This is a genomic window from Flavonifractor sp. An112 (assembly GCF_904377885.1).
Taxonomy (GTDB): domain Bacteria; phylum Bacillota; class Clostridia; order Oscillospirales; family Oscillospiraceae; genus Flavonifractor; species Flavonifractor avicola.
In genome coordinates this window covers 1-54,175 of the sequence record NZ_CAJFGT010000004.1, presented here as the reverse complement: position 1 = coordinate 54,175, position 54,175 = coordinate 1, and the positions used below count along the sequence as shown (strand labels likewise).

At 63.1% G+C, this 54,175-nt stretch carries 59 protein-coding genes and 2 riboswitches; of the genes, 12 read left to right on the top strand and 47 right to left on the bottom strand.

All coding sequences use genetic code 11. The features are described 5' to 3' along the window. Positions 1-52 precede the first annotated feature (52 nt). The 29 genes from hemL to IHN22_RS01065 all read right to left on the bottom strand — a co-directional run bounded on the left by hemL (position 53) and on the right by IHN22_RS01065 (position 28,389). Positions 53-1,333 (bottom strand): glutamate-1-semialdehyde 2,1-aminomutase, encoded by a 1,281-nt coding sequence (hemL, locus tag IHN22_RS01205; RefSeq protein ID WP_191433117.1) that lies wholly within the window; start codon positions 1,331-1,333, stop codon positions 53-55. After that, the gene (hemB, locus tag IHN22_RS01200; RefSeq protein ID WP_191433116.1) at positions 1,333-2,316 is read right to left on the bottom strand and encodes a porphobilinogen synthase; all 984 of its coding nucleotides are present in this window, start codon (positions 2,314-2,316) and stop codon (positions 1,333-1,335) included. Before hemB ends, hemL begins: the two co-directional genes overlap by 1 nt. A 1-nt stretch (position 2,317) precedes the next feature. Then, on the bottom strand, positions 2,318-3,802 hold the full coding sequence (gene cobA, locus IHN22_RS01195; protein WP_191433115.1) for a uroporphyrinogen-III C-methyltransferase: 1,485 nt from the start codon (positions 3,800-3,802) through the stop codon (positions 2,318-2,320). Next, positions 3,787-4,677: a hydroxymethylbilane synthase gene (hemC, locus tag IHN22_RS01190; RefSeq protein ID WP_191433114.1), complete on the bottom strand. Its 891-nt coding sequence runs from the start codon at positions 4,675-4,677 to the stop codon at positions 3,787-3,789. The genes cobA and hemC overlap by 16 nt, the downstream gene beginning before the upstream one ends. Then, entirely contained in the window at positions 4,674-6,320 is a 1,647-nt protein-coding gene (locus IHN22_RS01185) for an NAD(P)-dependent oxidoreductase (protein WP_300985275.1), read from the bottom strand. Before IHN22_RS01185 ends, hemC begins: the two co-directional genes overlap by 4 nt. Continuing rightward, positions 6,317-7,009, bottom strand: coding sequence for a precorrin-2 C(20)-methyltransferase (gene cobI, locus IHN22_RS01180; protein ID WP_191433113.1), 693 nt, complete (start codon positions 7,007-7,009; stop codon positions 6,317-6,319). Before cobI ends, IHN22_RS01185 begins: the two co-directional genes overlap by 4 nt. Next, the gene (locus IHN22_RS01175) at positions 7,006-7,854 is read right to left on the bottom strand and encodes an ATP-binding cassette domain-containing protein (RefSeq protein WP_191433112.1); all 849 of its coding nucleotides are present in this window, start codon (positions 7,852-7,854) and stop codon (positions 7,006-7,008) included. The genes cobI and IHN22_RS01175 overlap by 4 nt, the downstream gene beginning before the upstream one ends. Continuing rightward, complete coding sequence (gene cbiQ, locus IHN22_RS01170; RefSeq protein ID WP_191433111.1) at positions 7,851-8,630, bottom strand: cobalt ECF transporter T component CbiQ; 780 nt, start codon at positions 8,628-8,630, stop codon at positions 7,851-7,853. Before cbiQ ends, IHN22_RS01175 begins: the two co-directional genes overlap by 4 nt. Positions 8,631-8,632: 2 nt before the next feature. Further along, a complete protein-coding gene (locus tag IHN22_RS01165) occupies positions 8,633-8,929 on the bottom strand; it encodes an energy-coupling factor ABC transporter substrate-binding protein (protein WP_087270639.1) in 297 nt (98 codons plus the stop codon). A 13-nt stretch (positions 8,930-8,942) separates the two neighbouring features. Further along, entirely contained in the window at positions 8,943-9,596 is a 654-nt protein-coding gene (locus tag IHN22_RS01160) for an energy-coupling factor ABC transporter permease (RefSeq protein ID WP_242955329.1), read from the bottom strand. 98 nt (positions 9,597-9,694) lie between these two features. Further along, positions 9,695-9,881, bottom strand: a riboswitch (cobalamin riboswitch). Next, complete coding sequence (locus IHN22_RS01155) at positions 9,864-10,649, bottom strand: sirohydrochlorin cobaltochelatase (RefSeq protein WP_191433110.1); 786 nt, start codon at positions 10,647-10,649, stop codon at positions 9,864-9,866. (Overlaps the previous riboswitch by 18 nt.) A 5-nt stretch (positions 10,650-10,654) precedes the next feature. Next, positions 10,655-11,302: a precorrin-8X methylmutase gene (locus tag IHN22_RS01150; RefSeq protein WP_191433109.1), complete on the bottom strand. Its 648-nt coding sequence runs from the start codon at positions 11,300-11,302 to the stop codon at positions 10,655-10,657. A 3-nt stretch (positions 11,303-11,305) separates the two neighbouring features. After that, positions 11,306-12,802 (bottom strand): cobyric acid synthase, encoded by a 1,497-nt coding sequence (locus tag IHN22_RS01145; RefSeq protein WP_191433108.1) that lies wholly within the window; start codon positions 12,800-12,802, stop codon positions 11,306-11,308. Beyond that, positions 12,802-13,857 (bottom strand): threonine-phosphate decarboxylase CobD, encoded by a 1,056-nt coding sequence (gene cobD / locus IHN22_RS01140; RefSeq protein ID WP_191433107.1) that lies wholly within the window; start codon positions 13,855-13,857, stop codon positions 12,802-12,804. The genes IHN22_RS01145 and cobD overlap by 1 nt, the downstream gene beginning before the upstream one ends. A gap of 39 nt (positions 13,858-13,896) precedes the next feature. Next, positions 13,897-14,874, bottom strand: a complete 978-nt coding sequence (gene cbiB, locus IHN22_RS01135) for an adenosylcobinamide-phosphate synthase CbiB (RefSeq protein ID WP_191433106.1) — start codon at positions 14,872-14,874, stop codon at positions 13,897-13,899. After that, the gene (locus tag IHN22_RS01130) at positions 14,871-15,464 is read right to left on the bottom strand and encodes a histidine phosphatase family protein (protein WP_191433105.1); all 594 of its coding nucleotides are present in this window, start codon (positions 15,462-15,464) and stop codon (positions 14,871-14,873) included. The genes cbiB and IHN22_RS01130 overlap by 4 nt, the downstream gene beginning before the upstream one ends. Then, the gene (locus IHN22_RS01125; RefSeq protein ID WP_191433104.1) at positions 15,455-15,811 is read right to left on the bottom strand and encodes a bifunctional adenosylcobinamide kinase/adenosylcobinamide-phosphate guanylyltransferase; all 357 of its coding nucleotides are present in this window, start codon (positions 15,809-15,811) and stop codon (positions 15,455-15,457) included. Before IHN22_RS01125 ends, IHN22_RS01130 begins: the two co-directional genes overlap by 10 nt. Further along, positions 15,808-16,575, bottom strand: coding sequence for an adenosylcobinamide-GDP ribazoletransferase (locus IHN22_RS01120; RefSeq protein WP_191433103.1), 768 nt, complete (start codon positions 16,573-16,575; stop codon positions 15,808-15,810). Before IHN22_RS01120 ends, IHN22_RS01125 begins: the two co-directional genes overlap by 4 nt. Then, on the bottom strand, positions 16,572-17,093 hold the full coding sequence (locus tag IHN22_RS01115; protein WP_191433102.1) for a bifunctional adenosylcobinamide kinase/adenosylcobinamide-phosphate guanylyltransferase: 522 nt from the start codon (positions 17,091-17,093) through the stop codon (positions 16,572-16,574). Before IHN22_RS01115 ends, IHN22_RS01120 begins: the two co-directional genes overlap by 4 nt. Positions 17,094-17,153: 60 nt before the next feature. Then, positions 17,154-18,212, bottom strand: a complete 1,059-nt coding sequence (gene cobT, locus IHN22_RS01110; RefSeq protein ID WP_191433101.1) for a nicotinate-nucleotide--dimethylbenzimidazole phosphoribosyltransferase — start codon at positions 18,210-18,212, stop codon at positions 17,154-17,156. Beyond that, entirely contained in the window at positions 18,209-19,582 is a 1,374-nt protein-coding gene (locus tag IHN22_RS01105) for a cobyrinate a,c-diamide synthase (RefSeq protein ID WP_191433100.1), read from the bottom strand. The genes cobT and IHN22_RS01105 overlap by 4 nt, the downstream gene beginning before the upstream one ends. Further along, positions 19,579-20,772, bottom strand: a complete 1,194-nt coding sequence (gene cbiE, locus IHN22_RS01100; RefSeq protein WP_191433099.1) for a precorrin-6y C5,15-methyltransferase (decarboxylating) subunit CbiE — start codon at positions 20,770-20,772, stop codon at positions 19,579-19,581. Before cbiE ends, IHN22_RS01105 begins: the two co-directional genes overlap by 4 nt. Continuing rightward, complete coding sequence (gene cobK / locus IHN22_RS01095; protein WP_191433098.1) at positions 20,769-21,512, bottom strand: precorrin-6A reductase; 744 nt, start codon at positions 21,510-21,512, stop codon at positions 20,769-20,771. Before cobK ends, cbiE begins: the two co-directional genes overlap by 4 nt. A gap of 1 nt (position 21,513) precedes the next feature. Beyond that, on the bottom strand, positions 21,514-22,251 hold the full coding sequence (cobJ, locus tag IHN22_RS01090; RefSeq protein WP_191433097.1) for a precorrin-3B C(17)-methyltransferase: 738 nt from the start codon (positions 22,249-22,251) through the stop codon (positions 21,514-21,516). Next, positions 22,248-23,237, bottom strand: coding sequence for a cobalt-precorrin 5A hydrolase (locus IHN22_RS01085; protein ID WP_191433096.1), 990 nt, complete (start codon positions 23,235-23,237; stop codon positions 22,248-22,250). Before IHN22_RS01085 ends, cobJ begins: the two co-directional genes overlap by 4 nt. Further along, on the bottom strand, positions 23,234-23,989 hold the full coding sequence (gene cobM / locus IHN22_RS01080) for a precorrin-4 C(11)-methyltransferase (RefSeq protein ID WP_191433095.1): 756 nt from the start codon (positions 23,987-23,989) through the stop codon (positions 23,234-23,236). The genes IHN22_RS01085 and cobM overlap by 4 nt, the downstream gene beginning before the upstream one ends. A gap of 46 nt (positions 23,990-24,035) precedes the next feature. Continuing rightward, the gene (cbiD, locus tag IHN22_RS01075; protein ID WP_365813481.1) at positions 24,036-25,172 is read right to left on the bottom strand and encodes a cobalt-precorrin-5B (C(1))-methyltransferase CbiD; all 1,137 of its coding nucleotides are present in this window, start codon (positions 25,170-25,172) and stop codon (positions 24,036-24,038) included. 94 nt (positions 25,173-25,266) lie between these two features. Further along, a riboswitch (cobalamin riboswitch) is annotated at positions 25,267-25,450 on the bottom strand. Positions 25,451-25,498: 48 nt separating this feature from the next. Beyond that, positions 25,499-25,951 carry a GNAT family N-acetyltransferase gene (locus tag IHN22_RS01070; protein ID WP_191433123.1) on the bottom strand — a complete coding sequence of 151 codons (453 nt, stop codon included), beginning with the start codon at positions 25,949-25,951 and terminating at the stop codon, positions 25,499-25,501. Positions 25,952-25,953: 2 nt separating this feature from the next. Next, on the bottom strand, positions 25,954-28,389 hold the full coding sequence (locus tag IHN22_RS01065) for a cation-translocating P-type ATPase (protein ID WP_191433094.1): 2,436 nt from the start codon (positions 28,387-28,389) through the stop codon (positions 25,954-25,956). Positions 28,390-28,578: 189 nt separating this feature from the next. Here IHN22_RS01065 and IHN22_RS01060 point away from each other — a divergent pair, with 189 nt between their 5' ends. Next, a complete protein-coding gene (locus tag IHN22_RS01060) occupies positions 28,579-28,842 on the top strand; it encodes a hypothetical protein (protein WP_191433093.1) in 264 nt (87 codons plus the stop codon). A gap of 49 nt (positions 28,843-28,891) precedes the next feature. Here the strand turns inward: IHN22_RS01060 and IHN22_RS01055 are convergent, their stop codons facing one another. From IHN22_RS01055 to IHN22_RS01040, 4 genes are all read right to left on the bottom strand, one after another. Next, positions 28,892-29,842: an ROK family protein gene (locus IHN22_RS01055; protein WP_087187607.1), complete on the bottom strand. Its 951-nt coding sequence runs from the start codon at positions 29,840-29,842 to the stop codon at positions 28,892-28,894. A 90-nt stretch (positions 29,843-29,932) separates the two neighbouring features. Continuing rightward, complete coding sequence (locus IHN22_RS01050) at positions 29,933-31,006, bottom strand: lysylphosphatidylglycerol synthase transmembrane domain-containing protein (protein ID WP_087187606.1); 1,074 nt, start codon at positions 31,004-31,006, stop codon at positions 29,933-29,935. Beyond that, the gene (locus tag IHN22_RS01045) at positions 31,006-32,094 is read right to left on the bottom strand and encodes an MGDG synthase family glycosyltransferase (protein ID WP_087187605.1); all 1,089 of its coding nucleotides are present in this window, start codon (positions 32,092-32,094) and stop codon (positions 31,006-31,008) included. Before IHN22_RS01045 ends, IHN22_RS01050 begins: the two co-directional genes overlap by 1 nt. 108 nt (positions 32,095-32,202) lie before the next feature. Next, positions 32,203-32,727, bottom strand: a complete 525-nt coding sequence (locus IHN22_RS01040; protein WP_300985272.1) for a 4'-phosphopantetheinyl transferase family protein — start codon at positions 32,725-32,727, stop codon at positions 32,203-32,205. A 341-nt stretch (positions 32,728-33,068) separates the two neighbouring features. On the opposite strand from IHN22_RS01040, the gene IHN22_RS01035 reads away from it, so the two are divergent. Together IHN22_RS01035 and IHN22_RS01030 are read left to right on the top strand one after the other, a co-directional pair. Then, on the top strand, positions 33,069-33,767 hold the full coding sequence (locus tag IHN22_RS01035; protein ID WP_191433092.1) for a response regulator transcription factor: 699 nt from the start codon (positions 33,069-33,071) through the stop codon (positions 33,765-33,767). Between the two features lie 26 nt (positions 33,768-33,793). Then, on the top strand, positions 33,794-35,914 hold the full coding sequence (locus IHN22_RS01030) for a sensor histidine kinase (protein ID WP_191433091.1): 2,121 nt from the start codon (positions 33,794-33,796) through the stop codon (positions 35,912-35,914). Between the two features lie 38 nt (positions 35,915-35,952). Here IHN22_RS01030 and nifU read toward each other — a convergent pair whose 3' ends face one another. Both nifU and nifS read right to left on the bottom strand, forming a co-directional pair. Then, positions 35,953-36,393, bottom strand: coding sequence for a Fe-S cluster assembly scaffold protein NifU (gene nifU / locus IHN22_RS01025; RefSeq protein ID WP_191433090.1), 441 nt, complete (start codon positions 36,391-36,393; stop codon positions 35,953-35,955). 19 nt (positions 36,394-36,412) lie between these two features. Beyond that, positions 36,413-37,612, bottom strand: a complete 1,200-nt coding sequence (gene nifS / locus IHN22_RS01020; protein WP_191433089.1) for a cysteine desulfurase NifS — start codon at positions 37,610-37,612, stop codon at positions 36,413-36,415. 207 nt (positions 37,613-37,819) lie between these two features. Here nifS and IHN22_RS01015 point away from each other — a divergent pair, with 207 nt between their 5' ends. Then, the gene (locus IHN22_RS01015) at positions 37,820-38,944 is read left to right on the top strand and encodes an AI-2E family transporter (protein ID WP_087270564.1); all 1,125 of its coding nucleotides are present in this window, start codon (positions 37,820-37,822) and stop codon (positions 38,942-38,944) included. Between the two features lie 49 nt (positions 38,945-38,993). Here the strand turns inward: IHN22_RS01015 and IHN22_RS01010 are convergent, their stop codons facing one another. Beyond that, a complete protein-coding gene (locus IHN22_RS01010; RefSeq protein WP_191433088.1) occupies positions 38,994-39,872 on the bottom strand; it encodes a DegV family protein in 879 nt (292 codons plus the stop codon). A 99-nt stretch (positions 39,873-39,971) separates the two neighbouring features. Here IHN22_RS01010 and IHN22_RS01005 point away from each other — a divergent pair, with 99 nt between their 5' ends. The 3 genes from IHN22_RS01005 to IHN22_RS00995 are packed head-to-tail and all read left to right on the top strand — an operon-like array spanning position 39,972 to position 42,070. Further along, the gene (locus IHN22_RS01005) at positions 39,972-40,571 is read left to right on the top strand and encodes a TetR/AcrR family transcriptional regulator (RefSeq protein ID WP_087270558.1); all 600 of its coding nucleotides are present in this window, start codon (positions 39,972-39,974) and stop codon (positions 40,569-40,571) included. Between the two features lie 59 nt (positions 40,572-40,630). Next, positions 40,631-41,821 (top strand): nucleoside recognition domain-containing protein, encoded by a 1,191-nt coding sequence (locus IHN22_RS01000; RefSeq protein WP_191433087.1) that lies wholly within the window; start codon positions 40,631-40,633, stop codon positions 41,819-41,821. A 39-nt stretch (positions 41,822-41,860) separates the two neighbouring features. Continuing rightward, a complete protein-coding gene (locus tag IHN22_RS00995; protein ID WP_087187596.1) occupies positions 41,861-42,070 on the top strand; it encodes a hypothetical protein in 210 nt (69 codons plus the stop codon). A gap of 46 nt (positions 42,071-42,116) precedes the next feature. Here IHN22_RS00995 and IHN22_RS00990 read toward each other — a convergent pair whose 3' ends face one another. Further along, positions 42,117-42,635, bottom strand: coding sequence for a spore maturation protein (locus tag IHN22_RS00990; protein WP_087270552.1), 519 nt, complete (start codon positions 42,633-42,635; stop codon positions 42,117-42,119). A gap of 2 nt (positions 42,636-42,637) precedes the next feature. Next, positions 42,638-43,216 carry a spore maturation protein A gene (locus IHN22_RS00985; RefSeq protein WP_087187594.1) on the bottom strand — a complete coding sequence of 193 codons (579 nt, stop codon included), beginning with the start codon at positions 43,214-43,216 and terminating at the stop codon, positions 42,638-42,640. 216 nt (positions 43,217-43,432) lie between these two features. On the opposite strand from IHN22_RS00985, the gene IHN22_RS00980 reads away from it, so the two are divergent. Further along, positions 43,433-43,675, top strand: coding sequence for an AbrB/MazE/SpoVT family DNA-binding domain-containing protein (locus IHN22_RS00980; protein ID WP_087187593.1), 243 nt, complete (start codon positions 43,433-43,435; stop codon positions 43,673-43,675). A 232-nt stretch (positions 43,676-43,907) separates the two neighbouring features. Here IHN22_RS00980 and rsmI read toward each other — a convergent pair whose 3' ends face one another. The 9 genes from rsmI to IHN22_RS00935 form a co-directional block, all read right to left on the bottom strand. Then, positions 43,908-44,753, bottom strand: coding sequence for a 16S rRNA (cytidine(1402)-2'-O)-methyltransferase (gene rsmI / locus IHN22_RS00975; RefSeq protein ID WP_191433086.1), 846 nt, complete (start codon positions 44,751-44,753; stop codon positions 43,908-43,910). Positions 44,754-44,757: 4 nt separating this feature from the next. Beyond that, positions 44,758-45,402 (bottom strand): tRNA1(Val) (adenine(37)-N6)-methyltransferase, encoded by a 645-nt coding sequence (locus tag IHN22_RS00970; protein WP_191433085.1) that lies wholly within the window; start codon positions 45,400-45,402, stop codon positions 44,758-44,760. Next, positions 45,399-46,010: an NUDIX hydrolase gene (locus IHN22_RS00965; RefSeq protein WP_191433084.1), complete on the bottom strand. Its 612-nt coding sequence runs from the start codon at positions 46,008-46,010 to the stop codon at positions 45,399-45,401. The genes IHN22_RS00970 and IHN22_RS00965 overlap by 4 nt, the downstream gene beginning before the upstream one ends. Beyond that, a complete protein-coding gene (locus tag IHN22_RS00960) occupies positions 46,007-46,633 on the bottom strand; it encodes a CatA-like O-acetyltransferase (RefSeq protein WP_191433083.1) in 627 nt (208 codons plus the stop codon). Before IHN22_RS00960 ends, IHN22_RS00965 begins: the two co-directional genes overlap by 4 nt. 17 nt (positions 46,634-46,650) lie before the next feature. Further along, positions 46,651-47,178 (bottom strand): anaerobic ribonucleoside-triphosphate reductase activating protein, encoded by a 528-nt coding sequence (gene nrdG / locus IHN22_RS00955; RefSeq protein ID WP_087187588.1) that lies wholly within the window; start codon positions 47,176-47,178, stop codon positions 46,651-46,653. 59 nt (positions 47,179-47,237) lie between these two features. Next, positions 47,238-47,801, bottom strand: coding sequence for a chromate transporter (locus IHN22_RS00950; RefSeq protein ID WP_191433082.1), 564 nt, complete (start codon positions 47,799-47,801; stop codon positions 47,238-47,240). Next, on the bottom strand, positions 47,798-48,394 hold the full coding sequence (locus IHN22_RS00945) for a chromate transporter (RefSeq protein ID WP_191433081.1): 597 nt from the start codon (positions 48,392-48,394) through the stop codon (positions 47,798-47,800). Before IHN22_RS00945 ends, IHN22_RS00950 begins: the two co-directional genes overlap by 4 nt. 1 nt (position 48,395) lies before the next feature. Then, the gene (locus IHN22_RS00940) at positions 48,396-50,318 is read right to left on the bottom strand and encodes an NAD(+) synthase (protein ID WP_191433080.1); all 1,923 of its coding nucleotides are present in this window, start codon (positions 50,316-50,318) and stop codon (positions 48,396-48,398) included. A 156-nt stretch (positions 50,319-50,474) separates the two neighbouring features. Further along, entirely contained in the window at positions 50,475-50,939 is a 465-nt protein-coding gene (locus tag IHN22_RS00935) for a winged helix-turn-helix transcriptional regulator (RefSeq protein WP_087388524.1), read from the bottom strand. Between the two features lie 410 nt (positions 50,940-51,349). On the opposite strand from IHN22_RS00935, the gene IHN22_RS00930 reads away from it, so the two are divergent. From IHN22_RS00930 to IHN22_RS00915, 4 genes are all read left to right on the top strand, one after another. Beyond that, the gene (locus IHN22_RS00930) at positions 51,350-51,700 is read left to right on the top strand and encodes a cupin domain-containing protein (RefSeq protein ID WP_087187583.1); all 351 of its coding nucleotides are present in this window, start codon (positions 51,350-51,352) and stop codon (positions 51,698-51,700) included. Positions 51,701-51,754: 54 nt separating this feature from the next. Further along, the gene (locus tag IHN22_RS00925) at positions 51,755-52,564 is read left to right on the top strand and encodes an SDR family NAD(P)-dependent oxidoreductase (protein WP_087187582.1); all 810 of its coding nucleotides are present in this window, start codon (positions 51,755-51,757) and stop codon (positions 52,562-52,564) included. 32 nt (positions 52,565-52,596) lie between these two features. Further along, positions 52,597-53,526, top strand: a complete 930-nt coding sequence (locus tag IHN22_RS00920; protein WP_087187581.1) for a 3-hydroxyacyl-CoA dehydrogenase family protein — start codon at positions 52,597-52,599, stop codon at positions 53,524-53,526. A 52-nt stretch (positions 53,527-53,578) separates the two neighbouring features. Next, the coding region (locus tag IHN22_RS00915) for a cyclase family protein (RefSeq protein WP_191433079.1) at positions 53,579-54,175 on the top strand (597 nt) is incomplete at its 3' end.

Below are 54,175 nucleotides of genomic sequence, written 5' to 3'. Positions count from 1 at the left end.
ATGTCAAGAACACGCAAAGACAAAGCCGCTGCCAAAGGCAGCGGCTTTGTAATTACAGTCCGGCGAATACCGCTTCCGCAGCGGCCAGAGTTGCCTGGAGTTCCTCCTCCCCGTGGGAGGCGGAGACAAACATGGCCTCGAACTGGGCGGGGGCCAGAGCCACGCCCCGCTCCAGCATCCCCTGGAAGTAGCGGGCGTACTTGCCCACGTCGCTGCCCTTGGCGTCCACGAAGGTGGACACAGCAGTGGGGGTGAAGAAGGGGGCCAGCAGAGAGCCGATCTGATTGACCACCACCGGCGCGCCGGTCTTGTCAATGGTTGCCCGCAGACCTGCTGCCAGCTTCTCGCCCTTGGCGGCGATGTCGGTATACACTTCCGGGTGGTCCTTCAGGTAGTTGAGCTGGGCCAGACCGGCGGCCATGGCCACCGGGTTGCCGCTGAGGGTACCCGCCTGGTACACCGGGCCGCAGGGAGCCACCTGCTCCATGAGGGCACGGCTGCCGCAGTAGGCGCCCACCGGCATACCGCCGCCAATGATCTTGCCAAAGGTCACCAGGTCGGCTTTCACACCGAAATACTCCTGGGCGCCGCCCAGAGCCAGCCGGAAACCGGTGATGACCTCGTCGAAGATGAGCAGGGCTCCGCTCTTGTCGCACAGGGCCCGCAATCCTTCCAGGAAGCCGGGAGCAGGATTGACCACGCCCATGTTGGCGGCCACCGGCTCCACGATGATGCAGGCGATCTGGCCGGGGTAAGCGTCCAGCAGGGCCTCCACGGAGGCCAGGTCGTTGAACTGGGCGGTAAGGGTGTGCTTCACGATGTCCTCGGGCACACCGGCGGAGGAGGGATGGCCGCCCGCCAGGGCGGAGGAGCCTGCGTTCACCAGCAGGCAGTCGGAGTGGCCATGGTAGCAGCCCTCAAACTTGATGATCTTGTCCCGGCCGGTGGCCCCACGGGCCAGACGGACGGCGGACATCACCGCCTCGGTACCCGAGTTGACCATGCGCACCATCTCGATGCCCGGCACCAGCTCCACCATGAGCTGGGCAATCTCCACCTCCCGGCGGGTGGGGGCGCCGAAGGACAGGCCGTCCTTCACGGCCTTCTCCACCGCCTCCCGGATCACCGGGTGGTTATGGCCCAGGATCATGGGACCCCAGGAGCACACATAGTCGATATACTTCCGGCCGTCCTCGTCCCAGATGAAGGGGCCGTCGGCCCGGGTAATGAAGCGGGGAGCCATACCCACCGCCCGGTAGGCCCGCACCGGGGAGTTGACCCCGCCGGGCAGGACCTTCACGGCCTGCTCAAACAGTTCTTCGGAGCGTCCCATCAGCCGATGTCCCCTTTCTGAATGGCCTGCGCCAGTTCTTTGGCGTAGTAGGTAATGAGCATATTGGCACCCGCCCGGAACACGGACAGGGCGGACTCGCACATGATGCGGTACTCGTCAATGAGACCCGCGGCGGCGGTAGCCTTGATCATGGCGTACTCGCCGGACACGGAGTAGGCGCACATGGGCAGATCATAGGCGTCGGAGCACTCCCGGATCACGTCCAGGTAGCTGAGGGCGGGCTTGACCATGATGATGTCGGCCCCCTCCTCAATGTCCAGAGCGCACTCCTTCAGGGCCTCCTTGCGGTTGTGGGGGTCCATCTGGTAGCCCTTCCGGTCCCCAAAGGAGGGGGCGGAGCCTGCCGCCGACCGGAAGGGTCCGTAGAAGGCGGAGGCGTACTTGGCGGAGTAGGCCATGATGGGGGTGGTCTGATAGCCGTACTCATCCAGAATGGCCCGGATGGCGGCCACACGGCCGTCCATCATGTCGGAGGGAGCCACCATGTCGGCCCCGGCCTGCACATGGCTGAGAGCAGTCTTGGCCAGCACCTCCAGGGTCTGGTCATTGTCCACCTCATGGCCGCAGAGGATGCCGCAGTGGCCGTGGTCGGTGTACTCGCACATACACACATCGGTGATGATATAGAAGTCGGGGTATTTGGCCTTGATGGCCCGGATGGCCTCCTGGACCACGCCGTGCGCATCCCAGGCGGAGGAGCCGATGGCGTCCTTATGGGCGGGCAGGCCGAAGAGGATGCAGTGGTTCACTCCGGCGGCCAGGCACTCCTCCACCGCCTGACACACACTGTCGATGCCATAGTGGTTCTGGCCGGGCAGGGCCTCAATGGGCCGCACTCCCTGGAGTGTCTCGTCCACAAAAATGGGGTAGATCAGGCTGTCGGGGGACATCCGGGTCTCCCGGCACAGGCGGCGCACCGCGTCATTGCCCCGCAGGCGGCGGGGCCGTTGGATCAATTCCATATCAAACACCTTCCACAATCATGTCTGTCAGCGCGTCCATGGTGGCCTCACGGGCCACCCGCACCGGGATGCCATACTTCTGCGCTTCGGCGGCGGTCTGGGCCCCGATGCACATACCCACCATACGGGAGAAATTGGCATCCTCTCCCACGGACGAGACAAAGCCCTTCACGGTGGAGGCGGAGGTAAAGGTCACCAGCAGGCCCTCCGTCTCCTCCACCGCCTCCCGCAGCTGCTGAGAGCGGGGGTTTTCATACACTGTGCGGTAGCTGGCCACGTCGTCACAGGCAATGTTACGCCTTGCCAATCCCTCTGTCAAGGCGGGAGAGCTCTCCTCCGCCCGGAGGGCCAGCACCCTGCCGGTGGCGGGCAGGCCCGCTCCCAGATGGGCGGCGTCGTACACCTCGGGCACATAGTCGGCTTTCAGACCGTGGGCCGCCAGGGCACGGGCGGTGCCGGGGCCGATGGCAGCCAGCTTGACACCACCCAGGGCACGGGCGTCCTTGCCGTGGCCCTCCAGCCACTGCCACAGAGCCTCCACCCCGGCGGGGCTGGTGAGGACCAGCCACTCATAGTCAGAAAGCCCCTCCATGGCCCTGTCCACTTCGGGACAGGGGTCCAGGGGGACGGTGGCGATGCAGGGATACTCCCACACATCGGCCCCCAGGGCACGCAGCCGGGCAGACAGGGTACCCGCCCGCTCCCGAGGCCGGGTGACCACCACCCGTCTGCCCTTCAGGGGCAGCTTGTCGAACCAGTCAAAGTCCTCCGCCAGAGCACACACCTTGCCCACCACAATGACGGCAGGACTCTCCACCTGGGCTTTCTCCGCCACAGCGGGCAGGGTGCCCAGGGTGGCGGAAATGCGCCGCTGGGCGGGGGTGGTGCCCCGCTCCACCACGGCGGCGGGCATATGGGGCTCCATGCCCGCGTCCAGCAGTCCCTTGCAGATCTGGGGCAGGGCAGAGACGCCCATCAAAAAGACCAGGGTGCCCTTTGTGCGCACCAAAGCCTCAAAATCAATGTCCAGCTCCTTCCCCGCCCGCTGATGGCCGGTGACGATGTGGAGGGAGGAGCAGCAGTCCCGGTGGGTCACCGGAATACCGCCGTAGGCGGGGGCGGAAATGGCGGAGGTGATGCCAGGCACCTCCTCAAAGGAGACGCCGTGCTGGGCCAGCAGCTCCAACTCCTCGCCGCCCCGGCCAAAGAGGAAGGGGTCGCCGCCCTTGAGGCGCACCACATTCTTGCCCTCCAGGGCCTTGTCCAGCAGGATCTGGTTGATCTGATCCTGAGGCACCGGGTGGCGGGAGGCCTGCTTGCCCACGTCGATGTGCTCGGCTTTCTCGGGCATCATGGCCAGGATGGCGGGGCTGACCAGCCGGTCATACACCACCACCTCCGCCTTCTGGAGGACCTCCAGCCCCTTCCGGGTCAACAGGCTAGGATCGCCCGGCCCCGCCCCCACCAATGTTACTTTACCAGGCATGGATTTCCCTCCTTCATGGAATTGGCCAGCTGCTCCGCCAGCGCGGTTCCCTGTTCCTTGGGTCCGGAGATCTTGTCCCGGAACACCTGCCCGGCCTCGTCCACATAGAGGCCGGTGAGGGTGATGGTCTCCCCCTCGATCACGGCGTGGGCGGCAATGGGAGAGGAACAGCCTCCGTCCAGCTTGCGGACAAAGGCCCGCTCGGCCTGGGCGCACAGGGTGCCCGCTTCATCCACCACGCCGCTGAGATAGCTCAGGTCCTCCCCGGCCCGGGTCTGGAGAGCCATAATGCCCTGACCCGCCGCCGGGATCATCTCCTCCACAGTGAAATACCGGGTGATGCGCCCCTCCAGCCCCAGCCGTTTCAGACCGGCGGCAGCCAGCACCAGGGCGGAATACTGGCCCTCGTCCAGCTTGCGCAGGCGAGTCAGCACATTGCCCCGCACCGGAGCCACCTCCATGTGGGGGAACAGGGCCTTGAGCTGCACCGCCCGCCGGGCGGAGGCGCAGCCGATGGGCTTGGCGGGGTCCAGCTCGGTCACGCCCTCAGGGAGTACCAGCACATCCCGGGGGTCCTCCCGCTTGGAGAAGCCCGCCAGAGGAATGGCCGGGTCCTCCTCCATGGGCAGATCCTTGCAGCTGTGTACCGTCAGATCCACCCGGCCGTCCAGCAGGGCAGCGTCCAGCTCCTTCACAAAGAGGCCCTTGCCGCCGATCTTGTCCAGGGTGCGGTCCAGGATCTTGTCGCCGGTGGTCTTCATGGTCATCAGCTCTAACGCAATCTCCGAGTGATGGGCCCGGATGGCCTCCATCACCAGCTCAGACTGAATGACAGCCAGCTTGCTCTCCCGGCTGCCCACCCGTATGGTCTTCATTCCAATCCCTCCAGTACGGCCCGGATGGCCTTGGCGGCCCGGGCGGTGCGGGCGTGGTCGTCTCCCCGCCCCGCCACTCCGGCCACGATGTTGTCCCCGGTGCAGATGGCGGGGAAAAAGAAGGTGCATTCCTCCGGGGCGTCGGCCACGCTCACCGGGATACCCAGGGCGCGGGCCTCCTCCCCCACAGCGCGGTTGACGGAGCGATCGTCGGTGGCGGCCACCGCAATAGCGGCGCCCGCCAGATCGCCGGGGGCATAGGGCCGTCCTTCCCACTGTATGCGCCCGTCCAGGGGTTTACACCTGGGGGCGATAACGGTGACCTCCGCCCCGAAGCGGGCCAATACCTCCGCCCGGCGGCAGGCCACCACGCCGCCGCCGATGACCACAGCAGTTTTCCCCACCAGGTCGATGAAAAGTGGAAAACGGAAGTGCTTTTCCGGCGGTAAACTCCACCGGGGCTTGGCGGCAGTATGCACTTCAATCTTGGCGGCACACCGCTCCAGATCCTCCGGGGTCAGGTTGTCCTTCAACCCGCCGGACAGCAGATCCACCGCACGGCTTACCGCCAGCTCCACCAATTCCCGGGCCTCCGGGCCCTCCAGGTCGGTGGACAGCACACGGGCGGCCACCGCCTGCTTCACCCGCTCCAGGCCGGGCAGGCAATTCTTGTAGTTCTCCCACTGGTTCAGCCGGTCCAGATACTTTTCCACAATTTCCGCTGCCTCCGGTGGAAGTTCCCGGCTGGCGTCCACCCCCAGGTCGTCCACATTATAGAGGGTGAATCCGGGCAGGGTGGCAACCTGGGGCTCGATATCCCGAGGGATGGCCAGGTCGGCCAGCACATGAGGGGGCCGGGACAGCTCCGCCAGTTCCCAGGCCGTCACGGTATAGTGGGGGCTGGTGGTGGCGGAGATCACCAGGTCCATGCCCTCCATGGCCTGATACCGCCCATCATAGGGGGTAACGGCGCACCCGGCGGGCACCACGGTCTCCCCGTGGTGGTAGCTGCGCAGAGTCACGGTAACGGCGCACCCTGCCTGGTGGAGCAGGGAGGCGGCCAGCCGCCCCATCTCCCCGTTGCCGATGACCAGGGCCTTCCGGCCCTTCAGGCTCCCCAGGTGGGCGGACAGCTTATCCACAGCGGACCGGGCCGCCGACCGGGGCACGCCAATAAAGCGGACGCGGGTCTTGATCTCCTTGCCCGCGGCGGCGGCGTTGCGGAACAGGGTCTCCAATACCCCGTCCGCCGTGCCCACTTCACGGGCAGCCTGGACGGCTCCCTTCACCTGGGTGACAATCTGATCCTCCCCCCAGATCTGGGAGCGCAGGCCGCCAGCCACCTCCATCAGGTGGCGGGCCGCCTCCTCCCCCGTCCGGGTGACAAAAGCGGCCTCAAAGGGGCCGTACTCCACCCCCGCCTCGGCGCACAGCAGCCTTCCCGGGTCGGGGAGGGGGCCCTCCCCGCAGGACAGGTAGAGCTCAGTTCGGTTGCAGGTGGACAGCAGTACACAGCCCTCCACCCCTTCCCGGCGGGACAGGCGGCGGTCCAGCTCCAGCACCTGATTGCGGGTGAAGGACAGCTGTTCCCGCAGGTCGATGGGGGCTTTATGCCAGTCCAGGCCGGTCATAATAAGCTTCACGCCTCTTCCCCCTTTTTCACCAGCACCACCGAGAAGTAGCCGCTGCCTTCCTCCAACTCGGCAAAGCGGGGGCACACCAGTTCCCCCTCCATGCCGCAGTTGGCTACCAGGCTGGCCTTGTCCAGCAGGCCGTGGGCTGCCAGGGTATCCTTCAACGCCCCGATCTCACGGCCCGCCTTCATGAACACCAGGTTGGCGTCCAGGTCCAGGCAGTCGGACACATCCTTGTGGGAGGCGGGGACGATGAGCAGCCGCTCGCTCTTCTCACACAGGGCCATGTTCAGCTTGGCGGCCACCGCACAGAAGGAGGGAACGCCGGGGATGATCTGGGCGTCATACCCCCGGGCCACCACTTTTTTGTGGAGGTAGAGGTAGGTGGAGTACACCGTGGGGTCCCCCAGGGTGATGAAGGCCACGTCCTTGCCCCCGTCCAGGGCGGCGCACACCCGGTCGGCGTTGCGCTCGTAGGCCCCGTCCAGAGCGGCATGGTCCCGCACCATAGGGGCCTCGCAGGTGAGCAGTTCCTTGCCGTCGGCCAGTTCCCCCACGATATTGAGGGCGGTCTTCTCCCCCCGGCCCGGGTCGGGCACGGCCAGCACCGCCGCCTGGCGGATGATGCGCTCCGCCTTCTTGGTCATCAGTTCGGGATCGCCGGGGCCAACCCCCACGCCGTACAACATTCCTCTCATTGGTTTTCCTCCTTGAGCATTCGCAGGATCTCCCGCCGGGCCGCCCCGATGGTGGCGGCGGACCGGTCGGCGTCCAGACCATCCACCTCCCGCAGCACCTCCATCAGGTGGGCGATACGGGGCAGACGGAGATGATTGGCCCGCAGGGCCGCCGGGTCGGCAAAGAGCTGCTCCGGCGTGCCCTCCAGCAGCACCTTGCCGCCCCCCAGCAGGTAGGCGTAGTCGCAGTACAGGGGCACGATGTCCATGTCATGGGTGGCGATGAGCACCGTCATGCCCAGCTCGTCCCGCAGGCGGGTGAGCAGCTTCATGATGTCGCTCACACCCTGGGGGTCCAGACCGGCGGTGGGCTCATCCAGAATGAGCACCTCCGGCTCCATCACCAGCACTCCGGCGATGGCCACCCGCTTCTTCTGGCCATAGGACAGGGCGTGGGCGGGTTTGTCCCGCAGATGGGACACGCCGGTGCGGTCCAGAGCCGCTTCCACCCGGCGGCGGACCTCCTCTGCCGGCAGGCCCAGGTTCACCCCGCCGAAGGACACGTCCCGGTACACGTCGGCGGAGAAGAGCTGATCGTCCGGGTCCTGGAACACGATACCCACCCGGCGGCGCAGCTCCAGCAGGCCCTTTTTATCGTAGCGCACCGGCTGGCTCCCCAGCAGCACTTTGCCGCTCTTGGGGGTGAGCACCCCGTTGAGGCTGAGAAACAGGGTGGATTTGCCCGCCCCGTTGGCCCCCAGAATACCGGTGACCTTGCCCTTTTCCGCGGCAAAGGTAATATGGTCCAGCGCTACGGTGCCGTCCTCATAAGTATAGCACAGATCTTCTGCCTGGATGGCCTTCACGGCAGCAGCCTCCCTTCCACAAACCAAATGGCGATCTGCCCCGCCGCCGCAAATACGGTGAGGGGGAGCAGCCCCCACCCCGGACGGTAGGCATCATTCAGGGTGGTGAGGCTGCCGGTATAGCCCCGGGACTCCAGGGCGGTATAGATACGGTCGGCCTTTCGCCATGCCCGCAGGAACACCATGGATGCCAGCATCCCCAGGGAGGACACCGACCGGCGGAACCCCCGGTAGCCCAGCCGGGAATCCTGGGCGGTGCGGATGTGGTCGGCCGTCTCGGCCAGCACGAAGATGAAGCGGTAGATCAGCTCCATCAGCTCCACCAGCAGCTTGGGCACATGGAGCTTCCCCAGGGCCATGGTCAGGTCGGTAACGGGGGTATTGAGGGAGAGAAAATACATACATCCCACCGCCCCCAGGGCCTTACAAAAGATCCGTCCGCCCATCCATAGGCCATCCATGGTAAAGCCCCACAAACTGTCGCCCACCGGAATGGCGGCCACCATCTCCGTCCCGGCGGGGTAGGCCCCCGCCACGATGGTAAGGCAGCCGATGACCAGGAAGATCAGCGGCACCTTGAGAAAATGGAGGTACACCCTGGGGGAAAGTCCCCCCAGGGCGGTAATCAGTACCCCCATCAGAATCAGGGTAAACAGGCCCACCGCCACGCTGTCACAGCACAGGCAGATCACCAGAGCGACTACCGTCAGCAGCAGCTTGGGCATGGGAGACACCCGCCGCAGGCGGGACTGATAGGCGTAGCGGTCGGTGCCCATGGTCAGTTCGTTCCTTTCTCTTTCCCGTCCGGCTTCTTGGTGATGCGGCCCAGAATGAAGCCCACCACACCGGCGCCGATGGCGGCCTGGAGGGCAAAGAGCATGGACTCCACCTCGCCGCTGGCGGGCTCCAGAATGGGCTCAAACCAGGGTTCATAGTCGGGGTTAAGCTCCATAATGGCCTCCTCAGCCTGGCCGTCGGCTCCGCCGAACTCAGCATTGGGCAGCAGCCACAGGGGCACGGCGGCAATGACCACCACCAACAGGATCAAAATCAAATTTTTCTGCCAAACTTTCATATCCGTCCCCTCCTTACAGCACCTGCAGCTCATGGAGCTCGGTCTTGCTGTACTTCTCCAGCACGTTGAAGATGACCACGGTGAGCAGGCCCTCGGCAATGGCCAGAGGGATCTGGGTCACAGCGAAGATGGTAAGGAACTTCACCATGCCGCCGTTGATGACCCCCAGCTGGACCGAGGTGACCACATAGGTGAAGAGGTCACCCAGGGCGGCGGCGGCAAACACCGCCACAGCGGCGGGAGCCTTGGCCTTCCGCAGCAGCTTATAGACCAGCCAGGACACGATAGGCCCGGCAATGGCCATGGAGAATACGTTGGCGCCCAGGGTGGTGAGGCCGCCGTGGGCCAGCAGCAGGGCCTGGAAGAGCAGCACGATGAGGCCCAGCACCGTCATCACCAGGGGCCCGAACAGGATGGCGCCCAGGCCCACACCGGTGGGGTGGGAGCAGGAGCCGGACACCGAGGGGATCTTCAGGGCGGACAGCACGAAGGCGAAGGCGCCGCACATGGCCAGCAGGATCTTGGCCCGGGGGGCCTGGTCGATCTTCTTCTTGATGGAGAAGAAGCCGGCCACCACGAAGGGTACGCACACCGCGCCCCAGCCAATGGCCCAGTTCACCGGCAGCATACCCTCGGCGATGTGCATGGCGGAGGCGCTCATGGTCATCAGACCCAGCAGCCCCACCAGCACCGCCGCGGCGCGGACGGTTTTGTTGGCAGTCAGAGTTTTCATGGTTGTTTCATCCTTTCCTATCACTCGTAGGTGGGTGGTTTCCGGGCCGGGCAAGGTTTTCCGGCTTGAGCCTCTCTGCCACCGCGCGTCTTCCCAGGTTTTCCCAGTGACATGGTGCCCGGCGGCTCTTCTCTTACGGCAGCGGGACTGCGCGGGATTTGCACCCGGCTTCCCTTTTCCCGGCCCTCTATGCAAACAGGCTTACGCCTGGAGTTGTTTGGCCTCTCCGGCGTGCTTGACGAAGAGGGCCTGGATACTGGGAAACTCTCCCAGGCCCTGGAGCACGCAGTTGACGGCGTAGCCCTCTTGTTCCAGCAGGGACTTCCAGGAGTCCTCCTCCTCCCCCGCCAGATCGTTTTTGGCGTGATCGCCCGCCACGATCATCAGGGGGCGCAGCTCTACGTTTGTGGCACCCAGCTCTTGGATACGGCGCACCGCCTCCCCAAAGCCGGGGTAGCCCTCCACCGTGCCGATGACCACGTCCTTCCGGCCCATATCCCGGAACACATACTCCAGCAGGGCGTAACAGGAGTTGGCAAAGTGCTCGGTGCCGTGGCCCATGTAGAGGATGGCTTTGCCCTCCTCTGCCTGGGGCAGGTCTTGGAGCAGGGCCCCCACCGCGTCCAGGTAGTCCCCCGTCTCGGTGAGCAGGGGGCGGCCGAAGGTCAGCTTCTCAAACCGGCCCTCGAAGGGGCCGGCCAGAGCCATCATCTTGTCGTACTCGTCGCCGTTCATGATGTGGGTGGGCTGGACCAGCACGTCGGTGTATCCCTCCGTCGCCAGCTTCTCCAGGGCGGCGGGTACGTCGTCGATGTGGGTGCCCTCCCGCTCCAGCTTTCTCAAAATCATACCGCTGGTGAAGGCCCGGCGAAGAGTGCGCTCCGGAAAGGCGGCGGCCAGGGCCTTCTCGATGGCGGTGATGGTCTTTTCCAGGGTATCCCGGTGGCTGGTGCCGAAGGACACCGCCAGAAGGGCTTGTGGTTTCATATCGTTCACTCCCGTACGTTGTTGCTGGCCTGGTAGAGCAGGGCGTTGCAGATGGCAGCGGCGATGTTGCTGCCCCCCTTGCGGCCCCGGGCCACGATGTGGGGGGTGTCCATGGTGAGGAGCAGCTCCTTGCTCTCCACCACGTTGACGAAGCCCACCGGCACGCCGATCACCAGAGCGGGGGCCATTTTCCCCTCCTCGATGAGCTCACAGGCCCGCACCAGAGCGGTGGGAGCGTTGCCGATGGCCAACACCAGGGGGCCCTCCAGCTGAGCGGCCCGCTCCATGGACACGGTGGCCCGGGTCTCCCCCCGCTCCTTGGCCTCAGCGGCCACGTCCGGGTCAGACATAAAGCACACCGCCTTGCCTCCGAACTTCTCCAGCACCTTCTTATTGACACCGGAGAAGGCCATCTGGGTGTCGGTGACGATGGTGCAGCCCCCCTTGATGGCGGCAATGCCTGCCGCCACCGCGTCGGGGGAGAATACCAGATTGTCGGCATAGTCGAAGTCGGCGCTGGTGTGGATAGCCCGCTTGATGATGGGCAGCTGGTCGGCGGGAAACACCCGGTCCCCCAGCTCCTGGCCGATGATCTCCATGCTTCTGGCCTCAATGTCAGCGGGGGCCACCCGCTGCAACTCTATCTTTTTCATGGGTCATTCCTCCCCGTTCAGGATGCGGTAGATCCGCTCCATGTCCAGACTGGCCCGCAAACCGTCCGCCAGCTTGTCATACTGCCGCTGGGCGTACTCCTGCCAGTCCACACTGGCGGCCTGGCCCTCCAGGCCCTTGGCCTTCATCAGGGCATTCACCAGGGCCTCGGCCACGCCGGCCTTGTCAAAGATGCCGTGGACGTAGCAGCCCCACACGTTGCCATTGCTGAGGCCGTCGGTGTGCTCCTCCCCGGTCTGGGTGGCAAACTGCACCAGCGGGGCGGCGGCGCTCTCCGTCTTGCCCATATGGATCTCGTAGCCCTCAAAGGCCACACCGGCCATAGGAGCGAAGATGCCCCCGGCCTGGACAAAGGTTCCGGTCACCCGGGTGCGGGTCTTTTCGCCCTGGAACACGGTCTCAGAGGGCAGCAGGCCCAGCCCCGCCAGGGTGCCGCCTCCCTCCACCCCATCAGGGTCGGAGACGGTATTGCCCAGCATCTGATAGCCGCCGCAGATTCCGATGACCGCGCCGCCCTTGGCGGCGTGCTTCAGAATTGCGCCCTCCAGGCCGCTCTGCCGCAGCCACCGCAGGTCGTCCATAGTGTTCTTGGTGCCGGGCAGGATGATGAGATCGGGGTGGCCCAGTTCCCCTGCGCTCCCCACATAGCGGAGGGAGACCTCCTCCATCCGCTCCAGGGGGTTGAAGTCGGTAAAATTACTGAGCCGGGGCAGGCGGATCACCGCCACGTCCACCAGGCCAACTTTACCGGATCTGGACAATCGGGCGGACAGGGAGTCCTCGTCGTCCACGTCCACCTCCAGCATGGGCACCACCCCCAGCACCGGCTTGCCCGCCAGTTCCTCCAGCTGGGTGAGGCCGGGGCGGAGAATCTCCACATCGCCCCGGAACTTGTTGATGATAAGGCCCTTGATCATCTCCTGCTCGTCCGGGTCCAGCAGCTTCACCGTGCCGTAGAGGGAAGCAAACACGCCGCCCCGGTCGATGTCGCCGCACAGCAGCACGGGGGCCTTTGCCATGCGGGCCATACCCATGTTGACCAGATCGTCCTCTTTCAGGTTGATCTCCGCCGGGCTGCCCGCCCCCTCGATGACGATGATATCATACTCCGACCCCAGAGAGGAATAAGCCTCCATCACGTCGGGAATCAGGTTTTTCTTATACTTGAAGTAATCTCCCGCCTTCATAGTACCCCGGGGAATGCCGTTGACGATAACCTGGGAGCCCACATCGCTGGTGGGCTTCAGGAGAATGGGGTTCATCCGCACGTCGGGGGCCACACCTGCCGCCTGGGCCTGCATGACCTGGGCACGGCCCATCTCCAGCCCGTCGGGGGTGATGGCAGAGTTGAGGGCCATGTTCTGGGACTTGAATGGGGCCACCTTGTAGCCGTCCTGCTTGAAGATGCGGCACAGCCCCGCCGCCAGCAGAGACTTGCCGGCGTTGGAGGCGGTACCCTGGATCATAATTGCCTTTGCCATCACTGCACCTCGCTGAGGGCGGCCAGCAGCCGCCGGTTTTCTTCTTCGCCCCGGACGCACACCCGGTACCAGTCGGGGCCCAGGCCGTAGTAGTTGGCGCAGGAGCGGATGAGCACCCCCCGCTCCAGCAGTCTTTCTTTCAGATTGGCCACACCGGGCAGCCGGAACAGGAGATAGTTGGCCTGCCCGGGGATCACGGTACAGCCCGCCGCCGTCAGACCGGCGGCCAGACCGGGCCGGGCCTCCTCCACAAAGCGTCTGCCCTCCGCCGGCCAGTGGGGGCAGCAAGTCAGGGCCGCCACGCCTGCCGCCTGAGCGGGGGTGGACACACTCCAGGGCTGGGCGAATTTGCCCAGCTGCTCCCGCAGTCCCTCGTTGGCCGTCAGGCAGTAGCCCAGCCGCAGCCCCGCCATGGCGTAACTCTTGGTGAAGGCCCGCAGCAGCACCAACTGGGGGTGGTTGGCCAGCCAGGGGGCCAGCCCCGGCCCGCCGGTGGCCAGAGGCAGGAAGCACTCGTCCACCACCAGCACCGCGCCCACAGCACCACACCGTGTCACTACTGCTTTCAGCAGGTCCTGATCGATCAGCCGCCCGGTGGGGTTGTTGGGGGTACACAGGAACACCAGGTCGGTGTCCGATTCGATAGCGTCCACGAAGCCCGCGTCCAGGTCGAAGTTTTTATCCTGATCCAGGGTGTACCGGGCCACCTGGCAGCCCACGCAGGTCAGGGCCTCCTCATACTCGGAGAAACTGGGAGCAGTGACCAGGGCCTTTTTCGGTTTCAGCGCAAACACCAATCGGAAGATCAGGTCGGCGGCTCCGTTGCCGCACACCACCTGCTCCTCCCCCACCCCGTCGTGGGCGGCAATGGCCCGCCGCAGGTCCCGGCACAGGGGGTCCGGGTAGCAGGCCGACTGGTCCACCGCCTGCCGGGCCGCCTCCGCCACCGGGGCAGGCATCCCCAGGGGGTTCAGGTTGGCGGAAAAGTCCAGGACCTCCCCGCCGTAGGCGGTCTGGGCGGTGAGGATATCCCCGCCGTGGGTGTAGACTGGCATAACAACGCTCCTTTTCGTGGACAAAGTGGGCATCCGCCCTCAGGGGAACAATAAAATCAGCAGTGGCACCCCGCAGAAGAGCAGCAGGGCGAAGAAGGCGGTAGCGTACAGGATCCGGCCCGCCCGCAGGATATCCAGGGGCTCAGGGGGCCGCTGATCGTCCCCGATGGTGGGCTTCTCCACCAGCTTGCCGAAGTACCAGCTGGGCCCCACCAGACGGAGCTGGAGGGCACCGGCACAGACCGCCTCGGTGTGGGCGGAATTGGGGGACTTGTGCTTCTTCCGGTCCCGCTTGAAAATGCGCCAGGCATTCTTCCCATCGTACCCCGCCGCCACAGCCCCCAGGCACATGAGCACACCGGAGATGCGGGCGGGAATGAAGTTCAGAATGTCGTCCCACCTGGCCGCCGCCCGGCCAAAGTAGAGATATTTGTCGTTTTTATAGCCCACCATGGAGTCCATGGTGTTGGCGGCCTTATAGAACATACCCAGGGGCGCGCCGCCGATGGCCAGGAAGATGAGGGGGGCGATGACGCCGTCGGAGGCGTTTTCCGCCACCGTCTCTACCGCCGCCTTGGTTACCCCGGCCTCGTCCAGCCGGTCGGTGTCCCGGCCCACGATCATGGAGACGGCGTACCGGGCCTTGTCCATGTCCCCGGTCTTCAGGGCATCGTATACCTTTCGGCTCTCAACGGCCAGGGACTTGGTGGCTAGCAGCTGGTAGCTGATCACGCTCTCCACCGCCAGAGCCAGCCAGGGGCTGACCAGCCAGCACCCCCACAGCAGCAATACCGTCAGACCGGTGGGGATCGCCAGGGTGAGGAGCACCAGCACCACGCCCCCTACCAGCTCACCACCGTGGGACTTGGGGAAGAGCTTCCGCAGCACCTTTTCCAACCCGGAGATCAGGGCACCGATGGCCCGCACCGGGTGGGGAGCCCAGTGGGGGTCCCCCAGCAGCAGGTCCAGGCAGAAGCCAATGAGCAGCGCCGTCAAATGACTGATCCACCAACTCATCCTTTGTACTCCTCCAGCACCGTCAGTTCCAGGGTATCCGGGTCCAGGGCCATACGGAAGCCACCGCAGTTGGGGCACATCCAGCCGTAATACTCCCGCTCCGGGCGGCCATACTTGGACAGCAGGCCCATCAGCGCCCCGCCGTGGGACACCACGCCCACCCGCTCAAAGCCGCGGGCGGCGGCGTCCTCCGTCAGCTTCTTAAGGCCGACGGATACCCGCTCCACCACCTGCTCGGCGGTCTCCCCTACCGGCATAGCAGCAAAGTTCAAACGGTCGCCCTGGCCGATCCAGGCCTGATACAGGGGATCGTCCTTCAGCTCCTCGTGGTTTTTGCCCTCAAAGGGGCCGAAGTCGGTCTCCCGCAGCTCTTCGATCACGGTGGTCTCCACCCCCGGCCACAGCAGCTGAGCCGTCTGGCGGCACCGCATCAGGGGAGAGCGGTAGATGTGCTCCACACGGGGCAGGGTGGGCCCCACCTGACGGGCCAGCTCCTCCCCCTGGGGAGCCAGCGGTACATCCAGCATACCAATGAACCGCTTCTCCAGGTTGCCCTTGGTGGTTCCGTGCCGAATGAGGATCAGTTCCATGGTTTGTCTCCTTTCAGGGTCATGGGCAGGCCGCAGAAAATGCGCTCCACCCGCTCCGCCCGCTTGGCCAGACGGCAGCACAGCCGCCCCACGTCCTCCCGCCAGGCCCGCTGGTCCGGGTCGATGGGTACCACGCCGCAGCCCACCTCGTCGCAGATGAGGATCAGGTCGGGATTGGCGGTCAGCAGCTCCTCCTCGTCCAGGTGGGGCCACTGTTCCAGGCCGTCAAAGACGGGCTTCTGTTTGGCCTCCTCCGGGGTATGGGCCACCTGGTCGGAGGTATATCCGGTTTTTTGCAGCACATAGTCCAACTTGCCCTGGCCCGCGCCGCCAATGATGAGTATCATACCAACACCTCGATTTTCTGGACCACAGCCACCATCAGCACCATGCCCAGCTCGCAGATCTGGAGGAAGAAGCCAGCCAGATCGCCGGTGACGCCTCCAAACTGCCGCTGGCTCATGACCCGATAGTACAGGCAGGCCAGTCCTGCCCCCAGCAGGGCGGCGCCGCCGGTCCACAGGTCCAGCCACAGCATGGCGGCCACGCAGGCCACCACCCAGATCACCATGACGCCACGGGCCTTGGCGGTATCCATGGTGTCGGTAAAGGTGGCCAGCAGGCCGGTGCCCCGGGCGTTGGGCAGGGTAACGGCAAAGAGACCGGACAGGCTGCGGGAGAGCACCGGCCCCAACGCCAGCACCAATGCGGCCCGCCCCGCTGCCGCCACCTCACTCCAGCAGGCGAAAAATACCAGCAGGTAGAGCCCGCAGCAGATGATGGCAAAGGCCCCGGTGTGGGAATCCTTCAAAATCTCCAGCTTGCGCTCCCGGCTCTGGTGGGAGGACAGGGCGTCGCAGGTATCGCAGAAGCCGTCCAGATGGATGCCTCCGCTGAGGGCGATGGGGATGAGCAAGGCGAAGGCGGCGAAGAAGAGGGGGCCGAAGCCCAGGTACCGGGCCAGGGCCATCCAGCCGTACAGCACCGCACCGATGACCGCTCCCACCAGGGGGAAGAAGCACAGGGCCCAGGACAGGGCCTTCTTCTCCCAGTCTACCCGGGGCATGGGGACCTTGGAGTACATGGCAAAGGCAATGATGAGACTTTTCACGCACGTTCTCCTTTCCACGCCACGGGGATGCCGCACACCACTTCGTAGACCTGTCCCGCCAGGGCGGCTACCCGGCGATTCAGTTCCCCCAGCACCGACAGATAGTCCAGGGTGACGGGGTCGTAATCCATGCCGTCGGAAAAGAGCTCGTTGGTGACCACCACCAGCAGCTCCGCCTGCTCCGCCGCCCGGCGGATGCCGGAGAGCACCCGGTCCAGAGCGCCGTCCTTTCCGTCGGGGGAAAAGTACTCGTTGGCGCACAGGTTGGACAGGTCCTCCAGCAGCACGGCACAGCCGGGAGGCAATATGATGTCCGCCAGATTGGTGGGACATTCCACCGTCTCAAAGCCCTTGCCGGCACGCATCTGCCGGTGGCGCTCCACCCGGCGGACGCTCTCGGCGTCCCACACCTGCATGGTAGCCAGGTAGATCCGCTTTCCCAGGCCGGAGGAGGTCACCAGCTTCTCGGCAAATTCCGACTTCCCGCTGGCCGAGCCGCCGGAAACCAGGATTAACATGGTGATTCCTCCCTTCCAACGGGCGGGTGTGGACACCCGCCCCTACAAATCACAAAAACCTCAGGTAAGAGGCTGGTATGCCTCAATATCCGTGGCCTCAAAGGTGGTCATCTCCCGGTACACCGCCAGGCCCATGTCCAGCAGGGGCATCACTGCCACCGCGCCGGTGCCCTCTCCCAGCCGCATACCGGCATAGAGGAAGGGCTCCAGACCCAGCTCGCCCAGCACCAGCTTGCTGGCCGGCTCGTCGGAGGCGTGGGAACCCAGCATATAGTCCTTGCAGATGGGACAGATCCTCGCGGCGATGAGGGCGGCCACCGAGGAGATAAAGCCGTCCACCAGCACCGGCACATGGCACATAGCACCGCCCAGGAACACGCCCGCCAGGCCCGCCAGATCCAGGCCGCCCACCTTGTGGAGCACGTCGATGGGATCGCTGGGGTCGGGCCGGTTGACGGCGATGCCCTGCTCAATGGCGTGGATCTTCCGCACCAGGCCCTCGCTGGACAGGCCGGCGCCCCGGCCGGTCATGACCTCCGGCTCTTTATTCAAAAATACAGCGGCCACGGCGGAAGATGTGGTGGTGTTGCCGATGCCCATTTCCCCGGTGCCCAGCAGGCGTACACCCTGGGTACACAGGTCACGGGCCACCTCCACCCCCACCAGGATGGCCCGCTCCGCCTCCTCCCGAGTCATGGCGGGACCCTGGGACAGGTTGGCGGTGCCCCGGCAGATGTTTCTCTGCAAGATCCTCTCTCCATGGAGGGGGGTGGCCACGCCGATATCCACCGGCACGATCTCCACCCCGGCGGCCCGGCCCATGGCGCACACACTGGTGTCACCGGTGGACATATTCTCCGCCACGATGGCGGTAACCTCCTGCCCGGTCTGAGTGACTCCGTCAGCCACCACGCCGTTGTCGGCACACATCACCACCACCGCCCGCTTGGAGATGTCCACATTGGGGGTGCCGGTGATGGCTGCCATGCGGATCACCGCGCTCTCCAGAGCGCCCAGGCTGCCCAGGGGCTTAGCGATGGAGTCCCAGCGGGCTTTGGCCTGTGCCGCCGCGTTCTGATCGGCGGGGGTAATGGAACGGACCACTTCTTCCAGTGTCATAGCGATGCCTCCTGTTGTTGATAGCGGCGTGCCGCCGCCACGAAATTACGGGCCATATGGGGCTTGGCGCAGAAATGAAAGTGGGGAAAACCGGCGTACAGGGTAGGGGTATGAACGCCGCAGTCCCAACCACGATTGCTCAAAGGTTTCTGGGCCCGGAAGCTGTCGCCGGGCTGCCGGCTGTCCCAGTAGTGGAACTCGTGGGCGGGCAGCTCTTCTCCCGCCTGACACAGCAGGCCGTGGGTACGGGCGGTGAGGGTCACATATCCGAACCGGCCCAGCTTGCCGGTATTCCAGGCCCGGCCGGGAATGATCCCCGCCATGGGCCAGTCTTTTCCGTTTGTATCCTCCAACATCTCATGGAGGTAAAGGAAGCCGCCGCACTCGGCCACGGTGGGCAGACCGCCCACCACCCCGTTCCGGATGGCGGACAACATGGCGGTATTTTGGCTCAGCTGCTCCGCCAGCAGCTCCGGGTAGCCGCCCCCCAGGTAGAGGCCGCAAGTGCCTTCCGGCAGGGCCTGGCCCTCCAGGGGGGAGAACTCCACCAGCCTGGCTCCCAGCTTCTCCAGCAGCTCCAGACCGTCGGCATAGTAGAAGCAGAATGCCTTGTCCCGGGCTACCGCGATGACCGGCGTACCCTCTACCGGCTCCGGCAGGTCCAGAGGCCCGGCGTCCAGGTCGGGGGCGGAGGCGGCCAGGGCCAGCAGGCCGTCCAGATCCATGGTTTGCTCCGCCTGGGCGGCCAGCTTTTTCAGCTTCTCCTTCAGGCCCGCCACCTCGTCGGCGGTGACCAGGCCCAGGTGGCGGCTCTCCAACGCACAGTCGGGCAGGCTGGGCAGGAACCCGTACACCGTGACGCCGGTCTCGGCCTCTATACATTCCTTCAGCCGGGGGTAGAGCATGGGGGACACCCGGTTGAGGATCACGCCCCGGATGCCGCTGTCCGGCCGGAAGGTTTTCAGGCCGTGGACCACGGCGGACAGGGTGAGAGCGCTCCCCCGGCCGTCCACCACCAGCACCGCCGGGGTGCGGGTGGCTTTGGCCAGATGGTAGGCGCTGGCCTCATGGCTCATGGCGATGCCGTCGTAGTAGCCCATGACTCCCTCGATGAGGGCCAGGCCGGACCCCACGCTGTTGTGCTCCAGCAGGGACCGGGTGCGGTCCTCCCCCAGGAAGAACAGATCCAGGTTGCGGCTCTTGGCCCCGATGACCTTGCTGTGGAACATGGGGTCGATGTAGTCGGGGCCGCATTTAAAGGCCACAGGATTTACCTTTCGATCCATCAGGGCCTGCAAAAGGGCGCAGGTCACCGTGGTTTTGCCCCCTCCGCTGGCGGGGGCGCATAGCAGCAACCGGGGGGTACTCATACACGTCCCTCCCCGGAGAAGATCCACACCGGATTTTGGGCGTCCATGAGATGATATCGGCCCGCCTGCCGGGTGCGGGTGGCGGCCACCTGCACCATGTCAGCCCCCTCCAGAGGGGCGAAGAGCCGGGCCGCCTCGGCCACCGTCTCCAGAGTGACGGCGGTACATACCACCCGGGCGGCGGGATTTTTCCGGAAGATGATGTTCAGAATCTCCTCCAGCTCACCGGAGGTGCCCCCCAGAAAGACCCGGTCGGGTTCGGGCAGATCCTCCAAGGCCGCCGGGGCGGTACCGGACACCACCACCAGATTGCCGGTGTGGAACCGGGCCTTGTTCTCTTCCAGCAGGGCCACGGCCTCTTCCTTCTTCTCCACGGCGTACACCTGCCCGGCAGGGCAGGCCAGGGCACACTCCACCGACACCGAGCCGGTACCGGCGCCCACGTCCCACACCACATGGTGCTCCTCCAGCCGCAGCTTGGAGATGGCCAGGGTACGCACCTCCTCCTTGGTCATGGGCACGTCCCCCCGGAGGAAGGCCCCGTCGGGCAGGCCGGGGGAGTTGAAGGGCCGCACCACCGGGTCGGGGTTCTCCGCCAGCACCACAGACAGATCGGCAAAGGACTGCCCCGCCAGTTCCGCCGCGGTACCGGTGACCACCCGCTCGTCGGGGTAGCTCAGCCGCTCTCCCACCGAGACAGTGACCCCACCCAGCCCCCGGCGGGTGAGCTCCTTGCAGATGTCCTCCGCCTTGGTGGCTCCGCCGGTGAGGGCGAAGGTGCGGCTGTTGCGCTGGATCTCCCCCACCACGTTGTGGCTGCGGCCATGGGCGCTGACGATCTTTACGTCCTGCCAGCTGGTGTGCAGCTTGGCGCAGAAGTAGCTGAGGGAAGAGATGCCGGGGATGGTAATAACCTCGTGATTACCCAGCAGGGTCCACAGCTTTTTGGCTCCGCTGTAGAAGCCGGTGTCCCCGGACAGGAGCACCCCGACGGGACCCTCCTGCTGCTTTTCGATGTATTCAGCGATATCGCTTCCGGCGATGAGGGGGACGCAGGTGTGGCTCTCCTGGAAGGGCTCCAGCAGCCGGGGAGCGCCCACCAGGGTGGAGCACTCCTTGACGGCCTCCAGCGCCCACACCGTCATGGTCTCGGGGGCGCCCATACCCATGCCGATGAGATAGACTTTCATGCTTCTCCCTCCCGCAGCAGTTTCTCCTTACATTCTTCCAGGGTCAGGCCGGTCTCAGCCCGGGGCCGCTCCACCACCAGCAGCGCGCACCCCGCCTCACGGGCGGCCTCCGCCTTCTCCCGGAACCCGCCGTAACCCCCGGTGTCCTTGGTCACCAGAGTCTTGATGTGATATTGCTTCAGCAGGGCCACATTCAGCTCCTTGGAGAAGGGGCCCTGCATACAGATGATGTTTTTGGGCGGAAAACCCAGCTTCAGGCAGCGGTCCAGGGAGTCCGCCATGGGCAGTACCCGGGGATAGCACCGCTCTACCAGACCGGGCTTGGCAAAGGCGTCCAGCTCCTTGCTGCCGGTGGTGAGCAGCACATTACCCGGCAACCGCTCCAGCATATACGCCGCCCCGGCCATGTCTCCCGCCTTGTGGCACAGGTCCTCTCCGTCGGACTGGCGCACCAGCCGAAGGAGGGGCAGACCGGCCCCTTCCGCCGCCGCCTTGATGTTGACGGTCACCTCCACAGCGTAGGGGTGGGTGGCGTCCACCACATGGGTGAAGGGGCGGGAGGCCATCAGCTTCTCCATCTCCTCCCGGTCCATCCGGCCCACATGGGCCTCCGCCTCAGGAGGCAGGAGGGTCTCGCCGTACTCGGTGGCCACACACACCAGGGTGGGGATCTTCTGGTCCAGCAGCCACTGGGCCAGCTCTCTCCCCTCGCCGGTGCCGCCGAAGAGCAGGATATTCATCTTATCCCCCCCGCTGGAGGTAGCCACGGGGAGTTACCATCTTACCGCCCAGCACCTTGGTCTGGCTATTGCCGATGAACACGGTGGTGAACATATCCACCTGGGTGTCCCGCAGCTGGGCCAGGGTGAGGAGCTTGCACTCCTCCCCTTCCCGGCCGATGTTGCGGACGGTACCGCACACGGTCTCCGGGTCCTTATCCCGCAGCAGGATGTCGCAGGCCCGCTGCAGATAGTCGGGCCGGTTCCGGCTGGAGGGGTTGTAGAGGCAGATGACGAAGTCCGCCTGGGCGGCGGCGCTCAAACGCTTCTCAATCTTCTCCCAGGGGGTGAGCAGATCGGACAGGGAGATCACCGCGAAGTCGTGGGTCAGGGGGGCGCCCAGCACAGCGGCGCCGCCGCAGGCGGCGGTGATGCCGGGCACCACTTCGATCTCGATGGGGTCATACTCCTGGGCCACCTCGTAGATGAGCCCCGCCATGCCGTACACGCCGGAATCGCCGGAGCACACCACCGCCACGTCCTTGCCGGTGAGGGCGGCCTCCACGGCAGCCCGGCAGCGGTCCACCTCCCGGCGCATCCCGGTGGACAGCACCTCTTTCTCCGGGAAATCCGGCTTGACCAGTTCAATATAGGCGGTATAGCCCACGATCAGGTCGCACCCTTCCAAAGCGGCCCGGGCACGGCCGGTGAGGTCGGCGCCCCCGCCGGGGCCCAGTCCGATGACAGTTACTTTTTTCATAGGATCTTCCTTCCCGCCACCGCCACGGTGACGCCGTTTTTTGCCTGCTTGGGCACCAGAATAGTCCCTCCGGCACACACTGCCGCCCGCTCGCACACGTTGTCCACCCCGGTGATATGGGCCACAAAGGCGGATGGGGTGAAGGTTCCCTCCGCCTGTTCCAGCTCCACCGCCGAAAAGACGGACAGGGGCAGGTTATGGGCGGCACAGAAGGCCAGCAGGCCGGGCTCGTTTTCTTTCAGATCAATGGTGGCCACCTGGGTCACCGCCTGGGCTTCATAGCCGGACAGGGCCTCATCCACCGCCGTCTGGATGGTCTCCATGGGAGTTCCTCTCCGGCAGCCAATGCCCAGGACCAGCCCCTTAGGGGCCAGCCGCAGGGTTCGGGAAAAGGGTCCCTTTTCCCTCCGGTAGGTGACCCACACACCCAGCTCCGCCGGGCCGCGAGTCAGTCCCGCCGGGCAGGGGTGGTCAAAGTCGCTGGCAAAGCCCACGCCCTTCCCCTCCAGCAGAGCGGCGGAGATCTCCTTGGCCAGCACCCGGTCGGTGATGACCATGTCCCGCTCCCTGGCCCACACGTCCACGGCGAACAGGCCGTTGACGTCGGTGGCGGTGGACACCGCCGCCTGACCGCCGGTAAGGGCGGCCACCTTCACCGCCAGCTCATTGGCCCCTCCCACATGACCGGACAGCAGGGGGATGGCAAACCGCCCCGTCTCGTCCACGCTTATCACGGCGGGGTCGGTAAATTTATCCCTCACATGGGGGGCAATGGCCCGGACGGCGATGCCTGCCGCTCCCACAAAGATCAAAGCGTCCGCTTCGGTCCAGGCTTTTTCCGTCCAGCCCTCCAGGCTGTCATAGGCCTCCGCCCCCACTTCAGGGGCGAACCGGGCAGGCACATGGAGGGTGGCCTCCAGCGCGTCAGCCAGGGTACGGCCCAAAGCCGCCCCCCGCCGGGTAAAGGCAATGATGGCCGCCGTCACTTGCTGGCCTCCCGGAATTCATGGGTAAAGGTGGGGTCGTACAGCTTGGACCGCTGGTAATCATCCCCCAGAAAATAACCGATGGTAATGAGGGCCGTCTTGGTTACATGGTTCTCCTTGGCGGTTTTCGCCAGGGTGGACACGGTGCAGCGGTACACCTTTTCCTCCGGCCAGGTAGCCTTGTACACGATGGCCGCCGGGGTATCGGGCGCATAGCCCCCCGCCATCAGCTCCTCCTCCACCTGCTCCAGCAGGCCGGTGGACAAGAAGAGCACCATGGTGCAGCCGTGGGAGGCCATCTTCCGCAGCTGCTCCCCCTCAGGCACCGGGGTGCGGCCCGCCATGCGGGTGATGATAACCGACTGTGATACATCGGGCAGAGTATACTCCGCGCAGAGGGCAGCAGCCGCTCCGGAGAAGGAGGACACGCCGGGGGTCACATCGTAAGAGATGCCCAGCTGATCCAGCTCATCCATCTGCTCCCGGTGGGCGCCGTACAGAGAGGGATCGCCGGTATGGAGCCGGACGGTAGTGCCCCCCCTGGCCTCGGTCTCCTTCATCACCTCGATGACCTCTTCCAGGGTCATCTTGGCGCTGTCATAGACCTGGCAGCCTTCCTTTTTATAATCCAGCAGGGCGGGGTTCACCAGGGAACCGGCGTAGATGATCACATCCGCCTCCCCCAGCAGCCTGGCGCCCCGCACGGTGATGAGATCGGCCCCACCGGGGCCCGCGCCGATGAAATGTACCATAATCGAAACTCCTATCTGTACCGGCGGGCGGCCGTAAAGGCCGCCCCTACGATTGATATTGATGCAGGGCCAGCAATTTCCCGGCCCCTGTTGTCTTGCCCAGCAGTCCGTACTGGTTGGAGAAGAACACCGCCTCAATGGCCAGATCGGGTCCGGCCCGGTGGTGCAATACCTCCTCCAGGGCCTGGGCAATGGAGGCCATCACCGGCTCCAGCAGCCCCTCCTCTTTCAGCAGCTCCACCCCGGCATCGGTGGTGGGGCAGGCAAAGAGGGCTTTCAGCAGCGCCGGGCTCCCGCCCGCCAGGGCAGCGTGGGCGGTGAGGGTCTCCCGCCGGCCGTCGGCCACCTTGGAGTGGGTGTTCATGTTCCCCGCCGCCACTTTAATCAGCTTGCCCAGGTGGCCCACCAGCAGGAAGGATCGGAAGCCCAGCCCGGCAGCGTGGTCGATGGCGTGACCCAGATAGTTGCTGCAGGTGCAGCGGTGGGTCAAGTCCAGGCCCAGAGTCCCCTCCGCGAAGGAGTCCCCGTAGTTGCCGGGGGTGACCAGCAGCTCGGTCACGCCTGCGGCTTTGGCTATATCCTGCTCCAGGTAGAGGGAGTCGATGAGGGCGGCCTCGCTCATGGGGCGGACGATACCGCTGGTGCCCAGGATGGAGATGCCCCCTTCAATACCCAGACGGGGGTTGAAGGTGTGGGCGGCCAGCGTCTCTCCCTCCGGAACCGAAATGGTGATGGACAGCCCGCCGGTATAGCCCGCCCTGGCCATCTCCTCCTCCGCCTGGTGCCGGATCATCATCCGGGGGGTGGAGTTGATGGCAGCTGCGCCTACCGGCTGGTCCAGCCCGGGCCGGGTCACCCGGCCCACGCCGGTACCGCCGTCGATGATAATGCCGGGGGCGCCGGTTTTTTCCGCCCGGGCAAAAATCAGGGTACCGTTTGTCACATCCGGATCGTCCCCGCCGTCCTTCCGGACGGCACAGCTGGCCCAGCCGGTTCCGGCGGACTGCTCCAGCAGTTCAGCCTCCACCGTGATCCCCGCAGGGGTATCCACCCGCACTGCGGGCAAAGCCTCCCCGGTAAGCAGCAGCCGGACCGCCCCGGCTGTAGCGGCGGCGGCACAAGTGCCGGTGGTATAGCCGCAGCGCAGCTGCTTGTTCCCCACCGGGATATACAGTTCCAGCACCAGACCGCCTCCTTCGACACAAAAAGGCCCTCCCCAGCTTTGGGGAGGGCCTTTTTCAATGAAAAAATGCCGCACCTCTCCACCTCAGAGCTACGCAATACGGTATCCCTGCAGCGGGTCTCCTGGCTTGCGTTTCCTCCTCCGGCGCACCTTCTCAGCCCAACGGGCCAATGGTATTCGCGCCTTCGTCCACGCTTACAGTAGAGGTAAGACTGCGCCGGATTTGCACCGGCTTCCCCTTTCGCGGCACTGCCGCAACTGCGGATACAATTCAATTCTCCGCTCATTATATCAGGGTTCAGGGGAAAAGTAAAGGTAATTTCTTGTCATATGGGCGCACGGGCCGGTTCCCGTGCCATGACAAAATTGGTCAATTTGACCCCATGGCGCTCCACCTGCTGCTCCCGCTCCACCCGCCAGCCCCGGTGTTCAAAGAAGGGCCGGGCGGTAAGAGAAGCATGGGTCAGCCGGGCGCCGGGCAGGCCGTCGCACAGGGCGGTGGCAATCCCCCGGCCCTGGAGATCCTTATGGACATAGAGCCGGTCCAGGTAGCCGTCGTCGGCCAGATCGGCAAAGCCAGCCACCATCCCGTCCCACTCCGCCACCAAAGTAGTGTGGGCCTGAAAGGAGGCATCCCAGGCCGCCAGATCCACCTGTCCGTCGGCCCAGGCATCCAGCTGCTCCGGGGTGTAGTCCTGTCCGCACACCCCATGAACCGTCTGATAAAAGAGCTCCGCCAGAATGGGGCAGTCCGACGGACGGTAGGGCCGTACCGTCAGACTCATGTGCGGCGCCTCATATGTCTGGCCTTGTCCCACAGCAGGGCGCCGTACTGACATACCTTCAGCAGCACGTTCATCACCGGGTAGGACAGGCACAGGAACACCACCAGCACCAGGAAGGACTGGATGGTCAGCTGGCTCAGGCCAAAGCTGGCCCCGAACCAGATGATGGCCACCGCGGAGGAGGCAGACATGGCGATCATCAGTACCCGCCGCTTCCAGTCGAAGGGCTTACACACCTGATAGAGCACCAGCAGGCCGATGACCACCAGCAGGATGGTAGACATAGTGGACAACTCATCGGTGGTAAAGCCAAAGACCAGATAGAAGGCCTCCAGCCCCAGCACGATGATCAGGTCGGTGAGGCCGCCGGGCAGGGCTGCCCGGAACACGTTGGTAAGAAATTTTCCCTTTACCAGGGCGTGGTTGGGCTCCAGAGCCAGGAAGAGGGAGGGCACGCCGATGGTGACGGCGCTGAGGAAGGAGATCTGCAGCGGGGTCACCGGGTAGGGGAAGGTGGCGAACAGGGAGATGATAGACAGGAAAAAGGAGAAGATGTTTTTCACCAGATAGAGGGCGGCGGCCCGCTGGATGTTATTGATGACCCGGCGGCCCTCGGCCACCACCTTGGGCATGGCGGCAAAGTCGGAGTTAAGGAGCACCAGCTGGGCGGCGTGGCAGGCGGCCTCCGCACCGGAAGCCATGGCAATGCCGCAGTCGGCGTCCTTCAGGGCCAGTACGTCGTTGACGCCGTCGCCGGTCATGGCCACGGTGTGACCCGCCCGCTGGAGGGCCTGGACCAGCTTGCGCTTCTGGTCGGGGGTGACCCGGCCGAACACGGTAAATTCCCGCACCGCCCGGTCCATGTCGGCATCGGAGTGGAGGGTGGCGGCGTCCACATAGCGGTCCGCCCCCTGGATGCCCGCCTGACGGGCCACCTCGGCCACCGTCACCGGGTTATCGCCGGAAATGACCTTAACGGCCACCTTCTGCTCGGCAAAGAACTGGAAGGTCTTGGGCGCCGATTCCCGCACCCGGTTGGACAGCAGTACCAGGGCCATGGGGCACACCCGCCGTGGGTCCAGCCCCTTCTGGTCGGGCATCCCCTGGTATTCTGCGGCCAACAGCACCCGGTAGCCCTTGGCGGACCAGGGGTCCACCTGCTCCTTCAGATCCCCGTACCGGGGCCCCAGGATGAACTCGGGAGCGCCCACCAGATAGGCGCCGTGGCCGGGAAAGACGGCGGCGCTCCACTTGGTGGCGGAGGTGAAGGGGATGGTCTTTTCCGCGTGCCAGGCCGACCGGCCGTGGAACTTCTTCTGCATGGCCCGGGCAGTATCGTTGTCCGCCTCGGAAACCTGATAAAAGGCGTTGAGGATCTCGGTGACCTCGGTCTCGGCGTACTTTTCCGGGTCCAGGTACACCACCTCGCCCACCTCCATCCGGGGCTCAGTGATGGTGCCTGTCTTGTCCACGCACAGCACATCCACCCGTGCCAGGGTCTCGATGCAGTTCATATCCTGGGCCAGCACCTTGCCCTGGGCCAGCCGGATCATGCTCACCGCCAGAGCCACGCTGGTCAGCAGGTAGAGGCCCTCGGGGATCATGCCGATGAGGGCAGCCACCGTGGACACCACCGTCTCCTGGAAGGTGCGGCCCACGATGAAAAATTCCTTGGCAAACAGGGCGATGCCGATGGGGATGAGCAGGATACCGATGACCCGGATCAGCTTGTCCAGGGAGGACATCATCTCGCTCTTGCCCACGGTGACGTCCTTTTTGGCCTCCAGGGTAAGGCGGGCGGCGTAGGACTCCGCCCCCACCCGGTCCAGCCGGGCCCGGCAGCGTCCCGCCACCACAAAGGAACCGGAGAGCAGGGCGTCTCCCGGCCGCTTGATAATGGCATCGGCCTCGCCGGTAATGAGGGCCTCGTTGACCTGGACCTGACCGGCCAGCACCGTGGCGTCGGCAGGGATCTGATCGCCGGAGGCCAGCTCGGCCACGTCGTCCCGCACCAGATGGGAGGCGGGCACCGAGCCCAGCTGCCCCTCCCGCACCACGTTAGCCCGGGGAGCCGCCAGCAGGTTCAGCTTGTCAATGGTGTGCTTGGAGCGCAACTGCTGCAAAATGCCGATGCCGGTGTTGGCCATGGCGATGAGCAGGAACAAAAGGTCCTCCACCGATCCCACAAAGATCAGCAGAGCGGCCAGCACCACAAAGATGAAGTTGAAGAAGGTAAAGACGTTGGCCCGCACGATCTGCCCCACGGTCTTGGTGGGGGATTCCACCGGATCGTTGGCCCAGCCGTTCTGCTGGCGCTCCCGCACCTGGGCCATGGTCAGGCCCAGATTGGGATCGGCGCTCACCCGGGGCACATCCCGCCGGGGACGGGGGACAGCCTGAGGAGATGGATGCTGTTTCTGCTTGCCTTTCATGTAGTCGCCCTCAATACTGTAAATTCCGCCCTCAGGGCGGACAATTTCCAAAATCTTGTCACATTATAGCCGATTTTTTCAGCGCATACAAGGCCGCCGGATAAATCTTAACCAATTCTCCACAATTTCTTAAGTCCGGGGCATGGAGCCCCTCCTTCTCCGCTATACTGGAACCAAAGGAGGGGTATCATGGAGCCCATTTCAGACAAGATGCAGGTCCTGCTCCGGCTGGCGCTGTGCGGCGGCGGCGCCGCCCTGCTGTACGCGGGCGCCCTCAAGCTGCCCGCTCTGGAGGAGCGCCGTCCCTGGCTGGAGGAACACCGGCTTCAGGTCATTGCTCTGGGGGCGGCGGCGCTGTTCGGCCTGTCCCTGCTGGCCTTTCCCCGGCCGGAGGATGGGAAGGAGCAGGAAGAGTTCGGCTGTTGCTGCGACGGCTACGAGCCGGTGGAGTAAGCCGCCCCAAAAGCACAGGGCCCGCCGGATGGCGGGCCCTGTTTCGGACTTATCGGAAAAGAGGCAGCAGGGCCGCGCCGATGATACCGGCGTCGTTGCCCAGAGCCGCCCGCACCAGCCGGGTACGGTGGACGCTGTTGCGGGCGTAGTCCTCCCGATTCAGGATGTAGCGCACGGGAGCCATCAGCGTCTCCCCCTGGGCGGAGGGTCCACCGCCGATGCAGAACACTTCCGGCTGGAAGATGTTCACCAGGCTGGCCACACCGCAGCCCAGGTAATCCACATACTCATCGATGACCTTTCCGGCGGCCGCGTCGCCCAGGGCGGCGGCGTCAAAGGGGGTGCGGCCGTTGACCGCCTCCAGAGTGCCCGCCAACTCCCACAGCTTGGAGTCGGGGTGTTCCTCCATGACCTCACGGGTCCGTTTGATGAGGGCGGTAGCGGAGCAGTAGGCTTCAAAGCAGCCCTTCCGGCCGCAGGTACACAGCCGGCCGTCGTGCTCAATGACAAAGTGGCCCACTTCCATGCCGGCGTAGTTGAAGCCGGTATACAGCTTGCCGTTGAGGACAGCGCCGCCGCCCACACCGGTACCCAGGGTAATGGCGATCATGGACTGGCTGCCCTTGCCGGCGCCGGCGGCAAATTCGCCCAGAGCGGCGGCATTGGCGTCGTTCTCCAGGTAGATCTTTTTGTTCAGCCGCTCCTCCATCAGGGCGGTGAGGGGCACATTGGAAAAGTCCAGGTTGGACCAGAACCGGATCACGCCGGTATCAGGCTCAATGGTACCGGGGGAACCAATGCCCACCGACTCAATATCATCCATGGACAGGCCCACCTGCTCCACCGCCGCCCGGGAGGCTGCCGCCATCTGATCGGCTACCTGTTCCGCCGGCACACCCCGGGGGGTTGGCAGACTGACCTTGCCCAAAAGTTCACCGTTTTCAGTCACCACAGCGGCAGCCACGTTGGTGCCGCCCAGATCGATCCCCAAATAGTACATCATCCCGCCTCCTTTGTTCTTCTCCCTGATTATAATGCACCCGGCCCGGCGGCACAAGAGGAAAAAACGGCGTCCATAGGACGCCGTTTTTCAGGTCACGATAGGCCCCCGGGCCTGCTTAGGGTAAGGGGTGGAATCCTCCATTCTCCGCTGGCGGCGGGTCCGCAGATGGACCGCCAGCGCGACAATGGCGCTGATCACCAGGAAGGAGTAGAAGCTGATGCCCCGGGACACCAGCACGGCAGGCGTCACCAGGCTGGAACCGAAGAAGAGGGCCATGGCGGTCACAAAGCCGCCCTCAGAGGCGCCCACGGCGCCGGGCAGCGGCAGATTGGCCACCGCCAGGGTCACCAGCGCCTGGGTGGCGATGATCTCCAGCGGACTGGCGCCCGACAGGCCGAAGGCGTAATATACCGCCACAGGAACGGAGAAGAGCGCGGTGAGCTGGACGATGGTGATGAGCACCAGGCCCACCATCATGCCCGGATTCTGTTTGACGCACTGGGCACCCTTGTGGTACTCTTCCATCTGCTTCTCCAGCCGCTGGCGGGCCTTGTCCCCATTGCGGATGATGCGCACCTTCACCAGCAGTTTGAGCACGCCGCCGGTGAGCTTGCGGGCAGCGTTGGGCAGGAACATGAGGGAGAGCATTCCCACCGTCAGGCTTCCGTTGACCACCACACCGTAGAGCAGCAGCAGTCCCAGACCGCTCCCCAGATTCTGCACCAGATAAAAGTGGGTCAGGGCCGCCGCCAGAGCATAGACGATGACCACCGCCTGATAACACACCGCGATGAGCATCATATTCAGCGCGCCGTGGGCCGCCGGGATATTGTCCTTGGACATATAGTAGACCTGGGCCGGCTGACCGCCAGTAGAGGAGGGGGTAATGGAACTGACATAAAAGCCCACAAAGGAATAACCCAGACAGCGGCGGTAGCGCACCTTATGGCCCAGACGCCCCAAAACGATCCTGGAACACAGGGCCTCGCTGCCCACAAACACAAACATCATACCCAGCCCCATCAGCAGCCACAGCGGATTGAGCTGCCGCAGGGTGCTGGCCAGCCGCGAGAAGGACATATCCCGGAGCAGCATATAGCCGGTAAAGGCCATGAGAGCCAGGATCAGCCCGATACCGACCAAGCTCTTCCGTTTGTCCATCAGGCGCACACCCCTTTTCCCGCAGTGAGCCGGGCCAGGATATGGGTCAGGCTCTCCTGCTCCAGCTGTTCTTTCAATGCGTGCATTTTAGCCGACATATCCGCCAGCGTATAGTCGTCATAAATCAGTTCCCGAATGGCGGTCAGGCACTCGTCGGGCTCCTTGGCCGCCACACGGCCCAGTCCCCGCTTCACCAGGAAACGGGCGTTGTTCTTCTCCTGCTCCAGGAAGGGCTCCCAGGCCAGAATGGGCAGCTCGGAGAAAATGCTCTCAAACATGGTGATGCCGCCGGGCTTGGTGAGCACCAGGTCGGCCCAGGCCATATATTCATAGACCCGGTCGGTAAAGCCGATCACCCGGATGTTCTCATATTTGTTGACCAGCCGGTCGTACAGCTTCTGGTTGCGGCCGGTAATGATGGTGGTATGTACGCCGGGCATGGTGTCCAGCGCCTCATAGAAGGAATCCTTCCGGGGCATCATGCCCAGGCCGCCGCCCATAATGAGCAGGTTGCGTTCCTTTCGGTCGCCCCGGTGGACGGGCAGCTTGAACTCCGCCCGGACGGGAATACCGGTGACATAGATGATGTCCCGGTTGACCCCCTTGGCCGCCAGCCGCTCCCTGATCTCCTCGGTACCCACCAGATAGCAGTCGGTAACCCGGTGGATCCACTCGGAATGGCTGGTCAGGTCGGTGACGCAGGTCACCATGGGCAGGCTGCTCCCCGTCTCCTTCTTCCAGCGGGCCACAATGCGGGCACAGATGGGATGAGTGGCGATGATCACATCGGGCCGCTTGCGCTCGAAGAGCTCCTCCACCCGGTCGGGGCACTGCTCATCATTCAGGGGCCGTTCGTCGGAATCCTTGTTCTGGGTAAACTTATAATAAAGGTTGAACAGTCCGCTGCCCCGGGTCACCAGGACATTGAACCACTTGTACATGGACTCGGAGTTGTGGTTGGTATAGGCGATCAGGTCCATGACCTCCACCTGTGCTTCCGGGAAAGCCCGCAGCAGCTGCTGACGCAGGGACATGGAGGCCGACCAGTGGCCCATGCCGAACTTACCCGTTACGATCAGGATATTCACGCTGCTCCCTCCTCACGATACTCTTTCTCATGGTCAAGTATAGCGGGTGTTCTTTTAGAAAATCAGAGCCTGTTTCTTAAAAAGATATTAAGAAAAAGAAACAGATTGTCACTTTCCCGCCCAGACCTGCCGGGGCAGGGGCTCTTTTCCAGCGGTACACACCGCCGCCCGCCAGTCCGGACCGGCGTAGGCCCCAAAGCGCAGGCCGTCTTGTTCCCCCGTCTGTCCCGGCTCCAGCAGAGGCACGCCAATGGTCCGGGGCGCTTGACGCAGGCCGGTCCCCAGGCACTTGACCTTGGCCTCCTTCAGGGTCCACAGGGTATACAGGCTTCCCCAGTCTCCCCCCCGGTCCTGGAACCAGGCAAATTCCTTCTCCGAGAGGACATAACGGGCCAATCCTGCCCGCCGGGGCCGCACCCGCTCTACATCCACCCCCAGCGGAGCCTCACCTGCCCCGCACAGGGCCAGGCCGCCGCTGTGGCTCAAGTTGAAGTGCAGGCCGGGCACATCCGGAAACCAGGGCTTCCCCGACTCCATGCGGGCCACCCGGGGCAGTTCCGTCCGGCCAAAGTTCTCCCTGATCAGACGGGCCAGCAGCGCCCAGGCGTCGCCTTCCTCCATCCGGAGCACCATCGTTGCCTGCCTCCTTCCCCAGCCATAAAAAGACGGCGAGCCCCGCCGGCCGCTTCACGGCACGGCAGGGACGCCGCAATATGCGTTTATTCATCATTATATCCGTCCGTCTCCCAATCCGCAAGTCTTTTTTACGTCACGATACCATTTTTCACAGTTTTTTCCTCTTCGTTGAAAAAGAAGAAGAGGCCATTTACCCCTGCATTTGCTTTTACCGGTGGTTGGAGGTACAATGAGATATAACACGCATCAGACCAGACGCTCTTAAAGGCTTTTTAAACAAATTCCCGTTCCGCCCTTAAAAGACGTCTGCTATTCTTTACAGCATACGAGGTGAGCCTATGTATACCATTCTCGTCTGTGATGACGACCGCGACATTGTTTCCGCCCTGGACATCTACCTGACCAGCGAAGGTTACCGCACCGTCAAGGCCTACGACGGACTGGAGGCCATCAAGGCAGCCGAGGCCCAGCCGGTGGACCTGATCCTGATGGACATCATGATGCCCGGCCTGGACGGCATCCGGGCTACCGCCAAGCTGCGGGAAAAGTTCAATGTTCCCATTATCCTGCTCACCGCCAAAAGTGAGGATGCCGACAAGGTTCTGGGGCTGAACATCGGCGCCGACGACTACATCACAAAGCCCTTCAACCCCATCGAGGTCATCGCCCGGGTGAAGAGCCAGCTGCGGCGGTATACCAGCCTGGGCGGCAAAAGCGGCACCAGCGAAAACACTCAACTGCTCACCAACGGCGGCATTGTCCTGGACGACAGCGCCAAGTCGGTCACCGTGGATGGGGACCAGGTGAACCTGACTCCCCTGGAATACAATATTCTCCTTCTGCTGCTGAAAAATCCCGGCCGGGTCTTTTCCACCAGCCAGATTTACGAACTGGTATGGAACGATCCCTCCCTGGGTTCGGAGAACACCGTGGCAGTCCATATCCGTCACCTGAGAGAAAAAATCGAGATCGATCCGGCCAACCCCAGATACATTAAAGTGGTGTGGGGGCTTGGCTACAAGATGGAAAAGCTTTGACCCATTCAAAAGGAGGGGGAAACACCATGAAAAAACTGGGGACCCGGCTGGCGGTGAAGGCGATCGCCTTCCTTCTGGCCCTGGGCACCGGCGTTGGGGGCTTCTGGGCCACCCTGTTTATCCTCTCCCAGTGGGACACCCTGTGGACCGGCGTAGGCTACTACTCCAGCAACTCCTGCGCCCAATACATGAGCAACCGCATGGTGCAGGTGGAAGAACTGGCCCGATTGCTCCAGTATCAGGCCTGGGAGGCTCCGCTGTCCTACCTGGACCAGCAGCGCCTCAGCGACCTGGAATATGCGCTGGACAGCGAGCGCACCAATTTCTGCTTTACCATCCGGCGCAATGACAGCGGCGCGCTGGTCTACTCCAATCTGGAGGACGGAAAAACGGTGGAGAGCAGCGTCCATACCGTCCTGCGGGATTCCATTGACGTCACCTACAACGACGGCGGCGAGCGCCGGAAGGATTACTTTGTATGGAACGGAGAAAAGCAGTTTTATCTGCTCTATGTGGTGCTGGACAACGGCACCGAGCAGCTGCTCACCCCTACCGACGCCGCCCTGGCAGCTCAATACGGCTACACCTTTAACGGAAACTCCTGGGACTACAACCAGGCCCAGGACAGCCGCCTGCTCTATATGGATCTGGCCATTGAATACGGCGTGGCCTATCCCCTGTCGGTCCACGACGAGTTCTGGGACAGCTCTCAGGATTTCAGCGAATATGCCCGGTATCTGCCCGCTCTGGCGGTGCTCACCGTGGTGCTGGATGTATCCTGTGTGCTGACCTGTGTCTTTTTGTGCCGGGTGGTGGGACGCCGTCCCGGCAGAGAGGATATCGTCCCCAGCCGGTTTGACCGTATTCCTCTGGACCTGCTGGTGCTGCTGGAACTCTGGGTCATCATCCTGCTGCTGACCGGCGGCGATCCCATGGCAGTGGCCCTTAACTCCAACGGCCCGTCCACCGATGTGGTGGTGGGGCTGGCCCTCGTCTCCAGCGGGGTGGGTCTGTGTCTGCTCTCCTCCCTGCTCACCCTTACGACCCGCATCCGCACCAAAACCCTGTGGACCAACACCCTTGTTTGGCGGCTGATCCAGGTACTGGGCCGGGCGATCCGCAACGCCGCCCACAGCTGGCCCCTGACCGGGCGGGTCATCGTGCTCTTTCTGCTCTATCTGGTGGGTACCTACCTCACCGCCCTCACCATAGTGCTTGTTCCTGTCTACCAGGGCCTGGTGCTGTGGCTGCTGTGCCGGTGGGCCATCCAGTGGCACCGGGTCCGCCAGGGCACCGACCACATTCTGGGCGCAGATCCCAGCTTTAAGATCGACACCAGGGGCCTGTACCACGACCTGGCCCAGCACGCCAAGCAGCTCAACGACCTGGGCGGCACCATTAGCCAGGCAGTGGATGAGCGCATCCGCAGCGAACGTTTCCGGGCGGAGCTCATCACCAACGTATCCCACGACCTGAAAACCCCCCTGACCTCCATTATCAACTATGTGGACCTGCTGAAGAAGCAGCCCATTGACAACCCCCAGGTCCAATCCTATATTGAGGTACTCACCCGGAAAAGCCAGCGGCTGAAAAAGCTGACCGAGGATCTGGTGGAGGCCTCCAAAGCCTCCACCGGCACCCTGCCCGTCCATCTGGAGCGGCTGGGCATGGTGCAGCTGGTCCAGCAGGCCCTGGGAGAATTTGAGGAGCGATTTGCCCAGAGTAATCTGGCGGTGGTCACCCTCTACCCGGAGGAAGAGGTGTGGATCATGGCGGATGGCCACCACCTGTGGCGGGTCATCGACAACCTGCTGTCCAACTGCAACAAGTACGCCCTGGAGGGCACCCGGGTCTATCTGGAGATCACCCGCCGGGATAACAGCGCCGTATTCGCGGTGAAAAACATCTCCCGGCAGCAGCTCAACATCCCCCCCGAGCAGCTGATGGAGCGCTTTGTCCGTGGGGACACCTCCCGCACCACCGACGGCTCCGGCCTGGGGCTGTCCATTGCCCGCAGCCTCACCGAACTGCAGCACGGCCAGTTCGATCTGAGCATTGACGGCGATCTGTTTAAGGCCACCGTCACCTTCCAGCTGGCTCCCCCGCCCAAGGCGGAGACGGAGCCCCAGCTTCCTTCGCCCGCATAGCAAAAACGTCCTGCCGTTTTCACGGCAGGACGTTTTCGTTATCCGCAGGAGGAGCAGCAGTGCCCCTCCTCACAGTCGCAGGGCAGTTTAAGGAACTCGGGCACCGGCTCCCCCTTCTTCTGATAGTAGTCGGCCAGAGCCGCCTTGATGGCCTCCTCCGCCAGCACGGAACAGTGCATCTTGTGGGCGGGCAGCCCGTCCAGGGCCTCAGCCACGGCGGCATTGGTAAGGGTCATGGCCTCGGCAATGGTCTTGCCCTTGATCATCTCGGTGGCCATAGAAGAGGTAGCGATGGCGGAACCGCAGCCGAAGGTCTTGAACTTCACGTCGGTAATAACGTCGCCGTCGATCTTCAGATACATCTTCATGATGTCGCCGCACTTGGGGTTGCCCACCTGGCCCACCCCGTCGGCGTTCTCGATCTCCCCCACGTTGCGGGGATGCTCAAAATGGTCCATTACTTTATCTGAATACAGCATTGTAGTTGCTCCTTTCCAATTACAGTTCCCAGGTGGGTTTCTGGGCTTCCTTGTCCCACACCGGGGACATCTCCCGCAGGTAGGCTACCACGGCGGGCACTTCTTTCAGGATATAATCCACGTCCTCCTCGGTATTCTCCGCTCCCAGGGAGAGCCGCAGGGACCCGTGGGCGATGGCGTGAGGCAGTCCGATGGACAGCAGCACATGGGAGGGGTCCAGAGAGGCGGAGGAGCAGGCCGAACCGGAGGAGGCACAGATCCCCTTGGCGTCCAGATGGAGCAACAGGGCCTCACCTTCCACACCTTCAAAGACAAAAGAGGCGGTGCCGGGCAGCCGCTTCACCGGATGGCCGGTGAGGCGGGTATAGGGCAGTACGGACAGGCCGGCGATGAGCTTGTCCCGCAGAGCGGCCAGCCGGGCCGACTCCTGAGGCAGATGGTCCACCGCCTCCTTCAAAGCGGCGGCCATACCCACCGCGCCGGGCACGTTCTCGGTGCCGGAGCGGCGGCCCTTCTCCTGTCCGCCGCCCTGGATGAGGGCGGGCAGCCGGAGGGGCTTTCTCATATACAGGGCCCCGATCCCCTTGGGTCCGCCGAACTTATGGCCGGACAGGGAGAGCAGGTCCACGTTCCACGCCTCCACATCCACCGGGATGTGGCCCACCGCCTGGACGGCGTCGGTGTGGAACAGCACCTTATGGGCTCTGGCAATGGCGCCGATCTCCGCAATGGGCTGGATGGTACCGATCTCATTGTTGGCGGCCATGACGGAGATCAGGATGGTATCCGGCCGGATGGCCTGTTCCAGGTTGGCGGGGTCCACCAGACCGTCCCCGTCCACCGGCAGGTAGGTCACCTCATAGCCCTGCTTCTCCAACCACTGGGCAGTGTGGAGAATGGCGTGGTGTTCAATGGCGGTAGTGATGATATGGCCGGTCTTTTTGCCCTTGAGGGCCATCAGTTCGGCCACCCCCCGCAGGGCCCAGTTATCGGCCTCGGTGCCGCCGGAGGTAAAATAGACTTCTTCCGGCTTTGCGTTCAGGCAGGCGGCCACCTGAGCCCGGGCTTCCTCCAGATGGGTCTTGCCCTCCTGGGCAAAGCGATACAGGCTGGAGGGATTGCCATAATCCCGGGTAAAGTGGGGCAGCATGGCGGCAAGAGCGGTATCGGTAACGGCTGTAGTAGCCGCATGATCGGCGTAGACAAATTTTTCAGACATCGGTGGCTCCTTTCCGGAATCTACTTAATTCCTATCTGTTTACTAGATTATACGAAATCTCACTTTGTTTGTCAAGCAAAATCTTCCGGCCGCATTTAATTCGGCCACTAATTAAATTTTCTTAAAGATCCTGCTTTCCCGTTGACGGTATGCGGCGGGGGTGCTATAGTGGAGGCACCAGTTCCTGTAAAGAAATCGAGGTCTCACATGGATAAGAAACTCTTCCGCAGTATCCTGCTCATTATTACATACGCAGTCCTGCTGGTTATGGTCCTGGCCCGTCTGGATGTGATCGGCGGTGTGCTGGGCACTTTACTGGCGGTCTTTAAGCCGCTGATCATCGGCTTCTGTCTGGCCTTTATCCTCAACCGGCCCTGTCAGTTCTTTTACCGGCTGTACAGCCGGGGGCTGGACAAAACACCCGCCCGGGGGGCCGCCCGCCCGCTGGCGGTGCTTACCGCCTATCTGGCCCTCATCCTCCTGATCGTGGCGTTGTTCTCCTTCGTGCTGCCCAAGCTGGTGGAGAGCATCCAGACCTTTGTGCTCAATCTGGGCGGCTACATCACCAACGCCCAGAACTCCATCAACCAGCTGCTGGAATACCTGCACCTGGACATCGAGCAGCTGGACCTGTCCAGCCTGAACACCACCCTGGAGGGTGTGCTCAAAAACGCCCTGAACATCCTGTCCAACCTGGGTCCCCGGCTGGTGGAGTTCACCACCGGTCTGGTCTCCATTCTGGTCACCGGCGTGCTGGCCCTGGTCTTTTCCATCTATATGCTTTCCGGCCGGGACAAACTGCTGGGCCAGTGCCGGCGGCTGCTGAAGGCCTATGTTCCCGCCAAGGTGGCCGGCCCCATCTCGGACGTGGTCTCCCTCACCGCCGCCACCTTCACCAAATTTGTTACCGGTCAATGTATCGAGGCCTGTATCCTGGGCAGCCTGTGTTCCCTGGGAATGCTCTTTATCCAGCCGGATTACGCCCCCCTCATCGGCGTCACGGTGGGAGCCTCCGCCCTCATCCCGGTGGCGGGCGCCTACATCGGCGCCATCGTATCCGCCATCCTGCTGCTGATGGTCTCCCCGCTGAAGGCCTTTATTTTCGTGATTTTTCTCATCATCCTCCAGCAGGTGGAGGGCAATGTGATCTATCCCCGGGTGGTGGGCACCTCCCTGGGACTGCCCGGCATCTGGGTGCTGGCCGCCGTTACCGTGGGCGGCAGCCTGCTGGGCCTGGTGGGTGTGCTCATCAGCGTACCCATCGCCTCGGTGATCTACACCTTGCTCCGCCGGGACATCCACAAGCGCCTGGGACCCCCGGACCAGGCCTGAAAACCATAAAAAAAGCCTGCTGCCGCAGCAGCAGGCTTTTTTGTACTTGTCAATCCTCCAGAATCTGGATGCCGCCCCCCAGCACACCGTCGCCGATGTACACGCTGAGGGTGGCGTCAATCTCGCCCTCCCACATATGCACAGCGTCGGGGAAGCGCTCCTTCATCCGGACGGCAAATTCCGCCATCTCCTCGGGCGCGCCGCCGTTGGCAATGCCCAGGTTGTACCGGACGCCGGGCCGGATGTGCTGTTCCATCAGTTCCAGGATCTTGTCCTGAACCTGCCGGCGGCCCCGCACCTTGGCCACGCTCTGAAGCTGGCCGTCGGTGGCGAAGGAAATCACCGGCTTGATGCTCAGCAGGGTACCGGCAAAGGCGGCCACCTTTCCAATCCGCCCGCCCTTGCTGAGATACTCCAGGGTGTCCACCGAGAAGAAGGGGAAGGTATTTTCGATCAGCTTGGGTACCCGGTGGCTCACCAAAGTGTCCCAGTCCATCCCGGCCAGAATGTCCTCCCACAGCTGGAGCACCATGATCCCCATACCCAGGGAGCCGCTTTTGGAGTCGAACACGGCGATGTCCAGGTCCTTCCGGGTCTCCGCCTGGAGGCGCACCATATTATAGGTGCCCGACAGCCCGGAGGAAAGCATGACGGCCAGCACCTTTTCATAGCCGTCGGCCTTGATGCGGTCCAGGGTGTCGCTGATGCTGCCGCCGTCGGGCAGAGAGGTGCGGGGCAGCTCTCCCCGATGGAGGCGGTTATACACATCCTTGGCAAAGATGTCCACTCCGTCGGAGTATTCTCCGTCGTCGCAGACGATCTTCAGGGGCACCGTATAGATGGGCTTATCCGCCCGCAGCGCAGGGGACAGGTCGGCGGTGGAATCGGTAAGCAGCGCGATCTTCTGTACGTTTGACAAGTTGATCATCCTACCCTATAATCAATATTGCGAAACTGACATAACGTCGTTATGTGACTACTTAAATTATAGCGGCAAAGAGCCGCTGCTGTCAAGAGGTGGAAGCCAATGGAGGACTATCGGACCCGCAGAAAAGAGCAGGCCAGGCAGACCGAACAGGCCATTTTGCAGGCCGCCATGGATCTGTCCCGAAAGCAGAGCTTTGACAAGGTATCCATCCGGGAGATCTGCCAGCAGGCGGGCATCACCACCGGAGCATTCTATCACCACTTCCGCTCCAAGGAGGATCTGCTCTCCCGGGGTTTCGCCCCCCTGGACACCTATCTGGAGCAGTGCCTGGCGGGTCATGAGGACGATCCCCCCGCCCGCCGCCTGTGGCGGCTCATGACCAACTATGCGGAATTTTTGGAAAACCTGGGCTGGGAGCTGGTGGCCCGGTACTATCAACGGCGTCTGGACGCCCCCGACGACACTTCCTCCATGGACTCCAGCCGGTTCACCCTCCGGGCTATGGCCGGCTGCCTGGCCCAGGCGGAGGCGGAGGGCGGACTGCTGCCCGGCTGGTCGGCGGAGTGGACCGCCGATTTTCTGCTCCGCCATTTCCGGGGCGTGGTCATTGACTGGACCCTCCACCGGGGCTCCTACCGCCTGCTGACCAAACTGGAGCAGGATTACACCCTCTTCAGCCATGTGTTCCGCACCGGCTGAGGAGGACAGGCAACTTTTGGCCCCATGGCGCATACCCATCTGTGAAGGAGGTGTGTGCCATGTCCCGGCTGCTGTCCAAAGCCAGAGTCCGCGATCTGATTCTGGGTCTTGTTCTGTTGTGCGCCACATTGGCGCTGATGCTCTACCCCAAGCCCTCCATGGAGGCGGCCCGCACCGGCCTCCAGCTGTGCTACAACGTGATCATCCCCTCGCTCTTTCCCTTTTTTGTGCTCTCCTCCCTGGTGGTGGAGCTGGGCCTGGCCCGCTACCTGGGCCGGCTGCTGGAGGGGATCATGCGCCCTCTGTTCCACGTCAGCGGAGCCTGCGCCTCCGCCTTTGCCCTGGGTTTTGTGGGGGGCTATCCGGTAGGGGCCAAGACCGCCATCAGCCTCTATGAGAAAGGGATGTGTACCCGCACCGAGGCGGAGCGGCTGCTGGCCTTCTGCAACAACTCCGGCCCCGCTTTTATCCTGGGCGTGGTGGGCGCAGGCATCTTCGCCAGCAGTACGGTGGGAGTCCTCCTCTACCTGGCTCATGCCCTGGCCTCGGTATGTGTGGGGCTGCTCTTCCGCTTCTACAAGGCCGGCGAGGACAGCGGCAGAGGAAAATCCACCCGTCCCGCGCCCCAGTTTCAGGCCCAGCGCTTTTCCACTGCCTTCACCAGCTCGGTGAAAAGCGCCTTTCTCTCTACCTTAAATATCTGCGCCTTTGTGGTGTTCTTTACGGTGGTCATCCAGCTGCTTATCCGCTCCGGCTTCCTGCCCGGTCTGGCCCAGGTTCTGGGCACCGTGCTGGCTCCCTTCGGCCTGACGCCGGAATGGGCCCAGCGGCTGCTCACCGGCGCGCTGGAGATCTCCTCCGGGGTGTCCACCCTGTCGGAGGGCGGCGCCCTCAGCAGCCGGTTGGCCATGGCCGCCTTTATGCTGGGCTGGGCAGGTATCTCGGTCCACTGTCAGGTGCTCTCCTTCATCGGGGGCAGCGGTCTTTCGGTGGGCACCTACCTGGTAGGCAAACTGCTCCACGGCGGTCTGTCCGCCCTTTTCATCGGGGTATTAGTCCGTTTTGTCCCCCTCAACGCCCCCGTCTCCAATTACCTGGCCGATCAGGTGGCCGGCATCGCCGGTATGGAGTTTCACGGCGCCCTCACCGCCTCCATCCTGGCCACCTGGATGATCTTTCTGGGCTTTCTGCTGGCGGCAGCCCTGGGTTCACGAAAAAGCCTTGGCAAACGCCGCAAGCCCGTGGTATAATGATAGGTACTGAATTTATACAAGGACAGGAGGGATTCCATGCTGTTCCAAAAGGATATCGAACCCCGCTGCTGCTACTGTCAACGGGGCACTCAGCTGGACGAGGAGCAGATCCTCTGCGTCAAGAAGGGTGTGGTCTCCCCTGGGGGCAGCTGCCGGGCCTTCCGGTATGATCCGCTGAAGCGGGTACCTACCCCGCCGGTGACGCTCAATCTGGATAAACTGAAAGACGAAGATTTTTCCCTGTAAACAGGCCGGGACCCGCTGCTCAAGCAGCGGGTCCCGGTTTTTTGTCTCAGAAGATCAGCCGCACCGCCCAGGCGGCAGCCAGAAAGCCCGCCAGGTCGGCGCACAGAGCGGCGGGGACGGCATAGCGGGTTTTGACGATGCCCGCCGCCCCGAAGTACACGGCGATGGTATAAAAGGTAGTTTCGGTCGACCCCAGCATCACGGCGGCAGTGCGGCCAATCTCCGAGTCGGGTCCATAGGTAGAGATCAGCTCCGCTCCCACGCCCAGGGCAGCAGAGCCGCTCACCGGCCGCACCAGCATCAGGCCCACCGTCTCCGGCGGGATGCCCACGGCAGTAAGCAGGGGGGCCAGCGCCTGGGCGGCCAGTTCCAACGCTCCCGACGCCCGCAGCATATAGACCGCCGTCAACAGCCCAACCAGAGCCGGAACAATGCGGATGAGCACGCTCAGCCCCTCCCCGGCCCCCGAGAGCAGGGCGCTGTAGACGTCCACCTTCCGGGCCATACCCCACAGGGCCACCACTCCAATGATGAGGGGCACCAGCATGGTAAAAAAGGTATCCATGCTCAGTCCCTCCACAGCCGGGCCAGCACCTTGGCCGCCAGGATGCCCACGCATACCGAAATGGCGGAGGCCAGCCACACCGCCGGCAGAATATCAAAAGGGGTCTCACATCCTGCGGCCAGCCGCACCCCTGCCACAGTGGTGGGGATCAGCTGGATGGAGGCGGTGTTGCACACCACCAGCATACACATCCCGTCGCAGGCCACCCCCGGCCTGCGGCGGCTCATCTTCTGGGCGGCCTGAATGCCCAAAGGAGTGGCCGCATTGCCCAGCCCCAGCAGATTGGCCGACACATTGGCGGAAATACAATCCATTACCTCCCGGTCCCGGGCAAACTCCGGATAGAGCCGCCCCAGCAGCGGGCGCAGCAGCCGGGACAGACCCGCCGACAGGCCGGAGCGCTTCATGATCTCCATAACTCCCATCCACAGGCAGAGCACCCCCGCCATGGCCAGACAGAGATCCACCGCCGCCCCGGCTCCCTCCAGAGCCGCCGCTCCCACCGCCGGACCGTTCCCCGTGGCCAGCCCACACAGGATGGAAATCACCACCATGCCCGTCCAGATCGCCGCCATTGCCATGGCTGTCCGCCCCTTTCCCTGTCCAAATTTCCAGTTCAGACTATCTATACGATCCAGCTTCGGAAAAGATACCCAATTCCAAGGCGAAAAATGGCAGATAATATATGAAGTTTTTGTAACATTGCTTGACAGAACAATACGTTGTGTTATAATTGTGTCAGTTTCTAGTTAATGAAGGGAATAATTGGAAGCTAATAGGGAAAGGAAGTAGCATTTATGAAGTCAACCGGGATCGTACGTAAAGTAGATGAATTGGGCCGCATCGTTCTGCCCATCGAGCTCCGCCGCACACTGGATATCGCAGAGAAGGACTCTCTGGAGATCTATGTGGACGGCGCTTCCATTGTGCTGAAAAAGTATCAGCCTGCCTGCATTTTCTGCGATGATGCAAAGGATGTCATCAACTTCAAGGGCAAGAACGTCTGCACCAACTGCATTCGTGAGCTTCAGCTGAAGTAATCCGAGTTGAAAGAAAAAGGGACTCCTCTGGCGTTTTCGCCGGGGAGTCCCTTTCTTTTTCCATTACTGTTAATAATTATACAATTAACACAGGTTAAAAGATTCCTGCAATTTTGTGCTGTTTTTTCCCATCTTTTTCCCTGTTTTCCCGGCGATTCGACCGTTTTTTTGCTGTTTCAGCATTTTTGGAACGTGTTCAAAAAATACGTTTTGTAATATTCAATTCCTCTCATTAGCATAACGGTGTTTTTTCATTCATCGCCCTGCCGTACAGCTCATTCTTAGGCAAACCGGTCTCCTTGGCGGCCTGCCGGGCGGCATCCTTCAGGGACAGCCCTTCGGCCCGCAGCTGGGCCACCCGCTCCAGGCCCTGCTCCAGGGTGGGGGTCTCTTTGGCGCTCTCCGCCGCCCCCTCCACCACCAGGACAAACTCTCCCCGGGGCGGGTTTTCCTCATACCAGGCCACCGCCTCCCCCAGGGTGGTGCGGCGCACCTCCTCGTGGAGCTTGGTCAGCTCCCGGCACAGGGAGATCCGCCGGTCCGGTCCAAACACCTCCGCCAGGTCGGCCAGGGTGGCATTCAGCTTATGGGGGGCTTCATAGAAAATCATGGTCCGCTGTTCCTGCCGGAGCTCCTCCAGGTGGGCGCGGCGGTTTTTCTTGTTCATGGCCAGAAAGCCCTCAAAGGTAAAGCGGCCGGTGGGCAGGCCGGACACCGACAGAGCGGTGATGAGAGCGCAGGGACCGGGAATGGCCACCACCTCCACCCCGCTCTGGGCGCACAGCCGCACCAGGTCCTCGCCGGGGTCGGACACCGCCGGGGTGCCCGCGTCGGTAACCAGGGCGCAGCTCTCCCCCGCCAGCAGGCGGCCCAGCACCGCCTGTCCCCCCGCCTCGGTGTTGTGGCGGTAGTAGGAGATGAGGGGCTTTTTCAGCCCCAGGTGGTTGAGCAGCTTGAGGGTCACCCGGGTGTCCTCGGCAGCAATAAAGTCCACCGACTCCAGAGTGTCCGCGATGCGCTGGGAAATGTCCCCCAAATTGCCGATGGGGGTGGGTACCAGATATAAAATGCCGGCCATAGAATTACCTCCGGTTCATCAGTAGTGTGGGCAGGACCTCCAGTCCCGGCCTGCCCTGGCGCACCGCCTCCACCAGGACGGCAGAGGGGGGCGTGTCGGTGTCATGCTGGATCAGTTGGAGCCGCTTGGGCTCCAGGCCGCCGCCCTGCAGGGCGGCAAAGAGCTCCGCCAGCCGTTCCGGCCGGTGGACCAGAGCAAACCGCCCGCCGTTTTTCACCAGCCGTCCGGCGGCGGCGCACCAGTCGGTTACAGAGGCCGCCTCCATGCGGGCGCCTCCTCCGTCTCCCCCGCTGCCCGCCTTGAAATAGGGCGGGTTGGAGATCACAAGAGAGAAGCCTCCCGCAGGCAACGTTTTGCACACCTGGCGTACATCGCCGGTGTAAATTTCCCCTGTCAGACCGTTTTCCGCCAGATTTTTGCGGGTCAGAGCGCTGTCCTCGGGGGAGATCTCCACACCGGACAGGGTCAATGTGGATTGCCTGGCCGCCAGCAGCAGGAGCAGGGCTCCCGCGCCGCAGCCCAGGTCGCACACCCGATCTCCCCGCCGCAGGGTGGCGAAGGAGGCCAGGGCCAGACTGTCCTGCCCCAGGGGAAAGCAGGTATCCGACTGCTCATAGCGGTAAGGCCCCAGCTGCTCCGGCGCTCTCATGCCATTTCCTCCATCAGGTGGCGGACGATGCGGCCGGTGAGGCCCCAGATGGGCCGGTCCGGCCAGGCGTAGACAGGCACGGTGGTCTCTCCGCTGCGCCAGCGGTAGCCCCGGGGAAAGCCAATGCTGTCATAGGGGAAATCTTCCGCCACCTGGGGCTTGAGCTCATAGGAGTAGACCTGGGGCGGGTGGTCCCGGAGCCAGGCTACCGGCACCAGAAAGGTGCTGTCCACCTCGGCGGGGCTGGGGGCCATGGCGGCCATTCCCGCCGGACTCACGATCCCCAGGAAAGGATGCATGACGAATTTGCCCTGCTGCACCAGCCGGTCCAGGGGGGCAATAGTCTCCACCTCATGGGGCGGAATTGCCAGCTCCTCAAAGGTCTCCCGCAGGGCGCAGTCCTGGGGATTCTCCCCCGGCTCCACTCGTCCGCCAGGAAAACATACCTCCCCCGGCTGATGGGCCAATGTGCTGGCCCGCACTTCAAAGAGCAGGCTGGGCCCCTCCGGCCCATCCACCAGAGGCACCAGCACCGCGTACTGCTGCTTGACGTCCTGTATGCCAGGCATATGGCCCGCCCAGCGGGCCCGGAAATCCGATAAGGTCATAGCGTCTCCATCCAATCACAGAGGGCCTGATGGAAGCGTCCCACATGGACGCCGTCCAGCAGGCGGTGGTTCAGTTCCAGACTGAGGCTAAGCAGGGTCCTGTCCCCCCGCTCCTCCCAGCGGCCCCAGCTTACCCGGGGCACCGAATCCCAGGGCACCACATCCCGCTCGTTGGTCAGGGCAGTAATGGGAAACCAGGGCAGACAGGTAAAGTAGATCAGTTCATCCTCCGCCCAGGGCCCGGCGGTGATGAATTCCGTCTGGGCCGCCGAGGCGGCCTTGGCCCGGCAGCAGAAGTCGGCCAGATCCTCCCCCGCCTCCAGGGTGACAATGTGGAAGAGATCGCTCCCCTCCTTCAGGTCGGTGAAGCTGGGCACCAGCCGGTCATGGCGCACGATCCTGCCGTTGCGGTCCTTGTAGAGGAATGCCTCCACCCCCTCCATGGCCTTGGTCACCCCAAAGACCATAGCGGAGTAAAAGGACAGTCCCTCCTGCTTGCACCGCCGCCGGAGCGCCGTCACATCCACCGGGAAGGTCAGGCTGTAAAAGGGGTGGGACATGGGGGCGAAAAAGGCATAGTGTTCCTTTCGGGCCCAGGTCTCCAGATCGATCTCCTGTGTCATAACAATTCCCTCTCTTTTCAGCTCTCCGGCCGGGTGAAGTGGGCCAGCGGATCGGGCCGGCTCCACAGCACTACCGTCCCCGCCTCCCGGCTTTTGGGCACGTCGATGAGCCGCTGGTTGGTGCTACCCCGGAACAAAGCGTCGTAGGACTTGAGATTTTCCACAAAGGGCCCATCCACCAGCACGTCCACCTGCTCCAGCAGAGCCAGCACATCCGGCGCGCCCTGCTCCAGCAGGGTTTCGTAGCGATAACCGGTGTAAGCCCACACATTGAGGCCATTTTCTCTGGCCCGGGCCGCCAGGGCGGCGCACTCCCCCGCCTGGTCAAAGGGCTCCCCGCCGGAGAGGGTGAGCCCATCGGTCAGGGGATTGGACAGCATCTGCTCCGCCAGCTCCGCTACCGTGGCCTCCCGGCCCCCTGCGGGATCGTGAGTCTCCGGATTGTGGCAGCCGGGACAGTGGTGGGGACAGCCCTGGGTAAAGACGGTAAACCGCAGGCCGGGACCGTCCACAATGGAGTCGGACACAACATTGGCAATACGCATATCATTTCTCCTATAAAAAGCGGGAGCTGCTGCACCAGGGTGCAACAGCCCCCGCTTCTTTAGAATTGGAACACAACACCGATCACCGCGGAGGCGGCGATAAACACAATGGGGTGCAGCTTTTTCAGAGGCTTTACCTGGAGGCAGACAAAGACCGCTGCCGCCAGAACAATGCCCTTCCAGTGGAAGAAGTCCGCCGTCCCGAAGGCCGCGCCGGTATTCACCAGGGCAATGGCGCACACCTCCACCAGGGCCGCCGTAATGAGGGCGGTGGAGGCGGGGCGGATGCCGTAAAACACCGCGTCCACCCCACGGCTCTCCCGGAATTTTTTCAAAAATCCGGCAATGATGAGAATGACGATGATGGAGGGACACACCAGCCCCAGGGTGGCGATGATGCCCCCCAAAACACCGCCGGTGTGTAATCCCACATAGGTGGCCATGTTCACCCCCATGGGGCCAGGGGTGGACTCAGAAATGGCGATCATATTGGCCAGATCTCCGGCGGTAAACCAGCCTGTGCGGGCACCGATGTCGGTGAGGAAGGGAATGGTGGCCAGGCCACCGCCAATGGCGAACAGGCCCGCCTTGAAAAACTCAAAGAACAGCCGAAGGTAGATCATGCTTTCAGCCCTCCCTTGGCAGCCCGGACGCACAGTCCGGTCACCCCGGCCAGTACCACCAGCACGATGGGGGAGGTCACAAAGCCCATCACTACCGCCAGCGCGGTGCCGGCAGGGAAGGTGACAAAGTTGCCCACCACCGCCAGAACGGCCACCACCACAAAGATGATCACAGTGGGCACATCCACCACGGTGCTCTTGCGCAGCTTGAGCACGCTGGACAGGATGAGGGCGCACACGCAGGCCCGCACGCCATTGAAGGCATGGATCACCGCCGGCAGCTCGGCAAAATTCTGAAGAAATGCCGCAATGAGCATGATGATGACCAGGCAGGGAAACACCAGTCCCAGGGTGGCCACTACACCTCCCACCGGGCCCTTCAATTTATGGCCCACAAAGGTGGCCGTGTTGACGGCGATAATGCCGGGGGTACACTGACCGATGGCAAAGTAGTCGGACAGCTCCGCCTCGGTGGTCCAGTCCCGCTTCTCCACCAGCTCCCGCTGGAGGATGGGCAGCATGGCGTAGCCTCCGCCGAAGGTACACACGCCGATTTTGGCGAAGGTCCAGAACAGATCGAAGTAGAGGTTCACGTTATTCCAGCCCCTCCAGTTCCTCCAGCCACAGGGATGCCACCGCGTCGGAAGGCATTCTCCAGTCGCCCCGGGGCGACAGGGCCACCGAGCCCACCTTGGGGCCGTCGGGCAGGCAGGAGCGCTTGAACTGCTGGGCAAAGAACCGGCGGTAGAAGTTCTTCAGCCACTTGAGGAGGGTAGCCCGGTCATAGCGCTTACCCATGGCCTGCTCCGCCAGCCGCAGTACCTTCCGGGGCCCGAAGCCCCAGCGGATGGCGTAGTAGAGGTAGAAGTCGTGGAGCTCATAGGGCCCCACCAGATCCTCGGTCTTTTGGGCGATCTGCCCCTCGATGGCGGGGAGCAGCTCGGGGGACACAGGGGTATCCAGAATATCGGCCAGCACGGTGGACAGCTGGGGGTCCTCCGCCTCCTTGTCGTCGGAGATAAAGCTGACCAGATGGCGCACCAGAGTCTTGGGGATACCGGCGTTGACGGCGTAGTTGCTCATGTGGTCGCCGTTGTAGGTACACCAGCCCAGGGCCAGCTCGGAGAGGTCGCCGGTGCCGATGACCAGGCCGCCCGTCTGATTGGCAATGTCCATCAGCACCTGGGTACGCTCTCTGGCCTGGCCGTTCTCAAAGGTGACGTCGTGGTCCTCCATGGACTGGCCGATGTCCTTGAAGTGGCGGCGCACCGCCTCCCCAATATCGATGGTTTTGAGGGTGCAGCCCAGCCGCTCGGCCAGCAGCACCGCGTTGGACTTGGTGCGGTCGGTGGTACCGAAGCAGGGCATGGTCACCGCAATGATATCGCTGGCAGGCCGGTCCAGCATCTCCATGGACACCGCGGTGATGAGCACCGCCAAGGTTGAGTCCAGGCCGCCGGACAGGCCCACTACCGCCGTCTTGGCGTGGGTGTGCTCCAGCCGCTTCTTCAGGCCCAGGGCGGCGGTGTACAGGATCTCGTTGCACCGCTCCGCCCGGTCGCTCTGGTCCTGGGGCACGAAGGGGGTGGGGGACACGGGCCGGGTGAGATGGGTATCCGACAGATCCATGTCAAAGGACATCCGCCAGCACTCCTGGGAGGCATCGGCCCGATAGGTATTCATCCGCTGGCGCTCGTAGACCAGCCGGTCCACGTCGATCTCGCTGATGGTGAGGCCGGTGGCAAACCGGCGCTCGGCCAGGATGGCGCCGTTCTCCGCCACAATGTTGTGGCCGGCAAAGACCAGGTCGGTGGTGGACTCCCCCTCCCCGGCGTCGGCATATACATAGCCGCATACCAGCCGGCCGCTCTGGCCGGACACCAGCCCCCGGCGGTAGGCCGCCTTTCCTGCCAGCTCGTTGGAGGCCGACAGGTTCAGGATAATGGTAGCCCCCGCCCGGGCCAGGCGGATGGAGGGGGGCTCAGGGGCCCACAGGTCCTCGCAGATCTCCACGCCAATGACCAGATTGGGCATATCCGCGCAGGCAAACAGATCGTTGTTGGACAGGGAGACCTCCTGGCCGCACAGGGGAATTCTGGTCTCCACCCCGGCCCCGGAGGCGAACCACCGCCCCTCATAGAACTCTCCGTAGTTGGGCAGGCAGGTCTTGGGCACCAGGCCCAAAATCTCTCCGCTCTGTATCACAGCGGCGCAGTTATACAGTTTGTTGTCCCATTTGTTCCATACGGGCAGACCAATGGCCGCCACCATATCCAGATTCTTGGTGGCCTCCAGAATGGTGGCCAGGCCCTCCTCCGCTCCTCTCAGCAGGGTGGGCTGAAGAAACAGATCGGCACAGGTATAGCCGGTGAGGCACAGCTCAGGCAGGGCCAGCACCTTCACGCCCTGCTTGTCCGCCTCCCGCATCAGAGTAAAGATCTGCTCCGCGTTATAACGGCAGTCGGCCACCCGGATTTTTGGGGTGCCGGCAGCTACTTTTACAAATCCATCGCGCATATCACGCGCCTCCTTCGCTCAGGATCTTTTTCTAGCGAATATGATACCCCAAACCGGTCCCGATTGCAACGTCTCCCAGGCCTGGAGAAACAAAACCCTGCTGAAACCCGGCAAAGGCCGGCTTCAGCAGGGTCTTTGTGAATTGGTCGGGGCTGCTCAGTCCCGATTCTCTCCCCGGTCGCGCCCCTGGCGCTTCCGGTCCGGGTCAAAATCGTTGGCCGCCATAATGTCCTGGAGCTCCTGCGTATATTTGCTGGAGGTATGGACCACAAAGGCGTCAGAGTCGATGGGGATACCCCGTTCGTCCATCTGCCGGATGCTCCAGATATACAGAGCGTCCAGCGCGGGGATGAGCTGCTCTCCACTGGGGGTGAGCACATACTCCACCTTGGGCGGAATGGTGTCGTAGGAGATACGGCGGATCAGTCCCGCCTCCACCAGCTCCCTCAACTGCTGGCTGAACACTTTCTCGGAAATGGGCAGAGCCTTCAACGTCTGGTTAAAGCGAATGCTCCCGTAGGTGTGGATCTCATGGAGGATGGTCATCTTCCACTTCCCGCCGATGCAGTGCAGCACATAGTGGTAGGGATTTGTCGGTGTGTCAAAATGATCGTTCCACACAAGCAGTTACCTCTTTCTCTTCCCGGATTTACGCAGGGGAGCCGGTTTGGCTCCGCTGATATCATGATAACACAGCCGCCAGTTCACCACAAGATAGCAGTCCAGACTTCCGCGTTATGTATGCCAAAATTTTAACAAAGAATTTGTGCAGCTTTAACAACAGCGTATCATTCCGTCATCCGTTTTAGCTTTTTTGCACATTTTATTCTCGCCCCTTTTGTCCAATTTTACAATTTTCCGACACTTACCATTCGGTGGGTGCAAACCCGCAAGTTACCTACTTACATAATTGTGCGTATTGCACAAAAGCCGCGTCGTGGCTACACTATAACCAGACAAAGTGCTTAGGCCAAAGGGCCTGGCAGAGATCCCAAAACATGAAATATTTTATTTAAAGGAGCGGATTTCAAATGGTTAAGCGTACTGTTGAGGAGCTCAAGACTTATGAGGCCGCCGGCCACTTCGGCTGCGTCGCCATGCGTATTCACGGCAAGGAAGAGACCGGTGCTGAGAAGTTCTGGGTTGGCGTTTCCACCTTCCTGCCCGGCGGCGGTGCTGAGTGGGCTTACGAGGACAACCCGCTGGAGAAGGTCTACTACGTCCTGGAGGGCGAGATGACTGTCACCGATAAGGACGGCAAGAAGTATGTCATCCACAAGAACGAGTCCATCTCCTTCCCCCCCAACGAGGGCCGTGGCCTGAAGAACGAGAGCAACCTGCCCGCCCGTATGCTGGTCATCATCAACTACCCCAACGCCTGATCCGGTTGCGGAACAGACATTTGACCACTCATTCGATATAAGGAGGAAATCATCATGGTTCCCGTGAAGAAGGATTTCGTTGAGAATATGTTCTCCGTTAAGGACAAGGTGGCCCTGGTCACCGGCGCTACCGGCGCTCTGGGCTGCGTGCTGGCTAAGGCTTACGGCTACGCCGGTGCCAAGGTCTTCATGACTGGCCGCAACGACGCCAAGCTGAAGGCTCTGGAGGACGAGTTCAAGGCCGAGGGTATTGACTGCGCTTACTTCGTGGCCGACCCCGCCAAGGAAGAGGATGTGGACGCTCTGGTGAAGGCCTGCGTGGCTCAGTACGGCTGCATCGACATCCTGGCTGTTTCCCACGGCTACAACAAGCCCCAGAACGTGCTGGATCAGTCCGTTGCCGACTGGCAGTACATCATGGACGCCGACTGCAAGAGCGTGTACATCGTGACCAAGTACGTTGCTCATCAGATGGTGGCTCAGTACGAGGCCGACAACACCAAGCGCGGCAAGATGGTCATCGTGACCTCTCAGCGTTCCAAGCGCGGCATGGCCGGCTACACCGGTTACTGCACCTCCAAGGGCGGCGCTGACCTGATGGTCTCCTGCCTGGCCTGCGACCTGTCCGCCAAGTACCACATCAACGTCAACTCCATCTGCCCCACCGTGTTCCGCTCCGACCTGACCGAGTGGATGTTCGATCCCGAGTCCGCCGTGTACAAGAACTTCCTGAACCGCGAGCCCATCGGCCGCCTGGGCGAGCCCGACGACTTCGTTGGCTACGCTCTGTTCCTGTCCTCCGACGCCTCCAACTTCATCACCGGCAGCAACTGCGACTGCTCCGGCGGTTACCTGGTGGTGTAATTTCCGCTTGACGGGAAGGACGGCATAACGCAATGAAGAACATCAAGAATATCCTGATCTGCGGCGCGGGCATGATGGGCAAGAACATCGGCTTCGTGTTCGCTTCCAACCCCGACTTCCAGGTGGGTATGTACGACCTGTACCCCACCGATGTGGAGGCCGGTATCCGTACCAACACCAAGCAGCTGGTGGAGAAGGGCGTCATCACCGAGGCTGAGCTTTCTGACCGGCTCTCCCGCATCTCCTTCACCACCGACATCGACAGCGACATCGTCAAGAACGCCGACTTCGTCATCGAGGCCGTGTTCGAGGACATGAAGATCAAGCGCGAGACCTTCGCCAAGCTGGAAGAGCGCTGCGCCGAGGACACCATCTTCTGCACCAACTCCTCCGTGATGAGCCCCAGCGAGATCTCCGCCGAGCTCAAGCACCGTGAGCGCTTCGTGGGCACCCACTTCTGGAACCCCGGCCACCTGATCCCCCTGGTGGAGGTGGTTAAGTCCGACGCTTCCTCCGACGAGACCGCTCAGACTGTCATGGAGGTCCTGCGCTCCGTGGGTAAGAAGCCCGTGCTGTGCAAGAAGGACGTCCCCGGCTTCATCGCCAACCGGATGCAGCACGCCCTGTGGCGTGAGGCCATCTCCATCGTGGAGAACGGCATCGCCGACGCCGCCACCGTGGACGAGGCGGTCCGCTACTCCTTCGGCCTCCGTCTGCCCCAGCTGGGCCCCATGGAGAACGCCGACATGGTGGGCACCGACCTGACCTACAATATCCACGACTACATCCTCCAGGACCTGGAGGATTCCCACAAGCCCTCTCCCCTGCTCAAGCAGCTGCGGGATGAAGGCAAGATCGGCTTCAAGACCGGCGAGGGCTTCCAGAAGTGGACGCCCGAGCAGGTGGCCAAGGCCAACGCCGATCTGAACGAGTACCTGATCCGGATGCTGTACGGCAAGTAAGACATCCGGCCTATCCACAAGCATTTGTATATTATTTAAGGAGGCACCTGTTATGGGTAAAGTTTATGTTGATCTGACCCACCCCTTCAGCGCTGAGATCCCCCGCTGGCCCTACTTCGACAAGCCCGAAATCACCAACGCTCACACCATGGCCAAGGGCGGCGTTCTGACTTCCAAGATCACCTGCACCATGCACACCGGCACCCACTGCGACGCTCCCCGTCACGTCATGGAGTACGAGTTTGACGGCCGCCGCGCCCGTTACACCCACGAGATGCCCATCGACGCCTACACCGGCGAGGCTGTTGTGCTGAAGCTGGACGTGGAGCCCTGGACCCTGATCACCGACAAACACCTGGACGAGGCCTGCAAGAAGTGGGGCGTGGATCCCGCCTCCCTGAAGGGCAAGGTTCTGTGCCTGAACACCGGTATGCACCGCCTGTTCGACGACTCCAAGGCTTACTATCACTACGCCATCGGCACCGGCATTGACGCCGGCAAGTGGTTCGTGAAGCACGGCGTGAAGTGCGTGGCCATGGACGGCCAGGCTCTGGATCACCCCCTGCACACCGCCATGGGCAACAACGGCATGACCCGCATGAACCTGCTGGGCGCCACCGGCAAGCCCATCACCGAGGAGTACAAGGAG

What these genes read in the sequence shown, in the direction of transcription:
- hemL (WP_191433117.1), bottom strand. Translation starts at nt 1,333, where the DNA reads ATGGGACGCTCCGAAGAACTGTTTGAGCAGGCCGTGAAGGTCCTGCCC.
- hemB (WP_191433116.1), bottom strand. Translation starts at nt 2,316, where the DNA reads ATGGAATTGATCCAACGGCCCCGCCGCCTGCGGGGCAATGACGCGGTG.
- cobA (WP_191433115.1), bottom strand. Translation starts at nt 3,802, where the DNA reads ATGCCTGGTAAAGTAACATTGGTGGGGGCGGGGCCGGGCGATCCTAGC.
- hemC (WP_191433114.1), bottom strand. Translation starts at nt 4,677, where the DNA reads ATGAAGACCATACGGGTGGGCAGCCGGGAGAGCAAGCTGGCTGTCATT.
- cobI (WP_191433113.1), bottom strand. Translation starts at nt 7,009, where the DNA reads ATGAGAGGAATGTTGTACGGCGTGGGGGTTGGCCCCGGCGATCCCGAA.
- cbiQ (WP_191433111.1), bottom strand. Translation starts at nt 8,630, where the DNA reads ATGGGCACCGACCGCTACGCCTATCAGTCCCGCCTGCGGCGGGTGTCT.
- IHN22_RS01165 (WP_087270639.1), bottom strand. Translation starts at nt 8,929, where the DNA reads ATGAAAGTTTGGCAGAAAAATTTGATTTTGATCCTGTTGGTGGTGGTC.
- IHN22_RS01160 (WP_242955329.1), bottom strand. Translation starts at nt 9,596, where the DNA reads ATGACCATGAGCGCCTCCGCCATGCACATCGCCGAGGGTATGCTGCCG.
- IHN22_RS01155 (WP_191433110.1), bottom strand. Translation starts at nt 10,649, where the DNA reads ATGAAACCACAAGCCCTTCTGGCGGTGTCCTTCGGCACCAGCCACCGG.
- IHN22_RS01150 (WP_191433109.1), bottom strand. Translation starts at nt 11,302, where the DNA reads ATGAAAAAGATAGAGTTGCAGCGGGTGGCCCCCGCTGACATTGAGGCC.
- IHN22_RS01145 (WP_191433108.1), bottom strand. Translation starts at nt 12,802, where the DNA reads ATGGCAAAGGCAATTATGATCCAGGGTACCGCCTCCAACGCCGGCAAG.
- cobD (WP_191433107.1), bottom strand. Translation starts at nt 13,857, where the DNA reads ATGCCAGTCTACACCCACGGCGGGGATATCCTCACCGCCCAGACCGCC.
- cbiB (WP_191433106.1), bottom strand. Translation starts at nt 14,874, where the DNA reads ATGAGTTGGTGGATCAGTCATTTGACGGCGCTGCTCATTGGCTTCTGC.
- IHN22_RS01130 (WP_191433105.1), bottom strand. Translation starts at nt 15,464, where the DNA reads ATGGAACTGATCCTCATTCGGCACGGAACCACCAAGGGCAACCTGGAG.
- IHN22_RS01125 (WP_191433104.1), bottom strand. Translation starts at nt 15,811, where the DNA reads ATGATACTCATCATTGGCGGCGCGGGCCAGGGCAAGTTGGACTATGTG.
- IHN22_RS01115 (WP_191433102.1), bottom strand. Translation starts at nt 17,093, where the DNA reads ATGTTAATCCTGGTTTCCGGCGGCTCGGCCAGCGGGAAGTCGGAATTT.
- cobT (WP_191433101.1), bottom strand. Translation starts at nt 18,212, where the DNA reads ATGACACTGGAAGAAGTGGTCCGTTCCATTACCCCCGCCGATCAGAAC.
- IHN22_RS01105 (WP_191433100.1), bottom strand. Translation starts at nt 19,582, where the DNA reads ATGAGTACCCCCCGGTTGCTGCTATGCGCCCCCGCCAGCGGAGGGGGC.
- cbiE (WP_191433099.1), bottom strand. Translation starts at nt 20,772, where the DNA reads ATGAAAGTCTATCTCATCGGCATGGGTATGGGCGCCCCCGAGACCATG.
- cobK (WP_191433098.1), bottom strand. Translation starts at nt 21,512, where the DNA reads ATGAATATCCTGCTCTTCGGCGGCACCGGCGAGGGGAGAGAGCTGGCC.
- cobJ (WP_191433097.1), bottom strand. Translation starts at nt 22,251, where the DNA reads ATGAAAAAAGTAACTGTCATCGGACTGGGCCCCGGCGGGGGCGCCGAC.
- cobM (WP_191433095.1), bottom strand. Translation starts at nt 23,989, where the DNA reads ATGGTACATTTCATCGGCGCGGGCCCCGGTGGGGCCGATCTCATCACC.
- IHN22_RS01065 (WP_191433094.1), bottom strand. Translation starts at nt 28,389, where the DNA reads ATGAAAGGCAAGCAGAAACAGCATCCATCTCCTCAGGCTGTCCCCCGT.
- IHN22_RS01060 (WP_191433093.1), top strand. Translation starts at nt 28,579, where the DNA reads ATGGAGCCCATTTCAGACAAGATGCAGGTCCTGCTCCGGCTGGCGCTG.
- IHN22_RS01055 (WP_087187607.1), bottom strand. Translation starts at nt 29,842, where the DNA reads ATGTACTATTTGGGGATCGATCTGGGCGGCACCAACGTGGCTGCCGCT.
- IHN22_RS01050 (WP_087187606.1), bottom strand. Translation starts at nt 31,006, where the DNA reads ATGGACAAACGGAAGAGCTTGGTCGGTATCGGGCTGATCCTGGCTCTC.
- IHN22_RS01040 (WP_300985272.1), bottom strand. Translation starts at nt 32,727, where the DNA reads ATGGTGCTCCGGATGGAGGAAGGCGACGCCTGGGCGCTGCTGGCCCGT.
- IHN22_RS01035 (WP_191433092.1), top strand. Translation starts at nt 33,069, where the DNA reads ATGTATACCATTCTCGTCTGTGATGACGACCGCGACATTGTTTCCGCC.
- IHN22_RS01030 (WP_191433091.1), top strand. Translation starts at nt 33,794, where the DNA reads ATGAAAAAACTGGGGACCCGGCTGGCGGTGAAGGCGATCGCCTTCCTT.
- nifU (WP_191433090.1), bottom strand. Translation starts at nt 36,393, where the DNA reads ATGCTGTATTCAGATAAAGTAATGGACCATTTTGAGCATCCCCGCAAC.
- nifS (WP_191433089.1), bottom strand. Translation starts at nt 37,612, where the DNA reads ATGTCTGAAAAATTTGTCTACGCCGATCATGCGGCTACTACAGCCGTT.
- IHN22_RS01015 (WP_087270564.1), top strand. Translation starts at nt 37,820, where the DNA reads ATGGATAAGAAACTCTTCCGCAGTATCCTGCTCATTATTACATACGCA.
- IHN22_RS01010 (WP_191433088.1), bottom strand. Translation starts at nt 39,872, where the DNA reads ATGATCAACTTGTCAAACGTACAGAAGATCGCGCTGCTTACCGATTCC.
- IHN22_RS01005 (WP_087270558.1), top strand. Translation starts at nt 39,972, where the DNA reads ATGGAGGACTATCGGACCCGCAGAAAAGAGCAGGCCAGGCAGACCGAA.
- IHN22_RS01000 (WP_191433087.1), top strand. Translation starts at nt 40,631, where the DNA reads ATGTCCCGGCTGCTGTCCAAAGCCAGAGTCCGCGATCTGATTCTGGGT.
- IHN22_RS00995 (WP_087187596.1), top strand. Translation starts at nt 41,861, where the DNA reads ATGCTGTTCCAAAAGGATATCGAACCCCGCTGCTGCTACTGTCAACGG.
- IHN22_RS00990 (WP_087270552.1), bottom strand. Translation starts at nt 42,635, where the DNA reads ATGGATACCTTTTTTACCATGCTGGTGCCCCTCATCATTGGAGTGGTG.
- IHN22_RS00985 (WP_087187594.1), bottom strand. Translation starts at nt 43,216, where the DNA reads ATGGCAATGGCGGCGATCTGGACGGGCATGGTGGTGATTTCCATCCTG.
- IHN22_RS00980 (WP_087187593.1), top strand. Translation starts at nt 43,433, where the DNA reads ATGAAGTCAACCGGGATCGTACGTAAAGTAGATGAATTGGGCCGCATC.
- rsmI (WP_191433086.1), bottom strand. Translation starts at nt 44,753, where the DNA reads ATGGCCGGCATTTTATATCTGGTACCCACCCCCATCGGCAATTTGGGG.
- IHN22_RS00970 (WP_191433085.1), bottom strand. Translation starts at nt 45,402, where the DNA reads ATGAGAGCGCCGGAGCAGCTGGGGCCTTACCGCTATGAGCAGTCGGAT.
- IHN22_RS00965 (WP_191433084.1), bottom strand. Translation starts at nt 46,010, where the DNA reads ATGACCTTATCGGATTTCCGGGCCCGCTGGGCGGGCCATATGCCTGGC.
- IHN22_RS00960 (WP_191433083.1), bottom strand. Translation starts at nt 46,633, where the DNA reads ATGACACAGGAGATCGATCTGGAGACCTGGGCCCGAAAGGAACACTAT.
- nrdG (WP_087187588.1), bottom strand. Translation starts at nt 47,178, where the DNA reads ATGCGTATTGCCAATGTTGTGTCCGACTCCATTGTGGACGGTCCCGGC.
- IHN22_RS00950 (WP_191433082.1), bottom strand. Translation starts at nt 47,801, where the DNA reads ATGATCTACCTTCGGCTGTTCTTTGAGTTTTTCAAGGCGGGCCTGTTC.
- IHN22_RS00940 (WP_191433080.1), bottom strand. Translation starts at nt 50,318, where the DNA reads ATGCGCGATGGATTTGTAAAAGTAGCTGCCGGCACCCCAAAAATCCGG.
- IHN22_RS00930 (WP_087187583.1), top strand. Translation starts at nt 51,350, where the DNA reads ATGGTTAAGCGTACTGTTGAGGAGCTCAAGACTTATGAGGCCGCCGGC.
- IHN22_RS00925 (WP_087187582.1), top strand. Translation starts at nt 51,755, where the DNA reads ATGGTTCCCGTGAAGAAGGATTTCGTTGAGAATATGTTCTCCGTTAAG.
- IHN22_RS00920 (WP_087187581.1), top strand. Translation starts at nt 52,597, where the DNA reads ATGAAGAACATCAAGAATATCCTGATCTGCGGCGCGGGCATGATGGGC.